This is a genomic window from Nitratidesulfovibrio termitidis HI1 (assembly GCF_000504305.1).
Taxonomy (GTDB): Bacteria; Desulfobacterota; Desulfovibrionia; order Desulfovibrionales; family Desulfovibrionaceae; genus Cupidesulfovibrio; species Cupidesulfovibrio termitidis.
Map to the genome: position 1 here is coordinate 2427220 of NZ_KI632512.1, position 57671 is coordinate 2484890.

At 66.7% G+C, this 57671-nt stretch carries 45 protein-coding genes and 1 other annotated feature; of the genes, 37 read left to right on the forward strand and 8 right to left on the reverse strand.

Going from position 1 to position 57671, the window contains the following annotated elements; translation table 11 throughout:
• Nucleotides 1–176: 176 nt before the first annotated feature.
• Nucleotides 177–503, reverse strand: a sequence feature (23S ribosomal RNA rRNA prediction is too short).
• A 24-nt stretch (nucleotides 504–527) separates the two neighbouring features.
• The 27 genes from DESTE_RS09895 to DESTE_RS10020 all read left to right on the forward strand — a co-directional run bounded on the left by DESTE_RS09895 (nucleotide 528) and on the right by DESTE_RS10020 (nucleotide 33137).
• On the forward strand, nucleotides 528–2003 hold the full coding sequence (locus tag DESTE_RS09895; protein WP_245590801.1) for a lipopolysaccharide biosynthesis protein: 1476 nt from the start codon (nucleotides 528–530) through the stop codon (nucleotides 2001–2003).
• 73 nt (nucleotides 2004–2076) lie between these two features.
• Nucleotides 2077–3306: an HD domain-containing protein gene (locus DESTE_RS17635; RefSeq protein ID WP_084559423.1), complete on the forward strand. Its 1230-nt coding sequence runs from the start codon at nucleotides 2077–2079 to the stop codon at nucleotides 3304–3306.
• Nucleotides 3307–3412: 106 nt separating this feature from the next.
• Nucleotides 3413–3943, forward strand: a complete 531-nt coding sequence (locus DESTE_RS17985) for a hypothetical protein (RefSeq protein WP_156925320.1) — start codon at nucleotides 3413–3415, stop codon at nucleotides 3941–3943.
• Between the two features lie 327 nt (nucleotides 3944–4270).
• Complete coding sequence (locus DESTE_RS09900) at nucleotides 4271–5050, forward strand: HpcH/HpaI aldolase family protein (protein ID WP_035067315.1); 780 nt, start codon at nucleotides 4271–4273, stop codon at nucleotides 5048–5050.
• A 171-nt stretch (nucleotides 5051–5221) separates the two neighbouring features.
• A complete protein-coding gene (locus tag DESTE_RS09905) occupies nucleotides 5222–6136 on the forward strand; it encodes an NAD-dependent epimerase/dehydratase family protein (protein ID WP_035067317.1) in 915 nt (304 codons plus the stop codon).
• A 592-nt stretch (nucleotides 6137–6728) separates the two neighbouring features.
• A complete protein-coding gene (locus tag DESTE_RS09910; RefSeq protein WP_035067319.1) occupies nucleotides 6729–7499 on the forward strand; it encodes a 3-deoxy-manno-octulosonate cytidylyltransferase in 771 nt (256 codons plus the stop codon).
• Between the two features lie 10 nt (nucleotides 7500–7509).
• Complete coding sequence (locus DESTE_RS09915) at nucleotides 7510–8112, forward strand: acyltransferase (RefSeq protein ID WP_035067320.1); 603 nt, start codon at nucleotides 7510–7512, stop codon at nucleotides 8110–8112.
• A 96-nt stretch (nucleotides 8113–8208) separates the two neighbouring features.
• Complete coding sequence (locus DESTE_RS09920; RefSeq protein ID WP_035067321.1) at nucleotides 8209–9114, forward strand: phosphoglycerate dehydrogenase; 906 nt, start codon at nucleotides 8209–8211, stop codon at nucleotides 9112–9114.
• A gap of 117 nt (nucleotides 9115–9231) precedes the next feature.
• Entirely contained in the window at nucleotides 9232–9873 is a 642-nt protein-coding gene (locus DESTE_RS09925) for an HAD family hydrolase (protein ID WP_035067322.1), read from the forward strand.
• Nucleotides 9874–9969: 96 nt separating this feature from the next.
• Nucleotides 9970–12003 (forward strand): TIGR04326 family surface carbohydrate biosynthesis protein, encoded by a 2034-nt coding sequence (locus DESTE_RS09930; RefSeq protein WP_035067323.1) that lies wholly within the window; start codon nucleotides 9970–9972, stop codon nucleotides 12001–12003.
• Between the two features lie 146 nt (nucleotides 12004–12149).
• Nucleotides 12150–13466: a DegT/DnrJ/EryC1/StrS family aminotransferase gene (locus DESTE_RS09935; RefSeq protein ID WP_035067324.1), complete on the forward strand. Its 1317-nt coding sequence runs from the start codon at nucleotides 12150–12152 to the stop codon at nucleotides 13464–13466.
• A 111-nt stretch (nucleotides 13467–13577) separates the two neighbouring features.
• Nucleotides 13578–16721 (forward strand): EAL domain-containing protein, encoded by a 3144-nt coding sequence (locus DESTE_RS09940; RefSeq protein ID WP_051384416.1) that lies wholly within the window; start codon nucleotides 13578–13580, stop codon nucleotides 16719–16721.
• A 440-nt stretch (nucleotides 16722–17161) separates the two neighbouring features.
• Nucleotides 17162–17944 carry a glucose-1-phosphate cytidylyltransferase gene (gene rfbF, locus DESTE_RS09945; protein ID WP_035067325.1) on the forward strand — a complete coding sequence of 261 codons (783 nt, stop codon included), beginning with the start codon at nucleotides 17162–17164 and terminating at the stop codon, nucleotides 17942–17944.
• Between the two features lie 308 nt (nucleotides 17945–18252).
• On the forward strand, nucleotides 18253–19362 hold the full coding sequence (gene rfbG / locus DESTE_RS09950) for a CDP-glucose 4,6-dehydratase (protein WP_035067326.1): 1110 nt from the start codon (nucleotides 18253–18255) through the stop codon (nucleotides 19360–19362).
• 23 nt (nucleotides 19363–19385) lie between these two features.
• Nucleotides 19386–19835: a dTDP-4-dehydrorhamnose 3,5-epimerase family protein gene (locus DESTE_RS09955; protein WP_035067328.1), complete on the forward strand. Its 450-nt coding sequence runs from the start codon at nucleotides 19386–19388 to the stop codon at nucleotides 19833–19835.
• Nucleotides 19836–20037: 202 nt separating this feature from the next.
• The gene (locus DESTE_RS09960; protein WP_035067330.1) at nucleotides 20038–21171 is read left to right on the forward strand and encodes a DegT/DnrJ/EryC1/StrS family aminotransferase; all 1134 of its coding nucleotides are present in this window, start codon (nucleotides 20038–20040) and stop codon (nucleotides 21169–21171) included.
• 152 nt (nucleotides 21172–21323) lie between these two features.
• A complete protein-coding gene (locus DESTE_RS09965) occupies nucleotides 21324–22298 on the forward strand; it encodes a glycosyltransferase family 2 protein (protein ID WP_051384417.1) in 975 nt (324 codons plus the stop codon).
• A gap of 1079 nt (nucleotides 22299–23377) precedes the next feature.
• Nucleotides 23378–23710 carry a DUF6693 family protein gene (locus DESTE_RS09970; protein WP_035067332.1) on the forward strand — a complete coding sequence of 111 codons (333 nt, stop codon included), beginning with the start codon at nucleotides 23378–23380 and terminating at the stop codon, nucleotides 23708–23710.
• A gap of 194 nt (nucleotides 23711–23904) precedes the next feature.
• Nucleotides 23905–25089, forward strand: a complete 1185-nt coding sequence (locus DESTE_RS09975; RefSeq protein WP_035067333.1) for an FUSC family protein — start codon at nucleotides 23905–23907, stop codon at nucleotides 25087–25089.
• A gap of 39 nt (nucleotides 25090–25128) precedes the next feature.
• A complete protein-coding gene (locus DESTE_RS09980) occupies nucleotides 25129–25422 on the forward strand; it encodes a SemiSWEET family sugar transporter (protein ID WP_084559424.1) in 294 nt (97 codons plus the stop codon).
• A 261-nt stretch (nucleotides 25423–25683) separates the two neighbouring features.
• Complete coding sequence (locus tag DESTE_RS09985) at nucleotides 25684–26496, forward strand: ZIP family metal transporter (RefSeq protein WP_035067335.1); 813 nt, start codon at nucleotides 25684–25686, stop codon at nucleotides 26494–26496.
• 187 nt (nucleotides 26497–26683) lie between these two features.
• Nucleotides 26684–28636, forward strand: coding sequence for a heavy metal translocating P-type ATPase (locus tag DESTE_RS09990; RefSeq protein ID WP_035067337.1), 1953 nt, complete (start codon nucleotides 26684–26686; stop codon nucleotides 28634–28636).
• A 232-nt stretch (nucleotides 28637–28868) separates the two neighbouring features.
• A complete protein-coding gene (glnH, locus tag DESTE_RS10000; protein WP_035067341.1) occupies nucleotides 28869–29615 on the forward strand; it encodes a glutamine ABC transporter substrate-binding protein GlnH in 747 nt (248 codons plus the stop codon).
• Nucleotides 29616–29751: 136 nt separating this feature from the next.
• On the forward strand, nucleotides 29752–30423 hold the full coding sequence (locus tag DESTE_RS10005; protein WP_035067343.1) for an amino acid ABC transporter permease: 672 nt from the start codon (nucleotides 29752–29754) through the stop codon (nucleotides 30421–30423).
• 33 nt (nucleotides 30424–30456) lie between these two features.
• The gene (locus DESTE_RS10010) at nucleotides 30457–31185 is read left to right on the forward strand and encodes an amino acid ABC transporter ATP-binding protein (RefSeq protein ID WP_198015387.1); all 729 of its coding nucleotides are present in this window, start codon (nucleotides 30457–30459) and stop codon (nucleotides 31183–31185) included.
• Between the two features lie 357 nt (nucleotides 31186–31542).
• Nucleotides 31543–32583 (forward strand): hypothetical protein, encoded by a 1041-nt coding sequence (locus DESTE_RS10015; protein WP_035067347.1) that lies wholly within the window; start codon nucleotides 31543–31545, stop codon nucleotides 32581–32583.
• Nucleotides 32571–33137, forward strand: coding sequence for an RHS repeat domain-containing protein (locus tag DESTE_RS10020; protein ID WP_156925321.1), 567 nt, complete (start codon nucleotides 32571–32573; stop codon nucleotides 33135–33137). The genes DESTE_RS10015 and DESTE_RS10020 overlap by 13 nt, the downstream gene beginning before the upstream one ends.
• A gap of 13 nt (nucleotides 33138–33150) precedes the next feature.
• Here DESTE_RS10020 and DESTE_RS17990 read toward each other — a convergent pair whose 3' ends face one another.
• Complete coding sequence (locus DESTE_RS17990; protein ID WP_156925322.1) at nucleotides 33151–33783, reverse strand: hypothetical protein; 633 nt, start codon at nucleotides 33781–33783, stop codon at nucleotides 33151–33153.
• A gap of 26 nt (nucleotides 33784–33809) precedes the next feature.
• Here DESTE_RS17990 and DESTE_RS10025 point away from each other — a divergent pair, with 26 nt between their 5' ends.
• Together DESTE_RS10025 and mutY are read left to right on the forward strand one after the other, a co-directional pair.
• Complete coding sequence (locus tag DESTE_RS10025; RefSeq protein ID WP_156925323.1) at nucleotides 33810–35639, forward strand: hypothetical protein; 1830 nt, start codon at nucleotides 33810–33812, stop codon at nucleotides 35637–35639.
• 222 nt (nucleotides 35640–35861) lie between these two features.
• Nucleotides 35862–37163 carry an A/G-specific adenine glycosylase gene (gene mutY / locus DESTE_RS10030; protein WP_035067353.1) on the forward strand — a complete coding sequence of 434 codons (1302 nt, stop codon included), beginning with the start codon at nucleotides 35862–35864 and terminating at the stop codon, nucleotides 37161–37163.
• 77 nt (nucleotides 37164–37240) lie between these two features.
• Here mutY and DESTE_RS10035 read toward each other — a convergent pair whose 3' ends face one another.
• Both DESTE_RS10035 and DESTE_RS10040 read right to left on the reverse strand, forming a co-directional pair.
• Entirely contained in the window at nucleotides 37241–38515 is a 1275-nt protein-coding gene (locus DESTE_RS10035) for an ABC transporter ATP-binding protein (RefSeq protein WP_035067356.1), read from the reverse strand.
• On the reverse strand, nucleotides 38500–39846 hold the full coding sequence (locus tag DESTE_RS10040) for an aminoglycoside phosphotransferase family protein (RefSeq protein WP_035067358.1): 1347 nt from the start codon (nucleotides 39844–39846) through the stop codon (nucleotides 38500–38502). The genes DESTE_RS10035 and DESTE_RS10040 overlap by 16 nt, the downstream gene beginning before the upstream one ends.
• Nucleotides 39847–40240: 394 nt before the next feature.
• On the opposite strand from DESTE_RS10040, the gene DESTE_RS10045 reads away from it, so the two are divergent.
• The 5 genes from DESTE_RS10045 to DESTE_RS10065 all read left to right on the forward strand — a co-directional run bounded on the left by DESTE_RS10045 (nucleotide 40241) and on the right by DESTE_RS10065 (nucleotide 46286).
• A complete protein-coding gene (locus tag DESTE_RS10045; RefSeq protein WP_245590802.1) occupies nucleotides 40241–40579 on the forward strand; it encodes a TraR/DksA family transcriptional regulator in 339 nt (112 codons plus the stop codon).
• A 74-nt stretch (nucleotides 40580–40653) separates the two neighbouring features.
• The gene (locus DESTE_RS10050; protein ID WP_035067362.1) at nucleotides 40654–42693 is read left to right on the forward strand and encodes a glycosyltransferase; all 2040 of its coding nucleotides are present in this window, start codon (nucleotides 40654–40656) and stop codon (nucleotides 42691–42693) included.
• A gap of 159 nt (nucleotides 42694–42852) precedes the next feature.
• Nucleotides 42853–44220: a protoporphyrinogen/coproporphyrinogen oxidase gene (locus DESTE_RS10055; RefSeq protein WP_035067364.1), complete on the forward strand. Its 1368-nt coding sequence runs from the start codon at nucleotides 42853–42855 to the stop codon at nucleotides 44218–44220.
• Between the two features lie 37 nt (nucleotides 44221–44257).
• Entirely contained in the window at nucleotides 44258–45328 is a 1071-nt protein-coding gene (locus DESTE_RS10060) for a M24 family metallopeptidase (protein WP_035067366.1), read from the forward strand.
• Between the two features lie 523 nt (nucleotides 45329–45851).
• Complete coding sequence (locus DESTE_RS10065; protein WP_035067368.1) at nucleotides 45852–46286, forward strand: DUF4911 domain-containing protein; 435 nt, start codon at nucleotides 45852–45854, stop codon at nucleotides 46284–46286.
• A gap of 106 nt (nucleotides 46287–46392) precedes the next feature.
• Here DESTE_RS10065 and DESTE_RS10070 read toward each other — a convergent pair whose 3' ends face one another.
• Together DESTE_RS10070 and DESTE_RS10075 are read right to left on the reverse strand one after the other, a co-directional pair.
• On the reverse strand, nucleotides 46393–47925 hold the full coding sequence (locus tag DESTE_RS10070) for a deoxyribodipyrimidine photo-lyase (RefSeq protein WP_084559425.1): 1533 nt from the start codon (nucleotides 47923–47925) through the stop codon (nucleotides 46393–46395).
• A gap of 27 nt (nucleotides 47926–47952) precedes the next feature.
• On the reverse strand, nucleotides 47953–48756 hold the full coding sequence (locus DESTE_RS10075) for a response regulator (protein WP_035070122.1): 804 nt from the start codon (nucleotides 48754–48756) through the stop codon (nucleotides 47953–47955).
• A gap of 624 nt (nucleotides 48757–49380) precedes the next feature.
• Here DESTE_RS10075 and DESTE_RS10080 point away from each other — a divergent pair.
• Nucleotides 49381–50346, forward strand: a complete 966-nt coding sequence (locus DESTE_RS10080) for an MBL fold metallo-hydrolase (protein WP_198015353.1) — start codon at nucleotides 49381–49383, stop codon at nucleotides 50344–50346.
• A 77-nt stretch (nucleotides 50347–50423) separates the two neighbouring features.
• On the opposite strand, the gene DESTE_RS10085 is transcribed toward DESTE_RS10080, so the two are convergent.
• Both DESTE_RS10085 and DESTE_RS10090 read right to left on the reverse strand, forming a co-directional pair.
• Nucleotides 50424–51401, reverse strand: coding sequence for a DNA polymerase III subunit delta' (locus DESTE_RS10085; RefSeq protein ID WP_035067372.1), 978 nt, complete (start codon nucleotides 51399–51401; stop codon nucleotides 50424–50426).
• A 214-nt stretch (nucleotides 51402–51615) separates the two neighbouring features.
• Nucleotides 51616–52902, reverse strand: coding sequence for an adenylosuccinate synthase (locus tag DESTE_RS10090; protein ID WP_035067375.1), 1287 nt, complete (start codon nucleotides 52900–52902; stop codon nucleotides 51616–51618).
• 382 nt (nucleotides 52903–53284) lie between these two features.
• Here DESTE_RS10090 and DESTE_RS10095 point away from each other — a divergent pair, with 382 nt between their 5' ends.
• A complete protein-coding gene (locus DESTE_RS10095) occupies nucleotides 53285–55102 on the forward strand; it encodes a transglycosylase SLT domain-containing protein (RefSeq protein WP_035067377.1) in 1818 nt (605 codons plus the stop codon).
• On the opposite strand, the gene DESTE_RS10100 is transcribed toward DESTE_RS10095, so the two are convergent.
• Nucleotides 55022–55399 (reverse strand): hypothetical protein, encoded by a 378-nt coding sequence (locus DESTE_RS10100; protein WP_035067379.1) that lies wholly within the window; start codon nucleotides 55397–55399, stop codon nucleotides 55022–55024. The genes DESTE_RS10095 and DESTE_RS10100 overlap by 81 nt on opposite strands.
• A 395-nt stretch (nucleotides 55400–55794) precedes the next feature.
• Here DESTE_RS10100 and DESTE_RS10105 point away from each other — a divergent pair, with 395 nt between their 5' ends.
• Entirely contained in the window at nucleotides 55795–57087 is a 1293-nt protein-coding gene (locus DESTE_RS10105; RefSeq protein WP_035067381.1) for an IMP cyclohydrolase, read from the forward strand.
• Nucleotides 57088–57671 lie beyond the last annotated feature (584 nt).

Genomic DNA, 57671 nt, shown 5'->3' on the forward strand with positions numbered 1-57671 from the left:
TCAGTTTTATTGTTGGATAGTACAGGAATATTAACCTGTTTCCCTTTTGACGTACTCGAATTACGGTACGTCTTAGGACCGACTAACCCTCGGCTGACGAACATTGCCGAGGAAACCTGGCCCCTTCGGTGGTCAGGATTCTCACCTGACTTTGCTGTTACTATTGCCAGGATTTTCGTTTCCGCACGGTCCACAGGACTTCACAGCCCTGCTTCTACCCGAGCGCAACGCCTTCATACTAGATCACCNTGCGGTGCTCCGTGGTATCGGTAGTCGACTTGAGCCCCGTCCATTTTCGGGGCCCCAAACCTCGACTGGTGGGCTGTTACGCACTCTTTAAAGGATAGCTGCTTCTAAGCTAACCTTCCAGCTGTCTGGGGCTTGGGACACCCTTTAGTATTAACACTTAGTCGACATTTGGGGACCTTAACCACGGGCTGGGTTGTCCCGGTCTCTTCTTCCCCCACAGGATATCCATGACCCAACAAACCCTTGCCAAACGATACGCGTTCAAGCTGCTGGCGAACGTGGCATCCATCCCGGTGTACCTGACCATGGAGGCGGTACTGCCGCGCGCCCTGGGCCCCACGGGGTACGGCAACTACAGCTTTGCCACGAACATGTTCCAGCAGTTCGCGGGGTTCCTGGACATGGGCACCTCCACCTGCTTCTACAACGCGTTGTCGCGGCGACAGCAGGAATTCGGGCTGGTGTCGTTCTACGTGCGGGTGGCGGCGCTGGTGCTGGCCATCACCATGCTGTTCTCGCTGTCGGCGTTCGTGCCGGGCCTTGGGCAATGGCTGCTGCCGGACGTGCCCGCGTGGATCGTGCCGTTGGCGGCCCTGTGGGCGTTTCTGACGTGGTGGGGCCGGGTGCTGCGATCCATGAACGACGCGCTGGGGGTGACGGTATCCAGCGAGATTTCGCGCACGGTGCTGAACCTGGTCAGCGTGGGAGCGCTGCTGGCGCTGTTCCTGCTGGGCTGGCTGAACATGGGCACCCTGTTCGCGCATCAGTACGTGATGCTGATCGCGCTGGCGGTGGGCTATGCCATGGTGCTGCGCGGGTGCTGGCCCACGGTGACCTTCCGCATGCCGAAGGACGAACGGCGGGCCTACACACGAGAATTCGCGGACTACAGCACGCCGCTGTTCGTACAGGCGCTGGCGTCCACAGTGTTTCTGGTGGCGGAACGCTGGCTGCTGCAAACCTTCAACGGCAGCGCGCAGCAGGGGTTCTTTGCCCTGTCGCAAAAGGTGGGCATGGCCTGCTTCCTGTTCGTATCGGCCATGACGCCGCTGGTCATGCGCGAGTTGTCCATTGCCTGGGGCAAGGGCGACCGGACGGAAATGGGCAGGCTGATGGACCGCTTTGCGCCGCTGCTGTTCACCGTGGCGGGCTATTTTTCGTGCTTCACGGCCATGGAGGCCCCGGCGGTGGTGCGCATCTTCGGCGGGGCGGACTACGCGGCGGCCATCCTGCCGGTGCAGATCATGGCCCTGTACCCGGTGCACCAGGCCTACGGGCAGCTTGCCGGGTCAGTGTTCTACGCCACGGGCCGCACCCGCACCATGCGCAACATGGCGGTGACGGAATACATACTGGGCTTCGGCCTGTCGTGGCTGCTGCTGGCACCGGCGGACAAGTTCGGCTTCGGCCTTGGTGCCATGGGCCTTGCGGTAAAGACGGTGCTGGTCCAGTTCCTGTCGGTCAATTTCATGCTGTGGATGAGTTCGCGGATCATCCCGCTGAACTACCTGCGCAACGTGGCGCATCAGGCGCTGTGCCTGGCCTTTCTGGGCGGTGCGGCGTGGGCCTGCCGCAGCCTGACCATTGCCACGGGGCTGGGGGATGCGCAGGACATCGTGCGCTTCTTCGTTTCCGGCGTGATCTATTCCGCACTGGTGGGCGGGGCGGTGCTGGCCGTGCCGCAACTGGTGGGCCTGACCAAGCAGGACCTGCGCGGGCTGGCCAAGCGGGCGCTGGGGCGGTTCAAGAGATAACGTAGTTTCCTTACTCCGAATAAAGCACTACACTGACCACACCTTTCTACATTTACCTATGTGAGATCTTCGTATGATAAAAACATCACACGAGTTCAGAGACCCCATCCACACATTTATTCTTTGCTCATCTCTGGAAAGGAAAGCTATTGACTCTCCTCCTGTCCAAAGATTGCGACATATAACCCAACTCGCTACAACTTATTTGGTTTATCCAGGAACGACTCACAAACGTTTTGAGCACTCTTTAGGAACAATGCATATTGCGTCTGAAATTTTTGATATTCTTACCAAAGATGAACACATTTCTCTTCTCCCCAATGAAACACTCCAATCCATGCCTGATTTACTCGATGACAAAGAATACTGGAGAAAAGTCCTACGCATGGCTGCCCTCCTTCATGATGTCGGGCATATGCCATTTTCCCATGGAGCAGAGGAATTGCTTCCCGATGGCTACAATCATGAAAGATTAACGTGGGATATTATTCACAGTGATCACCTATCGTCAATCTTTGACGATATGCACATCAAGCCTGTCCATGTTGCAAAAATTGCCATCGGGAAAAAGGAAGTTTCTGAATTCAGACCGGATGTAGAATTTACGACGTGGGAGAGCATCCTTTCAGAAATTGTCACAGGCGAAGTGTTTGGCGCGGACAGGATAGACTACCTCCTTCGAGATTCATACCACGCTGGAGTGCGGTATGGCTTTTTTGATTACAAACGCCTTATTAATTCATTAAGAATTCTCCAAGCACCACCAGAAGGCGAAGACGACGACGACCGCAGCTGGGCCCCAGCCATTGGAATTGAGCGAGGCGGCCTACACGTTGCCGCGTCCCTCCTGTGGGCAAGATATTCCATGTTTTCCCAAGTTTACTTCCACCACGTTCGCAGAGCGTATGATCTACATTTAAAAGAATTTATGCACGCCTTATTCCCCCAAGGCATTCCTGTAGAAATCAATGACTATCTAGCAATTGCCGACAACGAAATTCTTGTCGAACTGCGCAAAGCTGCGTATAATACTACCGCTACCGGACATGAGCCCGCAAAGCGGATTGAATCGCGCGGACACTTTCGTCTAGCGCACCAAGTCACTGCGGTCGAACTTAAGAAAAGCCCCGAAGCGCTTAAGCAAATCTACGAAAAACCGCCAAAAAATTCGGTGCAGATTTCGTTAGAATGGACCCAGGCCAAAAACGCTCAAATGACGTTGATTTTCCCGTTCTCATTGATGACGAGCGAAGCACTATTTCCGCGCGAGCAGAACTGCCATCCATACGCCCTCCAGACGTAAGGAATCCGTACATTTTCGTGGCCCCGGAGAAACTCCGTGACGCTAAGAAATGGCTGAGAGAAAATCACGACCACCTTGTTGAGCCGTGGCTGCCGGAGGGAACCGCATGAACCAGTACCATCGCTACGCAATAACCTTGCAGCTAGCAAACAACCTTCGAGACCATCATAGCTGGTGCGGCGAAACTCATCTTCAAAAGTCCATGTATTTCCTTGAAGCTCTCGCAAAAGTACCAACAGAGTTTGGATTTACACTATATAAACATGGGCCATACTCCTTTTCATTTCATGACCTGATCAGCGAAATGAAAGATATGGACTTAATTGAGCCAGAATGCACCCCCCCTTATGGGCCACGATATAAAACAACGGAACGTGGCAAGGCTTTTCTCAACAAGTTCTCCGCAGATATTGAGGGCTGGAAAGACCTCATCGCAAAGACAGCGAGATGCCTCGGCGACAAAAAAGTTCAGGACCTTGAAAAGGTTGGCACAGCTCTCTTAATCGATATTGAAAAAAAGACCGAAGACATAGAAAGCCGCGCTACAAGACTGAGCGAATTAAAGCCGCATGTCCCACTTGAAGAAGCACGACGAGCCACACTAGAATACGAAAAAATAAAACAGTGCTTCATATAGACTCCTCCAAAACAAAACAAGGCCAGCCCCAGCGCTGGCCTTTAATATTGCCTCATTAGGCCATATTGCACCCCGCATCATGCGCGGATATACTGCCACGGCCTGAAAAGCCCCCCTGCCAGGCCGCGTGGTGCGGTCACGCTCGGGGGCCACGGGACAACGGGCTACGGGGCGCGCCACCGGCCGCAACAGCAAGACCGGAACGCGACCTTACGCAACCTTGCCTAGCCTGGCCCGCGCGGTTTCCACATCATCGACGGACGCCACCGCGCCCGCCCCACACCATCCGGCGGCATTGCCGCCGCACCGCACGCGAACGCAACCATCATGATCACCGCACGCGACATTCGGGAAAAGATGCGCCGAGGCGAAGCCACCATCGGCACCTGGATGCAGATTCCTTCCACCGACGTGGCCGAAATCCTTGGCCGGTCCGGCTACGACTGGGTGGCCGTGGACCTGGAACACGCCGCCTTCACCCGCAGCCAGTTGCCCGACGCCTTCCGGGCCATCGAGCTTGGCGGGGCCGCGCCCTTTGCCCGCGTGGCCGAGGCGACCCTGACCGACATCAAGGCGGCGCTGGATTCCGGCGCACGGGGCCTGATCTTTCCCATGATCGAAACCCGCGAGCAACTGGACGCGGCCATCGGCTGGGCGCTGTACCCCCGCACCGACGGTCCTTCCGGCGTGCGCGGCGTGGGCTACTGCCGGGCCAACCTGTTCGGTCGCGAGTTCACGCCCTATGTGAACGAAACCGCCCGCGACACCCTGTTCGTGGCGCAGATCGAGCACATCCGCGCTGTGGACAACCTGGACGCCATCCTGTCCCACCCGCGCCTGGATGCCATCATGGTGGGGCCGTACGACCTTTCCGGCTCCATGGGGCTTACCGCGCAGTTCGACCACCCGGACTTTCTCGCCGCGCTGGACCGCATCGCCGCCGCCGCACGCGCCCACGACGTGCCCATGGGCCTGCACATCGTGCAGCCCGACACGGCGGACCTTGCGCGCCGCATCGGCGAGGGCTACCGATTCATCGCGTGGTGCATCGATGCGGTGTTTTTGTACCGCAATTGTACCTGTCCGCCTGCGGGCGGCGCGGCGTAGTCCGGCACATGACTTGTCCTTTCTCTGACTGAAAGACAGGACACTCCGGGCCACGGCCCGACGCACAACATCAGCAATCGAATCCATACGGCCCGCGCCGCGCCCCTGATGCGCAGCGGACCACCCCGCCCACGGGCGGCATGGGGCACAGCCCCGAAGGGATGCAGCACAATGAAGATCACCTTTTTCGGCGGGGCCGGGTTCCTCGGCTCCCACGTCTGCGACAAGCTTTCCGACGCCGGGCACGAGGTCACCATCGTGGACTTGCGGCTCTCGCCCTACCTGCGCAGCGACCAGCGCATGGTGGTCGGCAACGTCCTTGACGAGGCCGCCGTGGACGCCGCCGTGGCCGGTGCCGACGCAGTGTTCAACTTCGCGGGCATCGCCGACATCGGCGAAGCCAACCGCAAGCCCGTGGACACCGCGCGCATCAACGTGCTGGGCAACGTCATCCTGCTGGAAGCCTGCCGCAAGGCCAAGGTTGCCCGCTACGTGTTCGCCAGTTCGTTGTACGTGTACGGCAAGTCCGGCGGGTTCTACCGGTGCAGCAAGCAGTCGTGCGAACTGTACATCGAAAACTATCAGGCCATGCACGGGCTGGACTACACCATCCTGCGCTACGGCTCGCTGTACGGACCCCGCGCCGACCGCCGCAACGCCATCAACCGCTTCGTGGCAGAGGCGCTGGAAACCGGGGCCATCACCTACTACGGCAGCGCCACCGCCCTGCGTGAGTACATCCACGTAGAAGACGCCGCCCTGTGCACCGTGGAAGTGCTGCAACCGGAATACGCCAACGAGAACATCGTGCTCACCGGCAACCAGCCCATGCGCGTGGGCGACCTGTTCAAGATGATTGGCGAAATGCTGGGCAAGGACCTGAACGTGGTCTACCAGCACGACCCCAACAGCGGCCACTACCAGGTCACGCCCTATGCCTTCATGCCCAAGGTGGGCAAGAAACTGGTGCCCAACCTGACCACCGACCTCGGCCAGGGCGTGCTGCGCGTGATGGAAGAAGTGCACCGCGAACTGCACCCCGACATGCACGACGTGGGCGGCTACCTGCTGCCCCGCGAAGAGTAGGGCACGGACAGGAAGATTTTGGGGAAAAGAACTTTCGGGGAGGGGACCTTTTGCGGCAGCCGTTAGGTAAGCGCGAAGCGCGAACCTTACGGATGGCGACCGCAACGCGTAAAAAGGTCTCCCTCCCCGAACCCCGCGTTGCTGTCCTCATCCGTAATGCTCGAAGACTCGCATAACGGCTGAGGCTCCCCCCAAAATTTTTCATTAGGCCAGACACAGAGCAGATTGCCTGCACGCCGCTACATAACGCGTATTCTGTCTCCGGTTTTCCGCCTTTCTCCAGTGCCTTTCTTCCTTATACCCCGCAGCGGTCTTCCGCTGCGGGAGGCTGGTGCGGGGACGATGCAAGGAATTACGAGTTTCGTCGCCGGGCAAGGCGGCTTGGCATTTTTGAGCGGAGCATACTCCTGTATGTGAGCATCAAAAATACCAAGCCAACGCCGCCCGACGGCGAAAGACGGATTCTGCAAGCAGCGTATCCGCAGTACCCTGAGCGCCACTCCACCAACACAACAGGCCGGGCCTTTCCCCCGCCTTTACACCGACCCCAACCCGACATTTCCCGGCGCACCGCGCCGCCAAAGGAGCAGCCATGAACATCGTCGCCATCATCCCCGCCCGCATGGGCTCCAGCCGCTTTCCGGGCAAGCCCATGGCCGACATCCACGGCGTGCCCATGGTGGGCCACGTCACCATCCGCACGGCCATGAGCCCCACCCTGTCCGCCACCTACGTGGCCACCTGCGACCAGGAAATCTACGACTACGCCGAAGGCGCGGGCCTTAAGGCCGTCATGACCGGCGACCACCACGTGCGCTGCACCACCCGAACCGCCGAAGCCCTGCTGAAGATCGAGGCCGCCACCGGCAAGCGCGTGGACATCGTGGTCATGGTGCAGGGCGACGAGCCCATGGTCACCCCCGACATGATCGACGCCGCCATCGCCCCCATGCTGGCCGACCCCGCCATCAACGTCACCAACCTGATGGCCCGCATGGAAACCGTGGAAGAATTCGGAGACCCCAACGAAGTCAAGGTAGTGGTGGACCTGAATTCCGACGCCCTGTACTTCTCGCGCGAGGCGGTGCCTTCGCGCAAGAAGGGCGTCACCGACGTGCCCATGCAGAAGCAGGTGTGCATCATTCCCTTCCGCCGCGACTACCTGCTGAAGTTCAACGACATGCAGGAAACCCCGCTGGAAATCATCGAATCCGTGGACATGATGCGCATCCTCGAACACGGCGAAAAGGTCCGCATGGTGCCCACGGACAAGCGCACCCTCAGCGTGGACACCCCCGAAGACCTCGCCCGCGTGGTGGACATGATGGCCGAGGACACCCTGCGCCTCGTCTACACGAAGTAACGGAGCCCCCATGCGCGCACGCCTTGCCGCCATTGCCGAGGAACTCTGGCTGTTCCTGTTCGCGTGGATACCCACCGTCATCGGGGTGGGCGCGCGTCTTGTCGCGTGGCGGCCACTGTTCCGACACTGCGGTCGGGCACGCTTCGGCCAGTCGCTGACCATGCAGGGTTGCCGCAACATCTCGCTGGCCGACGGCGTGCGCATCGGCAAGGGCTGCCACCTGTACGCCCGCACCGGCGCGCTGGAGATGGGCGAAAGCGCGGCCCTGAACATCAACGTGGTGGTGGACGCCGACGGCGGGCACATCCGCATGGGCGCCCACGTCACGGTGGGTCCCGGCACGGTCATCCGCGCGGCCAACCACAATTTCGACCGCACCGACGTGCCCATCATGTTCCAGGGCCACGAGTACGGCGAGGTGACCATAGAGGACGACGTGTGGATTGCGGCCAACTGCACCATCACCCCCGGCGTGCATATCGGACGCGGGGCGGTGGTGGGGGCCGGGGCCGTGGTGACGAAAGACGTGGAGCCGTACATCGTGGTGGGCGGCGTGCCCGCAAGGCCGCTGCGCAAGCGCGGCGCGCACACTGCCGCCCCGCAGGATGCCTAGCCGCACGCGCGGGGCGACAACCGGAACGCAACGACACGCGCGACATACCGCGCGACATGCCGAGGGGCCATGCCCCAACGCGAAGGATAACGAATCATGAAGGTAGCCATCACCACCTCGTCGTTCGCCAAGTTCAGCGACGAACCGCTGCGCCTGCTGCGCGAAGCGGGCATGGAATACGTGCAGAACCCCACGGGCCGCGCCATCACCGAAGACGAGGCCATCGAACTGTTGCAGGGCTGCATCGGCGTGGCCGCGGGCACAGAACCGCTGACCCGCCGGGTGATGCAGGCCCTGCCGGAACTGAAGGTCATCTCGCGCTGCGGCACCGGCATGGACAGCGTGGACCGCGCTGCTGCCGCCGAGATGGGCATTGCCGTGCGCAACACGCCCGACGCGCCCACCCAGGCCGTGGCCGAGCTGACCCTGGGCTACGCCCTGGACCTGATGCGCCTTGTCAGCCGCATGGACCGCGAACTGCGCGCGGGCACGTGGAAGAAGCGCATGGGCAATCTGCTGGCGGGCAAGAAGGTGGGGCTGATCGGCTTTGGCCGCATTGGCCGGGCCACGGGCACGCTGTTCGAGGCCTTCGGCTGCGAGGTGGCCTTTGCCGACCCGTTCGCCGAAAGCGACACCAACGCCAAGATGGAACTGGACGCCCTGCTGACCTGGGCGGACATCGTCTCGCTGCACTGCTCGAAGCCGGAAGGCGGCGGGTACATCCTGGACGAACGCCGCCTTGGCCTGATGCGCCCCGGCACGTGGGTCATCAACGCAGCGCGCGGCGGGCTCATCGACGAGGGAGCCCTGCACGCGCTGCTGGCTTCCGGGCATCTGGCCGGGGCCGCGCTGGACGTGTTCGTCAAGGAACCCTACGAAGGCCCCCTGCGCGACCTGCCCAACGTCATCCTGACCCCGCACGTGGGCTCGTACGCCGTGGAAGCCCGCGTGAAGATGGAAACCGACACCATCCGCAACCTGCTGGACGCTCTGCCCAGATAGACGCGGCCAGCGGTGGCTGATGGCAGCCCGTCACGCGACCACACCCCCTTTCGATGTCCGCCCCGCCCTTCGTGCGCGCCATGCGTGCGGACGGGGCGGCCATCCCCAAGGAGTACCATGCCCCTTTCCTGCATCGTCTTCGACTGCGACGGCGTCATTCTGGAAAGCGTCAACGTGAAGACCGAAGCCTTCGCCCGCGTAGCCGAACCCTTCGGCGCGGACGCCCGCGACCGTCTCGTGGCCTACCACATGGAACACGGCGGCGTGAGCCGCTACAAGAAGTTCGAGTGGCTGTACCGCGAAGTGCTGGGCCGCGAAATCACCTCGGACGAAATGGACGAGCTGGGCCGCAAGTACGCGGACTACGCCTTCGAGGGCGTGCTGAACGCCCCCATGGTGCCCGGTGCGCACGACGTGATCACCGCGTGGCATGGCCGCGTGCCCATGTACGTGTGCTCCGGCGCCCCGCACGAGGAACTGGTGCACATCCTGACCGAGCGCGGGCTGGCCGGATACTTCGAGGCCATCTACGGTTCCCCGCCCGGCAAGACCGACGTGCTGCGCCGCGCCGTGGAAAAGGCCGCCGTACCCCCGGCGGAAGTGGTGATGATCGGCGACGCCAAGACCGACATGACCGCCGCCGAGGCCGTGGGCACCCTGTTCTATGGCCGGGGCGAAGCCTTTGCCGCCACCCCGCACCCGTGGGGGCATGACCTGACCGGCCTCAATGCGTGGCTGGAAGGTATCGCCAGGGACTAAGGACACCGCTTCCGCCCAACCGAATCACCGCAAAGCCGCACGCCGCACCGGCGCGGCTCCCCGCGCCTTTCGCACCACCGCCGCAAAGGAGCCTTCGTGACCACCTTCATCCTGCTGGATGGACCAGACGCCCTGCCCCGCCCGCAACCGGCATCCGACGGCCTGCCCCCGGTGGTTGCCCACTGGGCCAGGCGCAACGTGCCGCACGGGCATCTTTCGGTGCCCGCACTGGTGGAGACGCATTTCACGGACATCCGGCGCGAGTACATCACCTGGGCGCACGAGGCCGGGCTGACCCGCCCCGCCCGCTCCACGCGCAATCTGCGGGAACTGCTGGCCGTGGGCGACACCTTCTCGCACTGGTGGTTCACCACGCTGGCCGAAAAGCATCCCAAGATCTGCCGCAACCTGTACGAAGTGACCAAGCTGCGCGCGCTGGAACTGGCCATGGAGGACGCCCGCGCCGACCATGTCTGCCTGTTCACCGACGACACGGTACTGGCGGGCATCCTGCTGCGCTTCTGTGCGGTCACGGGCCGCCGGTTCGAACTGCATCCCGCCAAGGCGCAAGCCGGAAACGACCCGGGCACGGACACGCACGCCGCCGCCCCCCGCTCGGTCAAACAGCGTCTGGCCGCCCTGTACTACCGCCTGCCCGCCCCGGTGCAGGCCGTGGCGCGCCTTGGCGCGTGGCTGCTGCGCGAAAAGCGCCTGCTGCCCGCCGCGCCCGAAGCCACGGGCAAGGCCAGCCTGCCCGCGCACCCGCGCCCCGGCACCGTGGCCACCTATTTCCCCAACATCGACGTGCAGGCCGCCAAACAGGGCCGCCTGCGCTCGCGCTACTGGGAAAACCTGCATGACGCGCTGGACCCGCAGCAGGGCGGCGTGCATGGCGTGACCTGGCTGTTCATCTTTGAACCCACGCCGCACTATTCGCTGGCCGACGCCATCCGCCTGCGCGATGAATTCCGCGCCCGCAGGCAGGACGGCATCGCCTTCCACTTCATCGAGGAATTCCTGACCCCGGCCACCATCGCCCGCGAAGTGCTGCACTACTGCCGCATGGCCTTCCGCTCTGCGCGCCTGACCCGCCACATGGCCGGGCAGTGCCGCCTGCCCGGTTCGCGCATGGATTTCTGGCCGTACATGGAACGCAACTGGGCGGAATCCACGCGCGGCTGGCTGGGCCTGCAACGCCGCCTGATGCGCGCGGCCTTCCGCCGGTACGCGGCGGTCTGCGCGCCGCAGGAATGGACCATCTTTCCCATGGAAAACCACCCCTGGGAAAAGTCCCTTGCCCACGCCATGCACGAGGCGCGGCGCGGCCCGGTGTACGGCACCCAGCATTCCACGGTGCGCCCCACCGACCTGCGCTACTACGAAGACGCCCGCGCCTTCACCGAGCCGGACGCCGCCGCCACCCTGCCGGACCTCTTGTGCTGCAACGGCCAGGGCGCCCTGGGGCACATGCGCGACGCGGGCATGCCCGACGAACGGCTGGGCGAAATCGAGGCGCTACGCTACCTGTACCTTGCCGATGCGGCTATCGCCCCCGCCGCTTCCGCCACCGCTTCCGTCACCGACCCCACCGATCCCACTGATCCCACTGATCCCACTGATCCCACTGATCTGGGCGACACCCCCGGCAAGCCAACCCTGCTCATCGTCACCAGCTTCTTCATCGACGAGACGGACAACCAGCTCGACGTGCTGGCCGAGGCCGCGCGGGCAGGCACGCTGGACGGGTACGACGTGGTGGTCAAGCCGCATCCCAACCTGCCCGTGGAAGGCCGCCTTGCCGCGCGCTTTCCTTCCGGCGGCGCGCCCCGCGTGGTGAACACCCCCGTGGCCCAGCTGCTTGTTCCCGGCACCATCGTATGGGCGGCCAATTCCACCACCGTGGCGCTGGAAGCCGCCTACCAGCGGCTGCCCCTCATCGTGCAGACCGCCGCCAACGACTTCAACATGTGCCCGCTGCTGGGCGTGCCCGGCACCGCCTTCGTGGCCACCGCCGACGATCTCGCCGCTGCCCTTGCCCAGCCCGCACCGCCCGACCTGCCGCCCGGCTTCCTGGCTCTGGATCGCGGGTTGCCCCGCTGGCGGCAGTTGCTGGGGATAACCGGGAAATAGGATTCGCGGGGGAAGGGGCGCTTTGCGGCAGCCGTTAGACGAGCGCAACGCGCGAGTCTTACGGATGGCGACCGCAACGCGTAAAAGCGCCCCTTCCCCGATTGCCGCTTGCCCTCCCCATTCTCCCCTCCCCAAGGAGTCGACACATGCTGACCGCCATCATCCGCAAGCTGAAGGAACTGACCCGCATGCTGGGCACGCGGCCCTACTACGGGTTCGTGACCGGGCACGGCTACCTGACGGACGCGCAGGTTTCCGAGGTGCGGCGGGTGCTGGAATCGCCCGCGCAGGCGACGGAGACGGTGGCGGAGTACGAGCGGCGCTTTGCGGCGCTGGTGGGCGACGGACGCGGCCTGGCCACGGCGGGCGGGCGCATGGCCCTGTTTGCCACGTTGCGCGCGCTGGGCGTGGGCGCCGGGCACGAGGTGATCCTGCCCGCGTTCACCTGCTCCGTGGTGGCCAGCGCGGTGCTGCGCACGGGCGCAACCCCGGTGTTCACCAACGTGGACCCGGCCACCTTCGGCACAGACCCGGACGCAGTGGCCAAGGCCATCACCCCCAGGACGCGGGCCATCATCGCGCAGCACAGCTTCGGCATTCCCTGCCGGGTGGGCGAACTGCGCACCCTGGCCGACGGCTGCGGGGCGGCGCTGATCGAAGACTGCGCGCTGACCGTGGGCTCCACGCGCGACGGCGTGGCCGTGGGCAATACCGGAGACGCGGCGTTCTTTTCCACGGACCACTCCAAGCCCATGAACACGGTGGTGGGCGGGTTCTTCTACACCCGCGATGCGGGCCTGTACGACGCGGTGGCTGCCCAGTTGAACGATGCGCCTACCCTGCCGGAAGCCCAGCAGCGGCGGCTGTTCGGCCAGTTCCTGCTGGAGCGGCGGCTGGCCCGGCCCGCCAGCTACGGCCTGTATCAGCTGGCCATGCTGGGCAAGGCGGTGCTGCGGCGGCTGTCGGACCCGGGCATGACCTTCCTGGACGACGACTATGTGGTGGAGCGCACGGGGGCATATGCCTACCCGGCCCGCCTGCCCGCCGTACTGGCGCGCATCGGGCTGTTCGAACTGGACCGCTGGCCCGCCGAGGCCGCCCGGCGCGAGGCGCTGCTGCAACGCTACCTCACCGCGGCCTACGGCACGCCGCTGGCCGCGCACCTGCCCGTTGCCTATGCCGACCCCGCGCTACGCATCGTCGCCCACCGGCTGGCCTTCACCCATCCCCGTGCCGATGCCCTGAAAACGCTGATGGACCAACGCGTGCATACCGCATGGACGTGGTTCATGGACCCCATCGTGGGGGCGCGGGCAGGGCTGGCCTCTCTGGGCTATGCCGCAGGAGCCTGCCCGGTGTCCGAAAAGGTGGGCACGCAGGTCCTGAACTGGCCGTGCGTGGTGGAACAAGGCGCGGAAGGCCCGTTGCTGGAATTCTTCGCGCAGGTGGCCCGACAGGCATAGGGGGCCGCCCCGGCCTTGCGATTGACCTGATTCGTCGCTTGCATCATTCTTGCGCATAAATTTGGCCGCAAGACATAGACGGTGACAATGACTCCGGATATCCCTGAACACATGCCCATAGCAGTGCCGCAGGATGACCACGGCGGCGCATTCGGCCCCCGACGCAGCCTGCGCGGTGGGGCGGCCTTTGGCCTTACGGCCATTTTCTGTGCTCTCGGCCTGATATGCGTGCTGGCCACGGGAACGCTGGTGGTCGACAGGCTGGACGCCTTCGAGCACGAACTGGCCGCCGCCAACGTGCGCCGCGCCGTCAACGCACTGCAAGGCGATGTGCTCAGGCTGGATGCGCTGCTCAAGGACTGGGCCTGGTGGGATGATTCCTATCAGTTCATGGTCGACGGCAACCCTTCCTACATCGAAAGCAACATCACCCCCGAAGTCTTCCGCGACCAGCATCTGGACGCCATCGTGCACGTTTCCGGCAACGGCACGATCTTCCATTCCAGCGCGCCGAATATCGTCAGCGGCGGCGTGGAGCGCGCCGACCCCGCCCTTCTCGAATTCATGGGGCGCCTCAGCACATCCATGCCCCATACGGGGCCGCACGACGGCATCTACGGGCTGGTGCGCATCGGCGACGCCATCTGGATGACCGCATGCCGCCCGGTGCTCGATTCCCTGCAAAGCCAGCCCGCGCGCGGCTGGATGTGGATGGCCCGTCTGGTCGATGTGCCCTACCAGAGGGAGCTGGCCCGGAACACGGAATTGCAGCTCGCCATCGTTCCGGCGCTTGCCGCCGATCTGCCCCCCACCCTGCAGGAACTTGCCGTTGCCCCCGCTGACGCCCCCATGTCGGGCACGCCCGTGGCGGAACGTCCCCTCGTGGGTGTGGCCTCGCGCACCATCTGGAGCGGGGTGCTGCTGCCCGACCTGGACGGGGGCGCGCCTCTGGCCGTTACCGTCCAGGCCCCCCGCGCGCTGGGCGAGACCGCGCGCAACATCGTGCACAGCGGTCTGCTGGTGGTGCTGACGATCAGCATCCTTGCGCTGATCGCGGGCCTGCTCTTTCTTGACCGCCGCGTGCTGTCACGCCTTGCGGCGCTCAGCGCCCGGGTTGCCGCCAACGTGCCCGCCGCCAAGCTGGCGAACATGCCGCAAGGCGGCGACGAACTGGACAGGCTGGCGCTGGTCACTTCGTGGGCGTTCCAGTCCATCCGTGAAAACGAGCAGTTCCTGTCCGAGATGCTCGATGCCCTCAAGGTGGGCGTCATGCTGGTGGACCGCGAAACCCGCACCATCGTCAGCATCAACAGCCACGCCTGCACGCTGCTGGGCCGGGGTGCCGCAGAGGTGACTGGCAGGCGCTGCCACCAGTTCGTCTGCCCGGCAGAAGAAGGCGCATGCCCGGTGTGCGACCTGGGCCAGCCCATGGACCACGCCAAGCGCACCCTGCTGACCGCCACCGGCAATATGGACATCCTGAAGTCCGTGGTGCCCATCGCGCGCGAGGGCAAGGAATACCTGCTCGAAACCTTCATCGACATCAGCGACCTGGAACACACCCGGCGCATGCTGGAAGAATCGGAAGAGCAATACCGGGCCATGTTCCTGAACACCGGCACGCCCGCCATCCTCATCAACGAGGACACCACCGTGGCGCTGGCCAACCCGGAATTCCTGCGGCTTGTCCGCATGGGCCAGGCAGACCTTGACCGCCATCCGTCGTGGACCGGCTTCTTTCACGAGCACGACGTGCCCCGCATGCTGGGCTACCATGCCGACCGGCGCAGCGGCGTTGCCGCCCCGCGCGAGTACGAAAGCCGGTTGATCGACGCCGCCGGGGGGCTGCACCACGTGGCCATGACCGTGACCATGATTCCCCATACCCGCCAGTCGGTGGCCTTCATCCGCGACATCACGGACATGAAGCTGGCCGAAGCGCGGTTGCAGGAACTGGCCTTCACCGACTCGCTCACCGGTCTCGCCAACCGGCTGCGCGGGCTGGAAACCCTTGACGGCATGCTGGCCGATGCCCGCCATGCGGAGCAGCCGCTGGGCGTACTGCTGCTGGACCTGGATGACTTCAAGCTGGTCAACGACTCCATGGGACACGCCACGGGCGACGTGGTGCTGATGGAGGTGGGCAGGCGGCTGTCGGAGGTGCTGGGGTCCGACGAGAGGGTGGCGCGCCTTGGCGGCGACGAATTCATCATCATCACGGCCGCGCCTGGCGGGGCCGAGGCCCATGCGGAACTGGCGAAACGGCTCATCGCCGAATTCTCCCTGCCCTTCCGCGTGGCGCATTCCGAAGTGTACCTTGGCGTCAGCATAGGCATCGCCGCCTTTCCCGCCGATGGGGACACCGGCGGCCATCTGGTGCGCTGCGCCGACCTGGCCATGTACCGGGCCAAGGCGGCGGGCAAGAACACCTACCGGTTCTACACCCCGGAACTGACCCGGGCGGCCCAGCACCGCCTGGAGGTGGAGGCCGAATTGCGGCCCGCCATCGCGCTGGGGCACATCGTGCCCTACTACCAGCCGGTGGTGGACCTGAGCAGCGGGCGCATAGTGGGGGCCGAGGCGCTGGCGCGCTGGCGCAAACCGGACGGCACCCTGGTCTCGCCCGCCGATTTCATTCCCGTGGCCGAACAGACAGGCCTTGTCGCCAGCATAGACATGGCCGTGCTGTCGCAGGCCTGCCCGCAGACGCAGGCGTGGGCGGATGCGGGACTGGGCCGGTTGCGCGTGTCGTGCAACATTTCGGCGCGCCACCTGCAACGCGGCAACCTGCCCGGAGACATCCGCGCCGTTCTGGACGCCAGCAGGCTGCCCCCCGCGCAGCTGGCCCTGGAAATTACCGAAACCGTGTACATGGAAAACATCGACAAGGCCCGCACCATGCTGGATGCGGTAACGGAGCTTGGCGTGCGCATCCTGCTGGACGACTTCGGCACCGGGTATTCGTCGCTGTCCTACCTGCAGGCACTGTCGTTCGACGTCATCAAGATCGACAGGTCGTTCGTGAAGGATCTGCCCGATGCCTCGTCGCTGGCGCTGCTGCGGGCCATGCTGGGCATTGCCGCCGGCCTCGGTGTCACCTCGCTGGCCGAAGGCGTGGAAACCATGGAACAATACGTGCTGCTGAAATCGCTGGGCTGCGGCAGGGGACAAGGGTACCTGTTCTCCCCCCCCGTGCCTGCCGCGCGGTTCGAGGAACTGTTGCGCGAGCAGAAGGCAGGCAAACGGTATCCCTAGGGAGCCGCGTTGCACGGTCTGCCGAAAGCGCAGCCCCCGCCCCCCGTGAAAATCACGTGCCGCACCTATGGACAAGCGTCACGCGCAAGCGTATCTAGCACGCCACGTAGAAGGGCCGGAAATTCCGGCGGAAACGCGGCGCGCCAGTGTGCCGTTCCGACACCGGGCAGGCCCCGGAATGTCGGCCATCCATCCGCGCGCGGAACGGAGGTTCCGCACGTCATCATGACCCCACCGCACCCACTCCACACATCCCGGCCATCTGGCGTATCACTGCCATCCGGCGCACTTCCCCATTTTCTCCAGCCACGCCGCGGGCACGGTGCGATCTTTCGCACAACGGCCCCGTCGGCATTGCACGCAGGCCGTTCCGCAACGCCGCGCGTTCTGCTATAATAACCCGGACGACGACAGCACATTACCCCATCACGAGGTATCGCATGAAGGTCATCATCATGTGCGGGGGCAAGGGCACCCGCCTGCGCGAAGAAACGGAATTCAAGCCGAAGCCCATGGTCGAGATCGGCGGCCGCCCGGTGCTGTGGCACATCATGAGCATCTACGCCCGCCACGGCCACAAGGATTTCGTCCTGCCGCTGGGCTACAAGGGCGAGGTGATCAAGCAGTATTTCCACGACTACCGCATCCGCAACACCGACTTCACGGTAGACCTTGCCACCGGCGCGCTGACCACCCACGAGTGCAGCAGCTGCACCGACTGGAAGGTGACCCTGTGCGATACCGGGCAGGAAACCCTGAAGGGCGCGCGTATCAAGCGGGTGGCCCAGCACATCGACACCGACCGCTTCATGGTCACCTACGGCGACGGCGTGTCGGACATCGACATCGACAAGCTGGTGGAGTTCCACAAGCAGTCGGGCAAGATCGGCACCTTCACCGGCGTGCGCATGCCCTCGCGCTTTGGCGCGGTGCAGACCGACGCGGACGGCAACATCCTGTCCTGGCAGGAAAAGCCGGTGCTGAACGAATACATCAACTGCGGCTTTTTCGTGTTCAAGCGCGAATTCCTCGACTACCTGGACGAGGACGAATCGTGCGACCTCGAAAAGCAGCCGCTGGAACGCCTGGCCGCCGACGGCCAGCTTTCCATGTACCCCCACGAAGGCTTCTGGGAATGCATGGACACCCTGCGCGACTGGCAGAAGCTGAACGCCCTATGGGACAAGGGTAGTGCGCCGTGGGCCAAGGGCTTCAAGGTATAGCCTGATCACGGTTCAGATGGGCCTTTCGCCCGCTGGCTGCGTCAAACTGCGCCCGCCATTCGGTCGAATACAGCAAGGAGCGCGATGCGGTCGCCATCCGTAATGCTCGAAGACTCGCATAACGGCTGCCGCATACTCCCTCATGGCGGGCTTGTTTTCCTTGCCAGCGAACGAAAATCCCATCTGAAAAAACCGGCTTGGTTTCATTCCCGTCTCAGACTCCGCACTACCATATTTCGGGGGTGCTGGGGGCATAGCCCCCAGCCCGCCGGAGGCTGACAAAACTCCCCTGAACGGAGAGACATACAATGTTTGCAGATGCCTATCGCGGCCGCAAGGTGCTGGTCACCGGCCATACCGGGTTCAAGGGGTCGTGGCTGACCGCGTGGTTGTTGCAGCTTGGCGCGGAAGTGGCCGGGCTGTCGGTGGACGTGCCCACCAGCCCCGCCAATTTCGAAGAGATGGGCCTTGGCGCCCGCATCACGGACATCCGCGCCGACATCCGCGACCGTGCGGCGGTGTGCAAGGCCGTGGCCGACTTTGCGCCCGAGGTGGTCTTTCACCTGGCGGCGCAGGCGCTGGTGCGCAAGTCGTACGACGACCCGGCGGCCACCATAGAAGCCAATGCCATGGGCACCCTGAACATCCTGGAGGCGGTGCGCTGCGCGCCTTCGGTGCAGGCCGTGGTGTGCATCACCTCGGACAAGTGCTACCGCAACGACGAATGGGTGTGGGGCTACCGCGAAACCGACCACCTTGGCGGCGAGGACCCGTACTCTGCGTCCAAGGGCTGCGCCGAGATCATCGCGCACTCGTACTTCCGCTCGTTCTTCAAGAACGGCGTGCGCTGCGCCACCACCCGCGCGGGCAACGTCATCGGCGGCGGCGACTGGGCGGCGGACCGTATCGTGCCCGACTGCGCGCGCGCATGGGCCGAAGGAAAGGCCGTGCAAATCCGCAGCCCGTGGGCCACGCGCCCGTGGCAGCACGTGCTGGAACCCCTTTCCGGCTACCTGTGGCTGGGCGCAAAGCTGCTGCTGAACGAGCAGGGTCCGTTCCCCCTTTCGGGCGAGGCCTACAACTTCGGCCCGGCGGCGGACGTGAACAACAACGTGGCCGAGGTGGTGGACGCCCTGGCCCCGTACTGGCCCGGATTCGCCAGCGAAATGGACCGCGCCGGGCAGGCGGGCATGAAGGAATGCACCCTGCTCAAGCTGTGCTGCGACAAGTCGCTGGCCTACCTTGGCTGGCAGGCCACGCTGAACTTTGCCGAAACCATCCGCTTCACGGCGGAATGGTACCGCGCGTTCTACGCGCCTGCCGGTGCGGAGCGTCCTGACATGTACGCCTTCACCATGAACCAGATCGCGGAATACTCCGACAAGGCCGCCGCCAAGGGCCTTGCCTGGGCGAACTAGCCCGCCGCGCAAAGGATGCTGCCGTGAACGCCACGACCATCGACGGGGTGGTGACGCTGGACCTGCGCGTCATCCCGACAGAAGGCGGCCCGGTGCTGCACATGCTGCGGTCCGATTCGCCCCTGTTCACGAGTTTCGGCGAACTGTACTTCTCGGAAGTGGAGCCCGGCGCGGTAAAGGCGTGGAAGCGTCACACCCGCCAGACGCAGCACTTCGCGGTGCCCATGGGGCGGATGAAGGTGGTCATCCACGACAGCCGCCCCGGCTCGCCCACCTTCGGCGTGACGGAAGAATTCCTGCTGGGCAGGCCGGACGACTACCGGCTGCTGCGCATTCCGCCGCTGGTGTGGTACGGGTTCACGGCGGTCAGCGAAACGCCCGCGCTGATCTGCAACTGCGCGGATTTGCCGCACGACCCCACGGAAAGCGAACGCGCGCCCAGAGACTCGCCCGAGATTCCATACCGCTGGTAGGCGAAAGGCTGCGCGGGAGTGGCCGCTGGACGCCCCCGCACCGCAGCCCGCGCACCAATCCGGCACAGATATCAGTCAGGCACAGACACCAATCCGGCCCCGTGGCGACCCGCACGGCCACCACGGGGCCTACCCCGAATTTCCTGTCCACAACCTGCCTCGCGGCGCTCCCGCGTCCGCGCCAACACCAGAGCGACACGCCATGACCACCCCCGCCTTGCGTCTTTCCCGGTCCATCGTGGGCCAGGCCGAAGCCGACGCCGTCAGCCGCGTCATCCTCGAGGACGGCTACCTCGGCATGGGCAACGAAGTGAAGCGCTTCGAAGAAGACATCGCCGCCTACCTTGGCGTGCCCGCGCAGAACGTGGTCACCGCCAACACCGGCACCGCCGCCCTGCACATGGCCGTGCAGGCCGCCGTGCAGCCGGGTGCGGAAGTGCTGGTGCAGTCGCTGACCTTCGTGGCCTCGTTCCAGGCCATCAGCGGGGCCGGGGCCGTGCCCGTGGCCTGCGAGGCCCTGCCGGAAACCTGCACCATCGACCTTGCCGACGCCGAACGCCGCCTGACCGAACGCACCGCCGCCATCATGCCGGTGCATTACGCCAGCAACCCCGCCGGGCTGGATGCCGTATACGCCTTTGCCCAAAAGCACGGCCTGCGCGTCATCGAGGACGCGGCCCACGCCTTCGGCTGCCTGCACGATGGCCGCATGATCGGCACCTTTGGCGACATCGCCTGCTTCAGCTTTGACGGCATCAAGAACATCACCAGCGGCGAGGGCGGGTGCATCGTCACCGCCGACCAGACCGTGGCCCAGCTGTGCCGCGACGCGCGCCTGCTGTCCGTGGCCAACGACACGGAAAAGCGCTTCTCCGGCCAGCGCAGCTGGGATTTCGACGTTACCCGGCAGGGCTGGCGCTACCACATGAGCAACATCATGGCCGCCATAGGCCGCGTGCAACTGGCCCGCCTGCCCGGCGAATTCGCCCCGGCGCGCATGCGCCTGGTCGCGCGCTACCGCCAGCGGCTTGCCGGGGCGCCGCATCTGGCCCTGCTGACCACGGACCCCCGCGACGTGGTGGTGCCGCACATCTTTCCGGTGCGCATCCTGGACGGCAGAAAGAACCATGTGGTGGATGCATTGCAGGCCAAGGGCATTCCCACCGGCATGCACTACAAGCCCAACCACCTGCTGACCTACTACGGCGGCGGCACGCAGTCCCTGCCCGTCACCGAGATGCTGGGCAGCCAGCTGACCACCCTGCCCCTGCACCCCGGCATGAGCGACGCCGACGTGGATATGGTATGCGATGCGCTGCTGGAGGCTCTGGCGTAGGGGGTGGTTTTTTTGACGCCTCCGGCGGGCAGGGGACTATCGCCCCCTGCACCCCCATCTTTGTCTGCCTGCTTGCGGCTGGCAAGCACAACTTCCGACAACTCTTCGGATAAGAACCGCTCCCCGGTTCCTTCCCCGAGAAGCAAACTGCCATGACCGACACCGCCGCCCACTCTGCCCCCCATGCTCCTACCGTCAGCGTGATCATGAACTGCCTGAACTGCGGCGAACACCTGCGCGCCGCCATCGACAGCGTGTTCGCCCAGACCTTTGACGACTGGGAAATCGTGTTCTGGGACAACGGTTCCTCCGATTGCAGCGCGGACATTGCCCAGAGCTGCGGCGACAAGGTGCGCTATTTCCGCGCCGAGCGCACCGTGCCGCTGGGTGCGGCGCGCAACCTGGCCATTGCCCGGGCGCGGGGCGAATTCATCGCCTTTCTCGACTGCGACGATTTGTGGCACCCGGAAAAGCTGGCCCGGCAGGTGGCGCTGTTCCGCGCCAACCCCGCCGTGGGGCTGGTGAGCTGCGACACGGTGATGTTCAGCGGCGACAAGGAACTGAGCCGCCAGTTCCAGGCCGCGCCGCCCGCGCGCGGCAAGGTGTTCCGCGAACTGATGACCACGCAGTGGATTTCCATGTCCTCCGCCGTGATCCGCCGCAGCGCGCTGGACGCGCCGGGCATGGGCGGGCAGTGGTTCGACGAGGCGCTGAACGTGTGCGAAGAGGCGGACGTGTTCTACCGCATCGCCTGGGACTGGGAGCTGGACCACGTGGACGCGCCGCTGACCCGCTGGCGGGTGCACGGCGGCAGCACCACCTTCCGCAAGTTCGCCCAGTTCGCGGACGAGACGGAAGCCATCCTTGCCAAGCACATCCGCATGTACCGCGACTACGAACGCGACTATGCCGACCTGGTGGCGCTGCTGCGCCGCCGCGCCGCCTTCCAGCGCGGGGTGGCCCTGTGGCGCGAGGGGAAAGGCGCTGCCGCGCGGGCGGCCATTGCGCCGTATGCCGCGTCGTCGCTGAAGTTCCGGCTGTTCAGGCTGGCCACGTTCCTGCCGGGCGGCATGTTTGACGCGGTGGCAGGGGTATATTTTGCGCTGCCATCGTTCCTGAGGCGGTAGCCCCAGCGGCAATAATAAAGGCGGAAGCAGGGGCTGTGCCCTGATGGGTGCGGCTTCTACGAACACACGCCAGCCCTGTTGAACCCGCTCGAGTTCGTTATGCCTCCGGCGGGCAAAGGGTCGCTGAGCGGCGACCCCTTGCATCCCCGCGCTCCAGGGGGGCTGCGCCTCCCCTGGACCCCCAACGCGTCCTGCACCGCATTCCTTTCGTCGCCAGCTTCCCTCCGGCGCAGACGCCTCCGGGCGATCTGGCGACGGGAATGCGATGTACGCCTGTCTCTCGCCGCCTTTATCCCACCAAGGTGCCTTTACCTTCGCCCCCGTTGCGACGCATATGCCGCCGCCAAGGCCCGTCGGCATACGCTTCTACGCACGTCACGTATCCCTTGAGCAAAACAGCCCCCCAACCGTCGCCATGGGCGCATTAACGCCGCCGACGGCACCCGGAAGTTCCCAGCGCCGCAGGGGCCAACAGCCGCCGGATACAGTGTTCATTGCATCAAGGCTAGACCAACCGATATGCGGCGATACGCGTCCGCAGCCGAAGATCGCCGCCGAGGCCTTGCGAGGCGGAAGCTTCGGCGTTGCGGATGCGCGCCGCAAACTACGCGGGATAATGGTGCCCTCGCCCATCCTTGCCACCGGGAGCATCGCGCACATCGCATTCCGCCGGGCAGATCGCCCGTAGGCGTCTGCGCCGGAGGGAAGCTGCCCGGCGAAGAATGCGGTGCAGGACGAACTTGGGGGGACCAGGGGGGCAGCGCCCCCCGGAGCGCGGGGGTACAGGGGGCCGCCGCTCAGCGGCCCCCTGTCCGCCGGAGGCATGACGAAATCGAGCGAATTCAACAGGGCACAACGGACTTCGTAGAAGCCGCGCCCAACAACGCACACCCCCTCTCCCCTTCCTTCTCCCCGTCCCCGTCCCCACCCCACCTCGCGCCTGCGCACCTCACCCCGCTTGACCTCCACACACGCAACCATGCTATGGTCCAGTCATTCTTGCTCCCACGGACTGACACGGCGTTCCGCAATTGCCGCCCCAGCGCACCCTGCGCCCTTACCCCCCAACCGGAGTCCCCATGTACACCATCGGCATCTTCCGCACCGACGTCACCATAGTCGAATGCTTCGGCCATGCCGTTCTGTGGTTCCTGATCACCCTGTGCACGCTGGGCATCGGCGTGTTCTTCTACCCCTATGCCCTTGCCAAGTTCATCATCAACCGCACCTATGTGGAACGCGACGGCGCTCCGCGCCAGCGGCTGGTCTGCGACCTGGACCTGGCCGCGCAGCTGGGACACGCGCTGATCTGGCTGCTGCTGTCCATCGTCACCTTCGGGCTGGCCTACTTCCTGTATCTGTACGGGGTGGGACGCTACGTGGCCGCGCACACCCGCGTCGAGTTCGCGTAGCAGCATCTGGCGCGCGGTTCGCCGTCTGCTCCCCCTTGACCGCGCAACGCGCGCCACCCGCTTGCCAGCCGCATGGCCCCGGCGTATGTGGTGCCCTCCGGATCAGGAGCGGCCACGGAACGCCCCGCACACCCTCAACCGCCGCGCCATCCCATACACCTTCAACCGCCGTCCACGCCGCGACCGAGACAGCCATGCGTCGCCCAACCCTTGCCGATATTTCGCCCGCCCACATCCGCCACGGCATCAAGACCGGCATCGCCGCCGTGCTTTCCCTGCTGCTGGCCGACGTGCTGCATATCCAGTACGGCTACTGGGCCGTCATTTCCGCCGTCATCGCCATGCAGATGAACGTGGCCGAGGCCATCGAGATGTGCCTGTACCGGTTCATCGGCACGGTCATGGGGGCCGTGATGGGCGTCATCGCCATCATGGTCTTTCCGGACACGCCCCTGGGGAACGGCATTTCGGTGTTCGTCACCACCGGGCTGTGCGCCTTTCTTACCCGGTGGGATCCGCGCTACCGCATGGCGGCCATCACCGTGAGCATCGTCATCCTTGCCAGCGCCGGTCATGCGGAACGCATCGACGTAGGCCTGTTCCGGGTGCTGGAAATCGCCGTGGGCGTGGGCAGTGCCTTCGTGGTCACGGTCACCCTGTGGCCGGTGCGCGCGGCCGTGGGCCTGCGCCGCGACCTGGCCGCGCAGGCGGAAGACTGCGCCGCCGACCTGACCACCCTGGTGGACCACTTCCTGGCCCGCCAGACCCATGTGCCCGCCGACCTGCTGGACCAGCTGGCGCGCGCCATCCCGCGCAACCGCGAACGCCTTTCCAAGGTGCGCCGCCACGAATCGCTGATCTACTTCTACGACAACCAGCCGCTGGATACGCTGTCCACGGCGGTGGAACGCACCACCGATCACCTGCGGACCATGCTGCGCAGCCTGAACGCCTGCGCGCCAGACGGCCACGACATCCTCATGGCCCCGGAAATGCGCGACCTGGCGGAAACCGTGGCCCGTACCCTGCGGCACATGGCGGCCATGACCAACGGCGTTACCGGCACGCAACGCGCGGGCGCCCTGACGCGGTGGCTGGCCGTTCTGGGGCTGCGCTCCGCACGCGGACAAGAAGCCCACCCCGAGCCTTCGGCATCGCCCGCCGCCCTGCTGGATGCAGCTCTGGCCCGCGCGGACGGACGCCTGCTGGCCCTGCGCGAGGCCGGTGCCACCAGGCGGTTCGATCTGGCCATGCTCACCCAGTTCTACGCCTTCTACTACGCGCTGCGCCAACTGGCCGAAGACATGAAGGGCCTTGCCGCCCGCATGTCCGGAAATGAGGGAGATCCCCTCGCATCCGGCAACGGCGCCGCGCCCTAGCCCACACGGGCCACACTCCAGCCCCCGCCCGGAGGCCCCATGCCCGCGCCGGTCACCGATTCGGCCACCCTGTCCACGCTGTTCGACGTCATCGGCTACGCGGCGGGGCTGCTGACCTCGCTGGCCTACCTGCCGCAGGTGGTGCGCATCGCCCGCACCCGCTCCGCCGACGACATCTCGCTGCCCACCTTCCGCCTGCTGGCCGTGGGCGTTTCGCTGTGGCTGGCCTACGGCATCGGCATCGGGTCATGGCCGATCATGGCCGCCAACGCCGTGGGCCTGACGCTGATCCTGGCCGTGATCTGGCTGAAGCTGCGCTATTCCCACCGGTAGTTGCACCCAGGCGAACATCTCCGCCGCATCCCGCCGTCGCCCTCTTTTCCCGTATTGAACGCACCGGCCTGCCCGTCACGGCCTGTCGTGCAGCGGCAAAAGATCTGCACGCCCGAGACATCCGTTCCGGTCGACCACCCCGGTCCACCCGCCGGTTCTTCATATCCGGTCACCGGCCAGTGGACGACTCTCCGTTTCCGGGTATACTCGGGGTATTGAAGCCTTCCGGCCGACTTCCCTCACCTCATCCGGAGACCGGACATGTACACCGCCTTCACGCAGCTTTCCCCCGTCATGCAGGCCTTTCTCGCCGGGTTGTTCACCTGGGGGGTCACCGCGCTGGGCGCGGCCCTGGTGTTCCTGACCAAGAGCTTTTCGCGCAAGGCGCTGGACGTCATGCTGGGCTTTGCCGCCGGGGTGATGGTCGCGGCCAGCTTCTGGTCGCTGCTGGCCCCGGCGCTGGAAATGTCCGAGCACCTGGGCCGCTGGTCGTTCGTGCCCGCCGCCGTGGGCTTCGTGCTGGGGGCGCTGTTTCTGCGGCTGGTGGACATGCTGCTGCCCCACCTGCACCTGCACAACCCCATCGAGCACGCCGAAGGGCTGCCCAGCAGCTGGCAACGCTCCACCCTGCTGGTGGCGGCCATCACCCTGCACAACATTCCGGAGGGGCTGGCCGTGGGCGTGGCCTTTGGCGCGGTGGCTGCCGACCTGCCATCCGCTTCGCTGGCCGGGGCCGTGGCCCTGGCGCTGGGCATCGGCATCCAGAACTTTCCCGAGGGCACGGCGGTGTCCGTGCCGCTGCGGCGCGAAGGCTTTTCGCGCATGAAGGCATTCCTGTTCGGGCAGGCCTCGGGCATGGTCGAACCCATCGCCGCCGTCATCGGCGCGGCGGCGGTGATCTGGGCGCAGCCGCTGCTGCCGTACGCACTGGCCTTTGCCGCCGGAGCCATGATCTTCGTGGTGGTGGAGGAAGTGATTCCCGAATCGCAGGGTTCCGGCTACGGGGACCTTGCCACCATGGGCGTCATTGCCGGGTTCACCCTGATGATGACCCTGGACGTGGCCCTGGGGTAGCGACGGCGGGGCGGCTCGGCCGGTCCTGGCGTATCGGCGGGGTATGCCCTTGCCGATCCATCAACACAATGTTCCTGCTTTCCTCTGTTGTTCCGGCACCCTATGCATGCCCCGGAAAATACCTTGACCGTCAAACTATCTTGGACATAAAGAAGTTTGACCGTCAAACATTCTGGAGGCACACCTCGTGATCGGACGCTTCGCCTGCCCCGGCTCCTACCGTGAACTGATTTCTTCGCGCGAAACCCTGCTCTGCCTGCTGGGCGGCGTCCTGGCCGCCGCTTCGTGGATCGCGTCGCTTTCCGGCGCGCCTGCGTGGCTGGCCGCTGCCCTGGCCCTGACCGGGGCCGCCATCAACGGCCTGCCCATCGTCAAGGGCGCCGTGGAAGGCCTGCTGGAAAAGCAGGTCAACGTGGACGAACTGGTGTCCATCGCCCTTGTGGCCTCGGTGATGCAGGGCGAATACCTGTCCGCCGCCATCGTGGCCTGCATCATGAAGGCCGGTTCGCTGGTGGAAGGCTTTCTGAGCGATGCGGCCCGCCGGTCCATCAAGGCCTTGGCCGCCGTCACCCCGGATACCGCCACCATCGTCGAGCCGGGTGGCCGCGAGCGCACCGTGCCCGCCGCGGAGGTACGCGTGGGCCAGCAGTTGCGGGTACGCCCCGGTGAACGCATCCCCGTGGACGCGGTGATCCTGTCCGGCATCACCGCCGTGGACGAATCCTCCATCACCGGCGAACCGCTGCCCCGCTCGTGCGGCACAGGCGACAAGGTGCTGGCGGGCACCATGAACTACAACGGCGTCATCGTGGTGGAAGCGCAGCGCGTGGGCGAAGACACCACCATCGGCAAGGTGGTGCGCCTGGTGGAAGAGGCGGAAGCCCACAACCCCAAGGCCGCCCGCCTGGTGGACAACTACGCCCGGTGGTTCACCCCGGTGGTGCTGGCCTGCGCAGCCGCGGCCTGGGCCGTTTCGGGCGAATCGTCGCGCGCCGTGGCCGTGCTTATCGCCGGGTGCCCCTGCGCCCTGCTGATGGCCGCGCCCACCGCCGCCGTGGCCGCCGTGGGCCGCGCCGCCCGCGCGGGCATCATCGTGCGGGGGGGGCAGGCCCTGGAAAAGGTGGCCGCCGCCACCCTGGTGCTGTTCGACAAGACCGGCACCCTCACCTTCGGGCGGCCCGAACTGGACGAAGTGCTGCCCGTGCCGGGCATGGCCGAGGAGCGCCTGCTGGCTCTTGCCGCCGGTGCGGAAGGCGGCGGCACCCACCCCATCGCACGGGCCATCGTGGCCGGGGCCGAGGCGCGGTCCATCGTGCCCGCCGTTGCCGAGGGCGCCTTCACCGAGGTGGGCGTGGGCGTGCGGGCCACCGTGGACGGTCACGCAGTGGAGGTCTGCGGCGTGACCGCCGAGGTGGAAGCGGAACTTGCCGAACGCGCGCCCGGTCTGCTGCAGCCGCTGGCAGCCCTGCGCGCGCGCGGGGCCACCGCCCTGCTGGTGCGCGTGGACGCGGCCCCTGCCGGGCTGCTGGCCGTCACCGACACCCTGCGCCCCGGCGCGCGCGCCTCGGTCAGCGGGCTGCGCGCCGCCGGTCTTGCCCACGCGGGCATGCTGTCCGGCGACCATGAAACCGCCGCCGCGCGCATCGCGGCGCAGGCGGGCATAGACTACTGGCGCGCCGGGCTGAAGCCCGCCGACAAGCTGTCCGCCATCCGCACCCAGCAGCAGTCCGGGGCCACGGTGATCTTCGTGGGCGACGGCATCAACGACGCCCCCGCCCTGGCCGGGGCGGACGTGGGCGTGGCCATGGGCGGCGCGGGCACCGACGTGGCCCTGGAAACCGCCGACGTGGCCCTTACCCATGACGACATCGGCCGCCTGCCCTTTCTGGTGCGCCTTTCGCGCCGGGCCATCTCGCTCATCAAGATCAATATCGGCCTCGGCGTGCTGTTCAACGGGCTGTCCATCCTGGGCAGCGGCTACGGCCTGCTCTCTCCGGTGATGGCCTCTGTGTTCCACAACGTGGGGTCGGTGATCGTGGTCATCTCGTCCGCCAGCCTTGCCTTCTTCGACGACGGCGAACCGGGTCAGCCCGCCTGCCCGGCTGCCGTTGCCCCCGCCGCCGCACACAAAAACGCGTAATCACCGCCTGCTGATCCACAGCAACGCCACGGGCCGGAAGGAGCAACCTTCCGGCCCGTTTTCGTGCGCCAGCGGCAAGGGCGTACTGTGCACCTGCCGCTGGCCCGGCCCGGCGCCCTTGATTTCCCGCCCGGATTCTGCAATGCCTATCCGGTTCGCACGCACGCCGCGCGGACGCACCACGGGCCGTGCGCGCACCGGCGCACCCGCCGCAACAGACCGGAGGAACCACATGAAGCGTCTTATCCAGATTGCCCTCGGCCTTGCCCTGGTGGCCGCGCTGTGCGCCCCCGCCATGGCCAAGAAGCTTGTCGTCGCGCACGACACCAACTTCAAGCCCTTCGAGTTCAAGGGCGAAGACGGCAAGTACACCGGCTTCGACATCGAACTGTGGCAGGCTGTCGCCAAGACCGTGGGCGTGGACTACGAACTGCAGCCCATGGACTTCAACGGCATCATCCCCGGCCTGCAGACCGGCAACATCGACGTGGGCATTGCGGGCATCACCATCAAGGCCGAACGCCAGCAGGTCATCGACTTTTCCGACCCCTACTATGATTCCGGCCTGATGATCCTGGTGCGCGAAGGCGACACCGCCATCAAGTCGGTGGAAGACCTGAAGGGCAAGATCGTGGCCACCAAGACCGCCACCTCGTCCGTGGACTTCGTGAAGGCCAGCGCCAATGCCAAGGAAGTGAAGCTGTTCCCCAACAACGACGGCATGTTCTTTGAACTGATGAGCGGCGGCGCAGACGCCGCGGTGTTCGACATGCCCGTGGTGAAGGAATTCGCCATGACCGCCGGCAAGGGCAAGGTGAAGACCGTTGGCCCGCTGTACCAGGGCCAGTCCTACGGCATCGGCTTCCCCAAGGGCAGCCCGCTGGTGCCCAAGGTGAACGAGGCCCTGAAGAAGGCCAAGGCCGACGGCACCTACGACAAGCTGTACATGAAGTGGTTCGGCTACGCCCCCGGCAAGTAGACCGGCCTTGTTGCTGATGACGGCGGCGGCGGCGCTTCTGCGCCACGACACCGCCTGAACGGAAACGACGGGGATGGCCGCTGGGCCATCCCCTTGGCCGTTCCCGCACCCCGCGAGAATCACCCAAAGGCATTCCATGGCACTGGACTTTAAAGCAAGCGTCATGTGGGAAAGCGTGCCCCTGCTGCTCGGCGGGGTGCACCTGACCATCATCATCACCCTGGGGGGGCTGGCCATCGGCTTTCTGGTGGGCGCCGTCACCGGTCTGGCCAAGACCGCGCGCGGCAGGCTGCCCCGCGCCCTGGCCGACATCTATGTGGAGGCCATACGCGGCACTCCGCTCATCGTGCAGGTGATGTTCCTGTATTTCGGCGTGCCGCTGGCCACGGGCATGCGCATTCCGCCGGTGACGGCGGGCATCATCGCCATTGCCGTCAATTCCGGGGCGTACATCGCCGAAATCGTGCGCGGGGCCATCGAATCCATCGACGTGGGCCAGACCGAGGCGGGGCGCTCCATCGGGCTTACCCGCATGCAGACCATGCTGCACGTGGTATGGCCGCAGGCCTTTCGCCGCATGATCCCGCCGCTGGGCAACCAGTTCATCATCTCTTTGAAGGACACCTCGCTGCTGGTGGTCATCGGGGTGGGCGAACTGACCCGGCAGGGGCAGGAGATCATCGCCGTGAATTTCCGCGCCTTCGAGGTGTGGCTGACCGTGGCCGTGATGTACCTGGTGATGACGCTGAGCATCGCGCGGGCGCTGCGGGTGTACGAACGCAAGCTCAACGCCCGCGCTGGCAGATAGGGGGATGACACGATGAAGACCTGCGAATCCCCCATGATCGAAATCCGCAACCTGCACAAGCGGTTCGGCCAGAACGAGGTGCTGCGCGGCATCGACCTTACCGTCTGCCCCGGCGAGGTGGTGGTGATCATCGGGCCGTCCGGCTCGGGCAAGTCCACGGCGTTGCGCTGCATCAACCGGCTGGAGGAAATCACCTCCGGCAAGGTCGTCGTGGACGGACACGACCTGTACGACCCCGCCACCGACATCAACTACGTGCGCACCGAAGCGGGCATGGTGTTCCAGCAGTTCAACCTGTTTCCGCACATGAACGTGCTGCACAACGTGACCCTTGGCCCCATCCGCGTGCGCCGCACCTCTCGCGCCGAGGCCGACCGGCTGGGCCTGGCCCTGCTGGAAAAGGTGGGCCTGGCCGACAAGGCCACCGCCTACCCGGACCAGCTTTCCGGCGGGCAGAAGCAGCGGGTGGCCATTGCCCGTTCGCTGGCCATGCAGCCCAAGGTGCTGCTGTTCGACGAGCCCACCAGCGCTCTCGACCCCGAACTGGTGGGAGAAGTGCTGGAAGTCATGCGCGCCCTGGCCCTGGAAGGCATGACCATGGTCATCGTCACCCACGAAATGGGCTTTGCGCGCGAGGTGGCCGACCGCGTCATCTTCATCGATCAGGGCCGGATACAGGAAGAAGGCCCGCCGGACGAATTCTTCAGCGCGCCGAAAAACCCGCGCCTGCGCGAATTCCTGGGCCGCGTGCGCCACGCGTAGGCAGGCCCGCGCAGCCTAACGGGGAGTGCGGGACGGGGCGCGCAGGACGTGCAGCCTGTCGGCAGTGACGGGCGCGCGCCACCAAGGCAGCCGGATGCGCGACCCGCGCCACGCGCCGTGCCCGGCATGATGTCCTGAGAGGGGGGAACCGGAATTGTCCGGTTCCCCTCGCTTGTTGCGGCACGGGCCTTCCGTCAGGGTAATGCCGGGGTGGCATGCGGGGTGCGGCAGGGTAACGCCATGGCCGCCCCCCTCCGGACGGCCTTCCCACCCCGGTGCGACCCCGCTGCGGCCGCGCCGGGCCGAAACCTTCATGCTACGGATGCGGCATTTCCACCATCAACCAAAGGAAATACCATGTCCGCCTCCACTCGCGGGCGCACGTCCCGCCGCGCCCCTGCCCAGCGTTCTCCCCGAGCCATGTCCACCGAAGACATCCTGCGCAACGTGGTGTTCGCCAAGCGGCCCCGCGACGAACGGCCGGGGCCGACCGGCGGGGCAGCGCACGCCGGGCTGGGGTACGGCGCGGGCGGCGCGTCCGGCGCACCCGCCCCCCACGAGCCCGATTCCCGCCCCGGGACCACCACCGGTACCGCCGCCACCCCGTCCGGCGACATCCCGCCCGTGCTGGGCGTGCACTGCGCCTTCACGCCCGAGGGCAGACTGCGCGCCAAACAGGAACACTGCGGGGGGCGCATCACCAGCTACGACTACACCCACGACGAGCGCGGCCACCTGACCGAGGTGCGCCGCGACGGCCAGGTGGCGGAACGCTACGCCTACAACGCGGCGGGCCAGCGCACGGAGGCGCGGGTGGCCCCGCTGCCCGGCATGTCGCGCGACGCGCTGCGGGCCATGGAGACGGAGCGCACCTTTGCCTACGACGCTGCGGGCCGCCTCGTGCGTGCCGGGCGGGCGCGCTACATGTACGCCCCGGACGGCAGCCTGCGGTGCACGGAAGAGGGGCGCAACAGCACGTGGTTCTATTACGGAAATGGAGGAAACGCCGACGCCGGAGGCGCGCCCCATCACCCCCAAGGCCAGCTTGCCCCGGTGGCCCTCGATTCGGTGGTGCTGCCCGGGGGCGACATCATCCGTTACCGCTTCGGGCAGCACGGCATCCCCTTCCTGGTGCTGCGCAACGACGCGCCCAGCGGGGAATACCAGTGGCTCGACCCGTTGCGCCTGGCCCGCTTCCGCGACCACCGCACCGGCTCGGACTACACCTTTCATTACGGCAATGACCGCGTGCCCGAGGCCTCACCGTATGCGGCCCGGCGCTGGACAACCTGGACGGCAACCTGCTGGACCTGTCCATCTTCCGCAAGGACGGGGAGGCCGCCCCACCGCCGCGCTCCGTCACCTTCCGTATCGGACGCGACCAGGTGGGCACGGTAAAGGTCCTGATGGACCCGGACGGCACGGTGGTGAAACGCCTGGAGCACGACAACTTCGGCAACCTCCTGCTGGACACCTGCCCGTATTTCTACCTGCCGCTAGGCTTTGCCGGGGGGCTGGTGGACCGGCATACCGGACTGGTGCGCTTCGGCTTCCGCGACTACGACCCGCGCGCCGGACGCTTCACCGCGCCCGACCCCTTGGGCGACACCGGCGGCGACCACGCCCCCTACGACTACTGCGTGGACGATCCGGTCAGCGCCTTCGACCCGCTGGGGCTTGAAGGGGCAGGAATTGCCCGCAATGTCGCCCCGTTTTGGGCTCCTTATGGCTCCAAAGAAAAGCAACGTGTGCAAGAAATCCTTGGAGACAAGGGACAGGAGCTTCGCAAGGGCATGAAGAGCATCCAGGCACTGGATGAAGCAACATCCCCCATCTCATGGGGATTCGCCGTGCCTGATCTGGTAGACGCGGTTCTGCAAGAAACAAAACGAATATGGAGAGAAATCGATCACCCACGCGACAAGAATACAGGGAAATTTATCGATAAATAACGGAAAAGCGGCGTCACCGAGCGCCGCTTTTTTTTCCACTTTTCAACAATGCTCCATAAACACACAGCACTAAAAAATAGAAAATGAGCATTGCCCCTTTTAATGCCTTGTTTATATCCAAAGGATCATTCCAAAACCATAGTATATTGAAAGGAATCATGTTCAGACCAGGAATCCTTCCGGGGACACCAGAATAGAATGAGATGACAAACAAGGTTGCCGCATAAGAAACAACAATTTTCAACCCCAATGTTCTGAATTTGGTATGCCTCAAGGCGAACGCGGCGAGCCCGAAGACAACTGCCCGTATCAGATGCGCCACAACTACATATACAGTTCTGATGCTATGAGAAGCATTAAACAAATCCCAAACCAAATAATCGACAATCACGAAAACCAACAACAGCACGATAATCGCATTTTTTCTGAACGTGCTCACGCGTGCCCCTGCAAATCTAAATTTCACAGCCATGCATTCCCATTTTGTATATTTGACAATGTGATAACACAAGCCAGCAATCCATGCCCCTGAGAAACAAAAAACGCATACCCGCGAATAACCCGTCCCGACCTGCGCCGGTGCTGCCGGTGCTGCCGGTGCTGCCGGTGCTGGAAGTTGCCCTTGGCGTGCGATATTGTCTGGCAACGTTCGACGCCAACAGGCAGGTTCCCATGCGTGCGCTCCGTTGCTTCCTGTTCACAGTCACACTGGCGTTCTGGCTGGTTCCCGGCGCACTCCACGCCGAAAAGATGCCCCAAGCCAACCCGCCCTATCCCACCATGCCCATGCGGTACGAGGAATGGACGTGGGAGGGCACCATAGATACCATTCCCGCAACGCTGACCATGCGCGGCTGGACCAACAACGAGGGCAGCTTCGTGGGCGGCGGCGTGTGCATCCCGCAGCAGGGGGTCCCACGTTTCGTCACGGGCGGCATCTTTGCCCTGTGGTGGCCGCTCGCCAAGGGGATGCGCCTTTGGGAGTGCCCGCCCGGCGCGGCGGCCTGCACCCCCTGGTACGGCGACACCTACAGCGAAGACCCCACGGAATTTCGCGCGCGCGAAGGCTACATCGGCGACACGCCCTCAAGGTTCGAACTGCGCCGCACCCGGCGCGCCACCCTCGACGCGCCGCCGCCTCCACCGGTGCGTCCCCTGTCCGTGCCGCCGCAAGCCCTGGCAGGCCCCCGGCGGGGGGACCTGCTGGAGCATCCTGGCCTTGCGCAGCAATTGGCAGGCATGCTGTCTCCCGAACACTACGAGATCGTTCAGGGCATGAGCCAGTGGCAAACAGCCCCCTGCTTCATGGGGTCGCAAGGCAACTTGCTGTGCGCGGGCACGTCGGACGGATGGCCGTGGTACCGCATCGCCCTGGCCGTAAACCCGCAGGGGCGGGTGGACGTGCTACTGTCCAACTTCTTCTCCTCCCGCGCCGACACATGGCACTACACCAACGACACCCGCGACGTGGCGGCCCTGCCCGGCGACATCAACGAGGCGCTCCGGCTGTGGCCGCTGGAGAGCGACGCCCCCGATCCGACACGCACCGATCTGCCGTGGATGCACCTTGGTCCGCTGAGCACCCAGACCTTCCCCATCGTCGCACCCGCCACCCCCACCGTGCCGGTGCATGGCGAGGAACGTACATGGACCGGCACCCTCGACGGCACCCCCGTCACCGTGACCATGCGCGGCCAGGCCGACGCGGAAGGCCGCTTCACGGGGGTCGGCACCGGCACGGAGGCGGGCAGACCACCCTTTGCCATGTCGGGCGCGGTGTTTCCCCATTGGCCGCCCGGCGCGAAGGGCATGCGGCTTTGGGAATGCGCGGACGGCGCGGATCGCTGCCTGCGATGGGAAGCCGACGTGCACGGCACGGACCGCACCCGCAACGGCATTGCCCAGTGGCCGCGTCCAGGCAAGGGCGACCGGTTTGCCGACGGGCAGCTTTCGCTGTGCCTGACGGAACGCAAGCCCGCCCCATTGCCCCCTTCCGAAGCTGTTGCCCCACTGCCCATGCCCCCGGAAGCCTTCGAGAACGTCATGTACTTCGAAAAGGTGCTCACCATGCCCGGCATGGCGCAGCGCCTGACGGCCCTGCTGCCCCCGCCGCACTATGAACTGCTTTCCACCCTCAGCCTGCTGCCGTTCGACCCCCAAAGCATCCCCGACCACTACACCGGTGAAGGGGGATGCTGCCTGACCGGTCCCCAGGGGGCGGCGTGCGCGGGCAGCGCCGCATACGACCCGAGCGTGCGTCTGGCGCTGTTCGTGAGCCCGCAAGGACGGCTGGACGTGCTGATCCATACTCCGCAGGGCGAGAGGACACCGCGCGCATGGCACTACACCACTGATACCGCGAACGCGGCCACCCTGCCCGAACACCTCGACCGCACGCTGGATCTCTGGGGCATTCCCCGCGACCGCCACATTCCGTGGATGCATGTATCCGCCGTGCCGCAGGAAACAGCGGGCACAACGGCGCAGTCCGTCGCCCGGTAGCGCCGCGACCACCGGGCCGGAACGCGGATGGAGCCAACCCTCCGCCACATCCGTGCAGAGAATGCCGGGGAACCGGGCGGGGGCCGGGCTCGGCAGCCGCGGCAACAGGCCCGGGAGATATCGGACAGGACGCTCCCGCGCCGCAGGCGGCGGCCCCGCACGGCACGGGCGCGCGTTTCCGCGCCTTGCCAGCCGCGCCGTGCGTGCGGTACATCCCCGCCCATGCCCGCCCGTGATACCTTTCCCCATGCCGCATGCGCCAGCGCCGCACCCGGCCTGCCCGGCACGCTGCCAGACACCCAGCCGAATCAGGCCCCACCCGACGCCGCACCCGCTCTTACGGCTTCCCCCCGCCCCAAGCCCCGTCGCCGCGCCGCCGCCAGCGCAGACACCGCCCAGCCCCGCGAACTGCCCACCGCCGCCTTTGCGGAAGCCTTTGCCACGGCCCTGCTGGACTGGTTTGCCGTGCACAAGCGCCCGCTGCCGTGGCGGTTCGGCTACGAGCCGTATTCAGTGTGGATTTCCGAGGTGATGCTGCAACAGACGCAGATGGACCGGGGGGTGGACTACTTTCTGCGCTGGATGACCCGGTTTCCCGACGCGGCCAGCGTGGCCGCCGCCAGCGAGGACGAACTGCTGAAGGCGTGGGAAGGGCTTGGCTACTATTCGCGGGTGCGCAACCTGCACAAGGCGGCCAAAGCCCTGGTGGAGCGGCACGGCGGCGAACTTCCCGACGACCCGGAAGCCATCCGCGCGCTGCCGGGCATCGGCCCGTACACGGCCGGGGCCATCGCGGGCATCGCCTTCAACCGTGACGTGACCTGCATCGACGCCAACGTGGAACGGGTGCTGTCACGGGTGTTCGACATAGACACCCCTGTCCGCGCCCAGCCCGCCGCCGCGCGCATCCGGGCGCTGGCCGCCGCGCTGCTGCCCACGGGGCGCGCCCGCGATTTCAACCAGGCGCTCATGGAACTGGGCGCGCTGGTCTGCCGCAAGAAACCGCAATGCGCCTCATGCCCGCTGTCCGGTCTGTGCGAAAGCCTGCGCCTGGGCATTCCGCATGAGCGGCCCGTGCCGGGGCGCAAGCAGCCCATCACCCCGCTGGACGTAGCCACCGGCGTGCTGGTGCACGGCAGGCGCATCTTCATCCAGAAACGGCCCGACGAGGGCGTGTGGGCGGGGTTCTGGGAATTTCCCGGCGGCTGCGTGGAGAAGGATGAAGTGCCGGACGCCACCATCGTGCGCGAATACGCCGAGGAAACCGCCTTCCGCATTGCGGTGCGCGACAAGCTGGCGGTAATCCGCCACGGGTACACCACCTACCGGGTTACCCTGCACTGCTACCTGTGCGCACTGGACGGGGATATGTCCGGGGAAGCGCCCGTGCCGCCGGTGCTGGACGCGGCCACCGAATACCGCTGGGTGGACTTCGCCGAGTTGCCGCGCTTCACCTTTCCCGCCGGGCACCGCAAGCTCATCGACCTGTTGACCACGGATCTGCGCTTCGCCCCGTACCGCTAGCGCTGGGCACGCGGGCGGCTTCTCGCCCTGCCGGGCTGGTATGGGAACCGGGCGGAAGGGGCTTCTGGAAACAGCCCCTAGGCCAATTCCACGCGCACCCGCGTTCCCTCCGGCATGTCCGCCCGCAGGGAATGCACCACCAATTCAGGCAGTTCAGGCAGTTTCGCCAATTCCGCCAGTCCCGCCAGTCCCGCCAATTCCGCCAGTCCCGCCAGGCCGGGCTTGGCCACGCCTGCCGCACGGGCCGGGGCCAGGGTCAGCCGGTTGACCTGCCCGGTGAACACCGCCCGCGTGACCACGGCGGGGCCGTCCGGATCGGGGATGGCAACCAGACCTTCGGGCCGCAGGGCCAGCGGCACGCAATCGTCACCGCCGCCACACAGGCAGCCGCCCGGCAGGGGCAGGCCGAAGGCCGTGCACGCCGGGCCGTCCAGCACGTTGACCGGCCCCATGAAGCGGGCCACGTCGAGCGAGACGGGCTGCCCGTACAGTTCCGTCGGGGCGCCGAACTGGGCCAGCCGCCCGTCCAGCATGACCCCGATGCGGTCGGCCACGGCAAACGCCTCTTCCAGGTCGTGGGTGACGCTGAGGGTGGTCACCCCGTAACGGCGCACCGTTTCGCGCACGTAGACGGCCATCTCCAGGCGCAGGGTGCGGTCCAGGTTGGCGAAGGGTTCGTCCAGCAGCAGCAGGGCGGGATTGCACACCAGCGCGCGCGCCAGGGCCACCCGCTGGCGCTGCCCGGCGGAAAGATGGGCCGGATAGCGGTGGGCCAGTTCGCCGATACCGAAATCCGACAGCATGTCCCCGGCCCGCTGGATACGCTGGCGGCGGCCCAGGCCGCGTGCGCGCAGGCCGAAGGCCACGTTGTCGCGCACGGTCAGGTGCGGGAACAACAGATAGTCCTGAAAGACCAGGATCACCGCGTCGTCGTGCCCGTCCGGCGGGGTTACGGCAAATCCGCCCCCGTCGTGGGGGTGCAGCCCGGCCAGCACCCGCAGCAGGGTGGTCTTGCCCACGCCGGATGGCCCCACAAGGCAGGCCATTTCGCCCTGCGCCAGGCTGAAGGTCACCCCGCGGAACACCGTGCCCGACGTCGTGCCCGATGTCGTGCCCAATGTCGTGCCCAACGTTGTGCCCGATGACGCGCCCGACGATGCGGAGCGCACCCCACCCCCGTCCTGACGGGCATCGGGCGCGTGCAAGGGATGGCCTGACGGCCCGCGCGTGCCCCGCCGCCCGGCGGCAAAGCCCACGGCCCGGCCCACGGCGGCGGCCACCAGCCCCACCCCGCCGGGTGCGGCATCGCCCTCTCCGTACGAGGCGCACAGCCCCTCTACCGCAAGAACCATGCGATATTCCCCAGATAGCGTTCGATGGTCCGAAAGGTGTCGGCATGGGCCAGCGCGCGTGCGCCCCCCGCGTATTCGTGCCAGGCCATCAGGCACCACGACAGGCCGCGCAGCAGCACGGCGCGCACCATGACGTCGGCCTTTGTCGCGCACTCCTCCGCGCCCGGCACGGGCTGGCCCGTGTCGCGCAGGGCCGCCCGGTAGTCTTCCAGAAAGGCCGCGCGCGCGGCCGCGTCAAAGGTGAAATCGGTCTTCCACAGGGTGGTGGAGGGCGCAAGAAAATGACCCAGATCCTGATAGCGGGTGGTGACCACCGCCTTTTCCCAGTCCACCAGCCACGCGCCGCAGGGCGCGACCGGAGCGCCGTCAGCGCCTGCACCGTCGGGCACGAGAAAGTTGCCGGAATTGACCTCGGTATTGGCGATGACCGGAGGCTCCTCCGCGAACAGGTGCCGGGTATCCCCGGCCAGCCGGGCCACCCGGTCACGGTAGTCCAGCAGAGCCTGCCGCGCGGCGGCCATGCGCGGGGCCTGCGGGTGACCGACGTGCCGGTCCAGCAGGGCCGAGCTTTCCGCCACGATGGCCGCCACCGGGTCCGACTGCGCGGCCAGCACGCCGGGCGGCAGCACGTGCGGCACCGGGCCGGGCGGGGGGATTTCCACTGCCGCAGGCACGGGGACCGCGTGCACGGCGGCGAATACCCGCGCGGCATGGCGGGCATCCGCACGATAGTCCAGCGGACGCCCCGGCAGCCACTGCATCAGCAGGGCGCCGCCTGATGGGGCTACCCCGTCGGGCGACTGGGCATCAGCCGGACCGCCGCCGGGCAGCACCGCCGCAGGGGCCAATGCCAGCGGGCGTGGGGTGGCCCCGCACCCGGCCAGGGCGTGCAGCACCCGGTACTCGTAGGAAATCTGATCGGCCAGCCCCAACTGGCTGCCCGCCGCGCCGCCCCGGTTGATGCGCAGCACCACCGGCCCCGCCGGGGCGCGCACCAGCCAGTTTTCGTGGTATTCCCCGGCGGCCAGAAAGGAGACATCCGCCGCCGATACGGGTGCTGAGGCGGGGGCGGAGCCGGAGCCGGACGCCTTCCCGGCCACGGGCACGCCCAGCGCGGCGGCCCAGGCCTGGGGCGTGGCCCCGTCTGCCCCGTCTGCCCCGTCTGCCCCGTCTGCCTCGTCGGGGGCATCCCGTGAAAGGTCCGGCGTAAAGCCGAACCCTGTGTCGTGCCCCGCGGGGGAGAGGACGCCAGACAACGCACCCGCCTCGCTCCCCTTTCCCTGCCGGGTCATGCGCCCGAGAAATTCCGCAACCATGGCCGCCGTGTGCACATCCGCCTCCCGTGTCGATGCCCAGCCATAGCAGGAACCCGCCGCCCGCTCAACGCGGCGGACCCCGCGTGGCAACCGTTTACCCCCTCCACCCGCCCCCCTCATGCGTCCTGTCATGCGTCAAGGGGTTGGAAAGCGCGGGCAAATGGGGTAGGGCTGGAATCTCGTCCGGGTTCCATGCGGACGAAGCTCCGGCAACCCATGGCGCCGCCCCGCGGCGGCGCACGAACCGTGTCGGCTGGTCGGCGTGCGCCGGTCCGCCCCACGGTGGTTTCCTGCGGCGTTTCGCCCGGCGTCGCCGCGTCCTGTGCCGCACATCGCGCAGCCGGACGCGCCGCGACGAAACAAGCAACCACCGCCCTTCCCGCTCGCCCCGGAAGAGAGCACCACGATGATGCCCAACGACAGACAAAAACTCCGGGAACGGATCGTCGCCGATCTCGCCCGCATCGCGCAGGACATAGAGGCCCTGAAGGAACTGACCAAGCCTGTTCCCCCCGGTGCGGACGGCATGGACGAAGTCTCTCGCATGGACGCCATCCAGAACAAGAGCGTCAACGAGGCCGCCCTGGCCCAGCTGCGCAACCGCCAGGTGGGTCTGGAATACGCCCTGAAGCGCATCGACGAGGACGATCCCGACTTCGGCTTCTGCGTGGAATGCGGCGAGCCCATCCCCCTGGCCCGGCTCATGGCCATGCCCGAAGCCAGCCGCTGCGTGAACTGCGCCGACTGATCCCGGCCCGCGCCCTTCGTTCTCGACCCTGACGGGGTATCGCCCCCCGACGGATTACCTACCGGGACGACGCCATGCCGCACGCCTCCCTTGCCCTTGCCTGGCAGCGCCTGCCGCTGTGGCTGCGCATCCGCCTCGTGCACGGCAGCGTGGGGTCCGTCCACCGGCTGCGCTGCGCGGCCGACGCCATCACCCGCTCCCAATCCCCCGCCGCTTCTCCCGCCAGCGCCACAGGCCCCGCCGGACGTGACGACCTGTTGCGCACCGGTCGCGAACTGCTGCTTGCCGCGTGGGAGGAAGACCCCTGCAACGGCCAGTTGGCCGGGCAGGTACTGCTGCTGCATCAACGGCTGCCCTGGCTGCACTTCGCGCTGAGCGCGCTGCTGGCCGCCGTGCACGGGGCCTGGCGGCGGCCCGCCGACCTGGCCCGCTATGAACGGCTGGCCGCCCAGGCCGACTGGGTGCGCCTGCAACGCCATGTGGACGCCGAGCGCCAACGCGACCCCGCCAACCTGTTCTGGGTGCAGCAGGCGGTGGCCGTGGGCGAACTTTCCGGCGACCTGGACTGGCTGGACGGGCACCTGCACCGGGCCGCAGCCCGGCTTGCCCCGCCTGGTGGACCTGGCCTACCCCCTCTCGCCCCGCTTTTCGACCATCTTCACGGCTGCCTCGCGGCCAACCGCGCTTCCGCCTGCGCGGGGCTTGCTGATGGCGGGGCCACCGCCGCCCGCCACCATGACGTCGCGCTGGCCCATTTTCGCGATGCCGCACTGGCCGTGTCCGGCCTGCCTGCGTCTGGCCTGCCTGAGTCCGGCCTGATTCCCTCGGGCCTGCCTGCATCCAATCGGGCGTCCTCCGCCGTACCGCGCAGCGGCTTCTGGCTGGCCCCGGTGGAGCACGCCGCCCACTGCCTGGTCCGCCTGGGTGAAACCCCCGCCGCCCTGATCCTGTGGGACGCGGTGCTGACCGCCCGGCCCTGGCACGTCAACCTCGCCCTGCGCGCCCACGACGTCTGGCGCGGCGTGGACACTCCGGAAGCCGCGCCCGCCGGGTCCACCGCCGTGCTGCTCTATTCGTGGAACAAGGCGCAGGAACTGGACACCGCCCTCACCCACCTGGCCCCCGGCCTGGCGGACGTGACCCGCATCGCCCTGCTGGACAACGGATCCACCGACGGCACCGGTGGCACTGGCGGCACCGGCGACGTGGTGCGCGCCTGGGCCGACAGGTTCGGCGCGGACCGCTGCACCGCCGTGCACCTGCCGGTCAACGTGGGGGCTGCCGCCGCGCGCAACTGGCTGATGCGCCTGCCGGAAGTGGCCGCCTGCGACTTTACCGCCTATCTGGACGACGACGCCGCCGTGCCCGCCGACTGGTTGCGTCGCCTGGCCGGTGCGGTGCGCCGCCAGCCGGATGCCGCAGCCTGGGGCGGGCGCACCCTGGACTGGCACGCCCCGTACGTGGTCCAGTCTGCCGACCTGCACCTGACCGCGCACTTCCGCGCACCGGAAGGTACCCCGCCGGACCTTGCCGCCTTCGCGGACGACACCCCACCCCCGTCAGGTAACGATACGGGCAGCGATGCAGGCGACATGCCAGACGACAGGGTTGGCGACAGGGCTGGCGCGCCGCAACGCGACGTCCTGTCGCCGGAAGTGGCCTTTTCCCCGGCCCGCGCCCATGCGCTGCCCTTTTCCGTCAGCGACCTGCACGCGCAGGTCACGGACATGGGGCGCTTCGACTACCTGCGTCCGTGCATTTCGGTGACCGGGTGTTGCCACCTGTTCCGCACCGCCGAACTGCTGGAGGACGGAGGCTTTTCCCTCTCGCTGTCGCCCTCGCAGTACGACGACCTGGAACACGACCTGCGCCGGGCCCGCGCCGGGCGGCTGGCCTGCTACACCGGCTTTCTGCCCGTGCGCCACATGAAACGCAGCGGCAAGGCCGTGCGCATGGGTGCGGCACAGTTCGGCAACGGCCTGGGCAACCGGTACAAACTTTCGGGCATGTTCGACGCCGCCGAGGTGCTGGCCATGCGCCGCCGCGAGTTCGAGGCGCTGGAACGCGACCTGCTGCGCAAGCTGGCGGCCCTGGGCACGCGCACGGCATCCTGACGACAATACTTGCCCGGACCGGACCCGTCAGGCACGATTCTCCAAACAGGCTCGCTTGCCCAGACCACGCAACCGGCCCGGCCCACCCCCATCACCACGCCCCGCACCGGGCATACGGCAACCGCGCGGATACATCGCGCGCCCCACGCAGGACACCGCATGCACGTAAAATACCTGATCATCGGCGCAGGCCCCACGGGCCTTGGCGCGGCCCACAGGCTGGCGGAACTGGGCGAACACTCCGTGCTGGTGCTGGAACGCAACCCCTACGCCGGGGGGCTGGCCGCCAGCTTTCGCGATGCGGCGGGGTTCACCTGGGACATCGGCGGGCACGTGGTGTTCTCGCACTACGCCTACTTCGACAATCTGGTGGAAACCCTGCTGAACGGCCAGTACCTGGAACACATGCGCATCGCGCGGGTGCGCATTGCCGAGCGCTGGGTGCCCTACCCCTTCCAGAACAACATCCGCCACCTGCCGCCGGACATGCAGTGGGAATGCGTGCAGGCCCTGCTGCCCGGCCACCGGCGCGAAGAAGCGCCCACCAACTTCGCGGAATGGTTCGAATACGTCTTCGGCGCGGGCATCGCCAAATATTTCATGCGGCCCTACAACTTCAAGGTCTGGGCCACCCCCGCCGAAATGATGAGCTATCAGTGGATCGGCGAGCGGGTCAGCGTCATCGACCTGGAAATGGTGCTGCGCAACCTGGTGCTGCAACTGGACAACGTGAGCTGGGGCCCCAACAACCTGTTCCGCTTTCCGCAACAGGGCGGCACCGGAGAAATCTTCACCCGGCTGGCCGCGCGCCTGGGCGACAAGGTACGCCTGAACACCGCCGTAGCCGCCGTGGACCCTGCCGCCCGCACCGCGCGCACCGCCGACGGCCAGAGCATCACCTACGACAAGTTGCTGACCACCGGCCCGCTGGACATCCTGATCCACGACCAGATCGGGGCGGGCCCCGCCGCCGCCATGGCGGGCGACGGCCTGCGCGCCGCCGCCGGGCAACTGGCCCGCAACGGAGTGTACGTGGCCGGAGTGGGCGTGAACGGCATGCGTGAGGACGACACCTGCTGGATGTACTTTCCGGAATCCAACGCGCCCTTCTACCGCCTGACCAACTTCCACAACTATTCGCCCCGCAACGCGGCACGGCCCGGCCACCAGCGCGCGCTGATGGCCGAAACCTCGTGGTCGGACCACAAGCCGGAACAACTGGACACCCTGATGGACAAGACCATCGAGGGGCTTGTAAACACCTCCATGCTCCTTCCGGACGAACGGCAGCGCATCGCCTCGCGGTGGTCCATTGCGGTGGACTACGGCTACCCGGTGCCCACCCTGGGGCGCGACAACGCCCTGCGCTGCATCCAGCCGTGGCTGGAGGCGCACGGCATATACTCGCGCGGGCGCTTCGGCGGATGGAAATACGAGGCCGCCAACATGGACCATTCGGTCATGCAGGGCGTGGAATGGGCCGGGCGCATGGTGCTCGGCGAAGAGGAAACCACCTACAAGCTGTGAAGCGGCCGCCTGACCGGCGACCCGATTCGAGACCACCATGAATGCACAACGCTACGAGGCGCGGCGCGAAACCCTGCGCGCCGCCATGCGCGGAAAAGGCCTGTCCGCCCTGCTGGTCAGCCATGCGGCCAACCGCTTCTACCTTTCCGGCTTCGAACTGCACGACGTGCAGCTGAACGAGAGCGCCGGGTACCTCATCGTCACCGCCGACGGCAACGACTGGCTGTGCACCGACCCCCGCTACCTCGACGCGGCCCGCCGCCTGTGGCCCGAAGAGCGCGTGTTCATCTATTCCGGCGATGCGCCGGGGCAGATCAACGGGCTGCTCAAGGACAAGGTGCGCGGCGCCGTGGGCTTCGAGGCGCGCGCCGTGACCCTGGATTTCTTCGACAAGGTCTCGCCCGGCCTGACCATGGAACGGGCCGACGGCATGGTCGAGGAAATGCGGGTGATCAAGGAGCCCGAAGAAATCGAGCTGATGCGCCGTTCCGCCGCGCTGAACCACCGGCTCATGGAATGGGTGCCCACCGTCCTCGTGCCGGGGCGCACCGAGGCCGAGGTGGCCTGGGACATCGAAAAGTTCTTTCGCGAGCACGGCGCCAGCGAGCTGGCCTTCTCCAGCATCGTGGGTGTGGGCACCAACGGCGCCCTGCCCCACTACGCTCCCGGCGACGTGCCGCTGACCGAAAACTGCCCGGTGCTGGTGGACGTGGGCGCCCGGCTGGACCTGTACAACTCGGACCAGACCCGCACCTTCTGGGTGGGCGACAAGCCCGCCGACCACTTCACCCTCGCGCTGGAACAGACCAAGGCCGCCCAGGCCGCAGCCATAAAAATCATGCGCCCCGGCCTGCCCGTGGCCGACGCCTACCGCGCCGCGCGCGCCCACTTCGAGGCGCAGGGCGTGGCCGCCCACTTCACCCACGCGCTGGGGCACGGCATAGGCCTTGAAACCCACGAGCCGCCCAGCCTGAACCCGCGCAACGAAATGATCCTGAAGCCCGGCATGATCGTGACCGTGGAACCCGGCCTGTACTACCCCGAATGGGGCGGCATCCGCTGGGAATACATGGTGCTGGTCACCGAGGACGGGGTGGAGATTCTCTAGCCCGACCAACCGCAACGCACTGCCTGCGCCCGGCCCTTGTGAAGGGGCCGGGCGTTTCGCGTCACAGGGGCAGGCGCTGGCGAGTGGCGGATAGAAGGCTGGCAGACATTGGGCATGAAATGCGCACTACCATGAATGCCCGCCGCATCCCGCCGTGCCCATTGGATAATTACGGGACAAACTCTGGACGTTCTCTGGATGCGCGCCAGACGGGTGCCCAGCGGGTGGCAGGCAGACTCAAGGCGAGTGGGCCCCAGCGGTGGACAAGCCCCTTCCTGGGCGTAACGGCAGGCGTCCGAGGGGGCACCTTGACACGGCGGCCATGTCGGGGCACCTCCCCCGTACCAAGGCGAGTGGGCCCCAGCGGTGGACAAGCCCCTTCCTGGGCGTAACGGCAGGCGTCCGAGGGGGCACCTTGACACGGCGGCCATGTCGGGGCACCTCCCCCGTACCAGTGTCCATGCCCGGCATGTTCCGCAGTGCCCGCAAATTCGCATGGCCGCCACCATCCCCAGGAGACCCCGTGGCCCGCAAACGCCCCCGCAAGCCTTCCCCACCGCTGCCCCCGCCGCGCACTTCCGCGCGGCTGTATGCGCGCATCGCGCCCCGGCACATTGCCATGTTCCGCTTTCTGCTGGAGGCACAAGACAACCTGGGCTACATGACCGTGCTCGACCGCGGGGTTGGCAGTGCCGGGAGCGCGGACGACAACGGTACGCAACCGACCGGGCACGAAGCGGCGGCCCCTTCTTCTGGCGGCAACGCCAAAGGCTCCGCTGCCCCCGGCGCAGACGCGGTGCTCAAGATCGTCTTCTCGCCCCATCAGGAGCGGGAACTGCGCGCCTTTCTTGACGGTATGCGCGCCACCATTCCCTTCACGGTTTTCGAATCGCCGCTGCGCGTGCGGGCCGTACAGACAGAGCAAGACCGGCGGGACGGCGCAGATTCCAGAGACTGACGTTCCTACCGCCTGCCCGTGCACCACACGGCAAACGAGCGGGGCGCACCACGTAGGTGTGCCCCGCTCGTTTGTTTCCGTCATGGCGGGTCGACTCCTGCCCTGTTCAGAACAGCGTACCCTGCTCCCCCGCACCGCCGCGCAGCGCCTGCATGCGCCGGATGTACGCGCCCACGTCGAACTTGGAGCGCGCCCCGTTGTAGGTCATGGAACGGATGGTGCCCTGCACGGCCCGTTCGCCCCACGGACGATCGTGCACCCCTCCTGCCGACCAGGCGATGCCGGTGTAGCCGTTGCTGTCGCGGCCATCCAGAAAGTAGCGGTCGTTCAGGGCCACGGCCACGCGCACGGCGTCCTCGGGCGTGGGCGACCACAGCAGTATCTGCTTGGCCCAATACATGCGCAGGTAACCGTGCATGCGCCCGGTAACCACCATTTCGGTCTGGGCTGCGTTCCACAACGGGTCCGCCGTGCGCGCGGCGTCCAGTTGGGCCTCGTCATACAGGGCCGGGCGCGGGTCGCTCCGGTGCTTGTCCAGGGTGGCGCGCGCCCAGTCGGGAAAGCAGGTGACCGCGTCGTAGTCCTGGGCGTGCAGGCAGAAATTGTCGGCCAGTTCGCGCCGCACGATCAGCTCTTCCAGAAACGAGGCACGGCACTCGTCCGACGCGGCCACGGCAGCCGGGCTGACCTGGGCCGCCAGCGCGGCCCGCTGGGCGGACAGCATGCCGAGGTGCAGGTACGGGGACAGCCCGGACACGCCACCCGCATTGGGATCATTGCGCAGGTGGTAGCGGTGCAGGCGGGTGCGGATGAAGTCGTCCAGAGCGGCGCGGGCCGCGTCTTCCCCGGGGATGATGTCCGGCATGCCCGGCAGCGGCCCCACCTCGGCCACGCTGCGGTCCACGGCAAGGTTGTCGCGCAGGGACGCCCAGTCTACCTCGGGAACGGGCAGCGGCCACGGGGGGCCAGATACGCCGGACGCGCCAGGCACGGAAGGCAGCGGAGGGAGGGACGTCAGGAATTCCGGCAACAGGCGATGGATTTTCGGACGCAGGGTGCGGGCCGCGTATTCGCGCTTGGGCGAGGCCACCCGGCAGGGCACCACGTTGCGGCCATCCACCTCGTGCAGGGGACAGAACCCGGCCAGCCCCCGCGCGGCGGATGCCAGCCACGCCCGCTTCACCCGCAGCACGTCGAAGTCGGTGACCACCAGCGCGGCATGCACCGTGCGGGCATAGCCCACCACCTCTTCCGGCGGATTGCCGCGCAGCACCACCAGGGGGATGCCAGCCACCGCCAGATGACGCTGGGTTTCCTCCATCCCGCGCAGCAGAAAGCCGAACTGGCGGATGGTGGCGCCCAGAAAGCTGTTTGCCAGGCACCACACCACGGCCAGAGGCACGCCCAGCCGGACTGCCTCGGCATGGGCGTGCAGCAGCGCCCAGTTGTCACGGGCGCGGTGTTCGCGATGCATCCAGTACAGCACCGGGCCACGGCCCGGAGCACCAGCACGATCGGCGCGTGTCCTCGAGGCGGCAAAGGGAGCGGGCGCGGCAAGGCCACCGTGCATGCCCACCACGCGGCGGGGGTCCATGCCTGCGGGATGCCCCGGCGACCTGTACGCCTCGTGCGACGTCATTCGTCCTCCCTGTTGCGCGCGGACGCCTCAGTGCGTTTCCAGCGACTCCATGCACGACTTCAGGTCGCAGATCATGTCCAGCACGTCCATGTTGTGGTTGACGCGCCAGTAGAACTCCTCGACCTCGAAGGGCTTGGTGAGAAAATCGTTGGAACCGTTCTTGAGAAACTGGGCGGTAAGCGGGCCGGACCCCACCGAGGACACCCCGATGATGGCCACGCGGTCCATCTTGTGGCGGCCACGCAGTTCGCGCACCAGTTCGATGCCGTCCATGTTGGGCATCTGGTAGTCGGTGATCACCAGGCGGGTATGGGGGTTCTGTTCGAACACGGCCAGCGCCTCCACGCCGTCCCCGGCTTCCAGCACGCGAAAGCGCTGCACTTCCAGCAGTTTCTTTATCTGGGCGCGCTGGGTGCGCGAATCGTCCACCACCAGCGCGGTGATGAACTGGTTCTTGAACACCCGCTCCAGGCTGGCCACCATGGGGTCCATGTCCTGGATGGACCCCTTGAAGAAATAGTCCACCACCCGCCGTTCGATGAACCGGCGACGGATTTCGTCGTTGAAGGTGGCCGTCAGCACGATGGACGGCACCTTCCAGGCCAGGCACAGGTCCACGGCCTCGCCGTCGGGGGCATCGGGCAGGTTCAGGTCGATGACGGCGATGAATATCTGCTGCCCGTGGTCGCGCAGCAGGGCCTCGGCTTCCTGTATGCTGTGGGCAATGAGTGTGTCGAACTGGGTAAGCGCCTGGATCTGCTTGCGGATGATCTTGGACTGCACGTTGCTGTCCTCGATGATCAGCACCGTACGCGGCACTTCTGCGGTCATGTTCATGCGGCCTCCCCGGCGCGGCGACTGTCTGTGTGATGCCCGGATGCTACACGCTCGGCAGGGGGCGCGCAATGCCGCACGCGCTGGCCTGCATCGAAACCACAAAAAAAGAGCTTGTGTTACGGAGTGTTGTCCACAAACCGTACGGGTTTCCCCTGCGCGGCGGACCGATGCGCCACATGCGAAAGGACGCTGAAGAGCGGGGGCAGGCGGAGAATGGACACGAAACCGGAAGCGGACAGGAGACGCCGCAAGCGGCGCTGTGAACGGGGCCTCATCCGGGTTCACATGTACGACGCATTGGCCCGCGCAGCAGCGCGTGCAGCAACACACCGGGCAGGATCAGGCAAGAATCGGGCAGGATCGTGCCTACCTTCCAGCCAGTGCCGTGACTAGCTTGTTCGGCAACAGGGATTTCAAGGACGAAATGAGGATGAATGCACGATGACATGGAACAGTCTGAAGCTGACGCGGCGAAAGATGATGCTGCTCATGGGCCTGTCATGCGCGGCGGCGGGGTCCTGCGCGCTCCGGCCCAAGATCGGCCCGCTTCCTGACGGGCAACGGCTGGAGCGCATCAGGACATCTCCCAACCATACGGGCGGAGAGTTTCACAACCAGTTGCCCACCGAACTCTTCACCGGCGAAGGGGGACGGGCGGCCTCCATGTGGGACTTCCTGTTCGTACCCAAGGACCGGCTGAAACCGGATCACCCCCTGCCCGTGCTCGCCACGGACCTGAGGGGACTGGCGGGGCATGACGGGTCCGTTGTCTGGCTGGGGCACTCGTCGCTATTCCTGCGCATTGGCGGCAGCACCATTCTGATCGACCCGGTGTTCGGCTCCTATGCCGCTCCGTTCTTTTTCATGAACAGGGCCTTTGCCGGAGACTACCCGTACTCCGCCCATGCGATGCCCGAGGTCGACTGCCTGATCATCTCCCACGACCACTGGGACCACCTGAACCATGCGACGCTGACCGCCCTGCGGCCCAGGGTGAAGGCCGTCGTCTGTCCGCTGGGCGTCGGCGCCATTCTGGAGGAATGGGGCTTCGATCCGGCCATCATCCACGAGGCCGACTGGGACGAGAGCGTGCAAACAGGGCGTAACCTTACCGTCCATGTCCTGCCGGCACGGCACTTTTCCGGTCGCTGGTTCAGCCGCAACAAGACGCTCTGGGCAGGCTTCATGATCGAAGCGGCGGGGCGCAGGGTGTTCTACAGCGGAGACAGCGGGTACGGTCCCCATTTTGCGCAGATTGGCGAGAAATTTGGCCCGGTGGATCTGGCCATCATGGAAAACGGGCAATACGACCCAAGCTGGAAGAACATTCACATGATGCCGGAAGAAGCCGTCCAGGGGGCCATGGACCTTCGCGCACGGGCTCTTCTGCCGGTCCACTCCGGGCGGTTCTGCATATCCAACCATGCCTGGGATGCACCCTACGAAAGGATCACCGCCGCAAGCGTCGAAAAACCCTTCAGACTGCTGACGCCGCGCATCGGTGAGGTAATCGACATGGACAACGAGTCGCAACTGTTCGGTTCATGGTGGAAGGCCGCAAAACAGGGCGATGGCCGCGCATAGGGCAGGAATCGGATAAGGCTGGCTGAAGGCGCGCCGGGAACACGTGCGCGGTGGATGCCGCCCCAGGCAGGGAACGGCTAGCGGACGCCCAGAAACATCCGGGTCGCCAGCCAGTCCATGACCAGGGCCGGGTTCACCGGGCTAGGACTCAGGGAAAGGGCCTCCTGCGCGGCGGCAAGGGCCTCGTCGCAGCGGCGCAGCCGGGCCAGGTCCATACGCTCTGCCAGCAGGCGGCCCAGGGGGTCGGCGGCGCGCCCGGCCAGCACGTCGGACAGGGCACGCTGGCAATGCAGCACCACGGCGGCGGCAAGCGGGGCATCCAGATCGCCCTTGCGCGAGGTGCGCGCCATCCAGCCGCCGCCGGTCTGGATGAATTCCACCAGCGCGTCCAGCCAGTCGCGCACCGCCGGGGGCGGCGGGGCGGCATCGGTGGGCCAGGCCAGGGTGAGCACGAAACTGCGCGACACCAGGGTGGGCAACAACCGTTCGCGCTGGGGGGCCAGCAGCACGAAGCAGGTGGTGGGGCGGGGTTCCTCCAGCGACTTCAGCAGGCCGTTGGCCGCCTCCACGCGGGTGTGGGCATCCACCAGCACCACCACGCGCCTGCGGCCCTCGCGCGGGGGTTCGCCCAAAAGGCCGCGCAGCGCGCGCACGTTCTCTATGGAAAAGGAACCTTCCTCGGCGCTGGGCTTGTTGCCGTCCAGCACGATGAGGTCGCGGTGGCCGCCCCCGGCCATGCGCAGGCACGACGGGCAGGACAGGCAGGGGCGGGCGCCAGCGGAGGCATCGCCCGGGGTGCCGTCTGGAGCCTCGCAATTCAGCAGCGCCGCCCAGTACAGGGCCAGGGCCATGCGTTCCGGCGCGGTGCCGCCCTCTGCCAGCACCACCTGCGGCGGCGATGCGGCCAGCGCGTGCAGATGGCCCACGGTGCGCTGATGCCGGGGGGCCAGCAGCGGGGCCACGGCCTCGCGCGGATCTTGCGGAACAGGCGGGGCTTCTGCCGCAGCGGCAGCGGCGCGGCCTCGCTTGGGGGCAGTGGTGATGTCGTTGGCCATGGTGGTTCCGATACTTGTGTGAAGCGGGTTCCGACCCGCCGGGCTGCCGGACGGGACGAACGGGCAGACAGACGGGCTATGCTACCCGAAGGCGCGGGGGGCCGTCCATGCCCGTTGGCGCCCCGGCTCCGCCCGATTGCGCCCGATTGCGCATCCGTCATGAAAAAGGGGCGGCCCGTGCCGCCCCTTCCGAGTGGATATTCCGAACCGGGAGCTACCAGCCCCGGCTGATGGTCTGGTCGCGTTCAGGGCCCACGGACACCAGGCTCACGCGCACGCCGGTCAGTTCCTCGATGCGGGCGATGTAGGCACGGGTGGGCGCAGGCAGGCTTTCCCAGGTGGTGCAGCCGGTGATGTCGTCATCCCAGCCGGGCATGGTCTCGTACACCGGGGTGACGTGGGCCATGCCGTTCTGCTCCTGCGGGGCCACGGTGATGGTGCCGCCCTGGTATTCGTAGGCGGTGCAGATTTGCAGTTCCTTCAGGCCGGACAGCACGTCCAGCTTGGTCAGGGCGATGTCGGTGGGGCCGTTCAGGCGCACGGCCTCGCGCAGCACCACGGCGTCCAGCCAGCCGCAGCGGCGCTTGCGTCCGGTGGTGGCGCCGAATTCGTGTCCTTTCTGCTGCAGGTAGTCGCCCGCCTCGTTCAGCTGTTCGGTGGGGAAGGGTCCGGCGCCCACGCGGGTGGTGTACGCCTTGACGATGGCCACGATGCGGTCGAGCTTCGTGGGGGCGATGCCGCTGCCCGCGGAAGCGTTGCCCGACACCGTGTTGGACGAGGTGACGAACGGATAGGTGCCGTGGTCGATGTCCAGGTGGGTGCCCTGGGCACCTTCGAACATGACGTGCTGCCCGGCGGCCCAGGCCGCTTCGATCTCGGCGGTGACGTCGGCCAGGTGGGGCACCACGCGCGGGGCCACGGCCATGACTTCATCGAACACCGCGTCCACGGTCATGGGTTCGCCGCCGTACAGGCCGGCCAGCAGGGCGTTCTTTTCCAGCAGCGCGGCCTCTATCTTGGCGCGCAAAAGTTCGGGCATGCCAAGGTCGGCGGCACGGATGCCGATGCGCGACATCTTGTCCTCGTAGCAGGGGCCGATGCCCCGGCCCGTGGTGCCGATCTTGGATTCGTTGGACTTGTGGCGCTCGCGGGCCACGTCCAGCGCCTTGTGGTAGGGCATGATCACGTGGGCCTTGCGGCTGATCATCAGCCGCGCCGGAGAAACGTCCACGTCCTTGTCGCGCAGGGTTTCCACCTCGCGGCAGAACACGGCGGGGTCGAGCACGACGCCGTTGCCGATGAGACATTTCTTGCCCGGATGCAGGATGCCCGAGGGAATGAGGTGCAGGATGTACTGCTTGTCGCCCACCAGCACGGTGTGCCCGGCGTTGTTGCCGCCCTGGAAGCGCACGATCACGTCGCACTTGCGGGTCAGCAGATCGACGATCTTGCCCTTGCCCTCATCGCCCCATTGGGCGCCCATCACGACCACGTTTGACATTTCCCACTCCTTGTGACATTGAGTGCCACCCTGCGGCTCCGGCTCTTGCCGAAGGCGCGCAGAAAAGGCATCATGTCTTATCCCGTGACTTCTTGGAAGTCAACGGAACTGCTGCGGAACCGACCCCGTCAGCAGAAAATCGTCCGCACGCGGACATGCCGGAGCCACCGGCGGGCCAAGGCCCACCGGGAAAACGGCGCACCAGCGCCGCTCCGCGCAACGCCGCACAACCCACGGCCCGACGGCCACCCCCGCGCACGGAAGCACGGCCCGCCACAGGCGAACGCCCCTTCCGCTCCCCCGACCACACAGGCCACCCGCGCATCCGGCCACCCGCTCTGCTCCGCCTCGCTGCTCTCCACCCGTCGGCCCACCGTATCGCATGCACAATCCTATCTTCACCACCCGGGAACGCTTCGCGCTGTTCGGCCTTGCCATTGCCCAGGCGTTCCTGCTGCTGCTCATCCTGCTGCCCGCGCCGCATGACTCCGACGTGCTGCGCGTGGCCGCCCCTGCCCGCGAACGGGTGCTGACACGGCTTTCGCCTTACGGCCCCGGCTTCGAACAGGAACTGCTGACCGCCTTCTGCGCCCGCTACGGCTACGAGCTGCGCTGGGTGAAGGCCGACAACCGCGACGAGGCCCTGCGCCTGGTGGCCGACGGCTACGCCGACGTGGCCGTGGGCTTCGGCGCCGCGGGTGATGGCAACGGAGACGGCCCCGCCGCGTCCGGCACATCTGGCACATCCGACACATCTGGCACATCCGACGCATCCGACGCATCTGGCACATCCGACGCATCCGACGCATCTGGCACATCTGGCACCACCGGCACCGCTCCTGCCGCAAACGGGGCGGCGGGTGCTGCTGGCGAAACCGGCGAAACGGACGCCGCGCCCGGCGTCTCGCTGGCCGCGCTGCTGACCCGGCTGGCCACCGGCACAGACCCCACGCCCCTCACCGACCTGGTGACGGGACCAGCCTACGACCACGCCCGTCCGGTGCTGGTGCGCTGGTCCGAACCGGACCTGCCCGCGCCCGTCAATGCCGTGCTGCATGATGCAGGCGCCACCGGAACCGCGCGGGACGGCCAGCCCGGCGACGGACTGCGCTCGGCCCTCTTGCTGACCACCTGGGACTCATCCGAGGGTCCGGCAATTCCTGGGCTGCTGCCGCCTTCCGGCGGTCCGTCCATTCTGTCCGGTGGCCTGTCCGGCACCCTGTCCGCCTCCCTGTCCGCCACCCTGTCCGGCGGCCCCCCCGCGGACGTCGCAGCCGCATCCGCTGATGCCCCCCGCCAGGCTATGGTGGACGGCGATTCGTGGCGGCTGTGGCAGCCTTTCATGGCCGAACCCACGGCGGGCCGGGCCACGGGCAAGGCCCTGTCCTACCACTGGTACTGGCGCGGCGACGACGCCACGCTGGCACCCCGGCTGGACGAATTCTGGCGCGAGCGCACCGCCCCGGCGGATACCCTGCTGGACGACCTGACCGAACGCTATTTCGGCTTTCTGCCGGAATCGCTGGGTGTGCCCGAGAACGGCGACTACACAGGTGCCTCCGGCTACGCGGACATCTTCGACCTGATGGACCTGATGAACGTGGTGGCCGAAAAGCTGCCCACCCACGCCCCCGCCATCAGCCGCGCCGCCGCCCAGAGCAACATCGACCCGTTGCTGCTGTCCGCCGTGATCTTTCAGGAATCGCGCTTCGAGACGTCCGCCCGCAGCAAGACCGGGGTGCGCGGCATCATGCAGCTTACCCAGAGCACGGCCCTGCTGCTGAAGGTCAACCGCATGAACCCCAGCCAGTCCATCCGGGGCGGGGCGCGCTACCTGCGCATGCTGTGGGACAGCCTGGACGACCTTGACCTGCAACCATGGGACCGCTGGTTCTTCACCCTGGCCGCCTTCAACCAGGGGCCGGGCCATCTGCGCGATGCCATCCGGCTGAATCAGGACCTTGGCGGCTCAGGCCGCACCTGGCGCGAACTGAAGGACACCTTTCCCAAACTGGCGCGGCCCCGCTACCACGCCCGCACCCGGTACGGGTACTGTCGTGGCTACGAGGCCGTGGCATTCGTGGAAAGCGTGCGCTACTACTATTACATACTCAACGGGCTAGTCGCCCTCTCGCGGCCGGAAGCTGAGCACCTTGCGCCGCTTCTGGACGCCGTCCCCGTCCGCTGGCCCGCCGTCTAGGGCGGGGTCGTCCCTGTCCGCCCCGGTTCCGGGCACGGGTTCCAGGTTGAAGGCCATGCGCGGGGGCACCCCCAGGGGTTCGCCCTCGGGCCGGGCCGCAGCGGCCCAGTGGTGGTTGAAGAGCTGGTTCTTCCAGCGCACCGCCTGGATCAGGCTGAGCACCAGCGCCGCCTCTTCCCACCGTTTGGTGGGTTCGAAGCGGTCCACCACGGCGGCGTAGCGGTCCCACAGCGACATCAGCGACGCCTCGTCGTAGGCGTTCAGTTGCTGTGCCAGCTTTTGCAGCATGCGCTCCATGGGGTCATCGCTCCTTCATGCAGGGTGGTGTGGCGAGGTGGTGCGGGGCGGCCTGAACGTCGACCGGAACGCCGATGCGTCCGTGCGCTTGCAGTGGCCGCGCCGTGCTCCGCAGGCTACGCCAATCCGGATGCCGGTTCAAATGGAAATTGCCCGCCCTTGCGGGCTGTGCTAGCATTCCCGCTGTCGCAGCCCGGAAGGCGACCGCGCCCCGCCCCGTGGCGGGGCGTTGCGCATGCCGCAGCCGTTTCCGCCCCCGATAACGCCCATTCCGCCCGGCCTCGCCGCCGGGCGCAGGCCGCCTACCCGGCACGCCGCACCCGGCCCCTCGCGCGCACCCGCGCGCCGGATGCACGCGGCGTTGCCGATCCCGCGCCGCCCCTGCCGGAGCCCGTATGACTTCGCCGAAGCCCGCCAGCCTCAAGGACATGTACCGCACCCTTCAGGACGATCCGTTTCCGGATTCCCTTACCCTGACGCTGGGCGACACCACCCTGACCTACCGCAAACGCACCTGGACCATCGACGGTGAACGCAAGGGCCTGCGCTACGGCGAAAACCCCGATCAGCCCGCCGCCCTGTACGAACTGGCCGAAGGCGGGCTGACCCTTGGCGGCGTGGCCTTTCGCGCCGCCGGGCAGGGTCTTGTCTCGGCCATCGCCGAAGAACACATGGTCCAGGCGGGCAAACACCCCGGCAAGACCAACCTGACCGACGTGGACAACGGGGTGAACATCCTTCAGTACCTGACCGCGCGCCCCGCCGCCGTGATCCTGAAGCACAACAACCCGAGCGGCGCCGCCTGGTCCGATGCGGGCGTGGCTGACGCGCTGGGCAAGGCCTACAACTGCGACAGAATTGCCGCCTTTGGCGGAGCCGTGGTGGTGAACCGTCCGCTGGACCGCGCCGCCGGTGAACTCATCGCCGCCAACTACTTCGAGGTGGTGGCCGCGCCCGACTTCGAACCCGGCGTGCTGGAATTGCTGCAAACCCGCAAGAATCTTCGCATCCTGCGCATGCCCGGCCTGGGCCAGCTTGAAAACTTTGCCGATGCGCCGTTCCTGGACATCAAGAGCCTGACCGACGGCGGCATGGTCATCCAGCATTCGTTCCGCAACCGCATCCGCACCGTGGCCGACTTTCTGCCCGCCGAAGCCACCAGCAAGGACGGCGTTACCGTCACCGCCCGCGCGCCCTCCAGGCAGGAGGCCGACGACCTGCTGTTCGCCTGGGCCGTGGAGTCGGGCGTCACGTCCAACTCGGTGATCTTTGCGCGGGGCGGCGCCACCGTGGCCATCGGCACCGGCGAACAGGACCGCGTGGGCTGCGTGGAACTGGCCATCCACAAGGCCTATACCAAGTACGCAGACTCGCTGGCCTTCGCCGCGCACAACTGCTCGCTGTACGACCTGAAGCTGAAGGCCGCCAATGACCCGGCCCTGGCCGACTCGCTGGCCGCCATCGAACGCCGCACCAAGGACGAACGCGGCGGCCTGCCCGGCACCGTGCTGGTCTCCGATGGGTTCTTCCCCTTCCGCGACGGCGTGGACGTGGCCATGGCACAGGGCGTTGCCGCCATCGCCCAACCCGGCGGCTCCATGCGCGACCACGAAGTGATCATGGCCCTGAACGAGGCCAGCCCGCAGGTGGCCATGGTTTTCACGGGGCAGCGGTCGTTCAAACACTAGGGCATGCCCGCAACGTGTTCTTTCGCCCGCTGGCTTCGTCAAACTGCGCCTGCCACTCCGTCGAATACGAAAAGAGCGCGCTGCGGTCCTCATCCGTAAGGCTCGCAAGCTCGCCAAACGGTTGAGGCATACTCCGTCATGTCAGGCTCGTTTTCCTCGCCAGCGAACGAAATCTCTCCGTTGCGAACACGCCCTCCCGTGCGCCGCACCTGACGCAGGCAAAACCAAGACAGCCCCTTGTCCTGAAATTGCCTTTCTTCCTTATACCCCGCAGCGGTCTTCCGCTGCGGGTGGCTGGTGCGGGGGCGATGCAAGGAATTACGAGTTTTTGTGGCCGGGCAAGGCGGATTGGCGTTTTTGCGCGGAGATCGGCAGCCGTTAGGTGAGCGCTTGCGCGAGCCTTACGGATGGCGTCCGCAAAGCGCGGATTCCGTGGGCAGCGCACCCGCGCTGACAGAACGCACCTACGGATTCCGCCCGCAGCGCCACCGCGCTGACATGGCGCACCGCGCTAAACCACGCGGCACCACCACCCCAACCTTCATCCAGCCCAACGGCAGGCTTCACCCACCAAACCAAGCGGG

Bases quoted from the DNA above. Each gene is read 5' to 3' on its own strand.
- DESTE_RS17635 (WP_084559423.1), top strand. From the start codon at position 2,077: ATGATAAAAACATCACACGAGTTCAGAGACCCCATCCACACATTTATT.
- DESTE_RS17985 (WP_156925320.1), top strand. From the start codon at position 3,413: ATGAACCAGTACCATCGCTACGCAATAACCTTGCAGCTAGCAAACAAC.
- DESTE_RS09900 (WP_035067315.1), top strand. From the start codon at position 4,271: ATGATCACCGCACGCGACATTCGGGAAAAGATGCGCCGAGGCGAAGCC.
- DESTE_RS09905 (WP_035067317.1), top strand. From the start codon at position 5,222: ATGAAGATCACCTTTTTCGGCGGGGCCGGGTTCCTCGGCTCCCACGTC.
- DESTE_RS09910 (WP_035067319.1), top strand. From the start codon at position 6,729: ATGAACATCGTCGCCATCATCCCCGCCCGCATGGGCTCCAGCCGCTTT.
- DESTE_RS09915 (WP_035067320.1), top strand. From the start codon at position 7,510: ATGCGCGCACGCCTTGCCGCCATTGCCGAGGAACTCTGGCTGTTCCTG.
- DESTE_RS09920 (WP_035067321.1), top strand. From the start codon at position 8,209: ATGAAGGTAGCCATCACCACCTCGTCGTTCGCCAAGTTCAGCGACGAA.
- DESTE_RS09925 (WP_035067322.1), top strand. From the start codon at position 9,232: ATGCCCCTTTCCTGCATCGTCTTCGACTGCGACGGCGTCATTCTGGAA.
- DESTE_RS09935 (WP_035067324.1), top strand. From the start codon at position 12,150: ATGCTGACCGCCATCATCCGCAAGCTGAAGGAACTGACCCGCATGCTG.
- DESTE_RS09940 (WP_051384416.1), top strand. From the start codon at position 13,578: ATGCCCATAGCAGTGCCGCAGGATGACCACGGCGGCGCATTCGGCCCC.
- rfbF (WP_035067325.1), top strand. From the start codon at position 17,162: ATGAAGGTCATCATCATGTGCGGGGGCAAGGGCACCCGCCTGCGCGAA.
- rfbG (WP_035067326.1), top strand. From the start codon at position 18,253: ATGTTTGCAGATGCCTATCGCGGCCGCAAGGTGCTGGTCACCGGCCAT.
- DESTE_RS09960 (WP_035067330.1), top strand. From the start codon at position 20,038: ATGACCACCCCCGCCTTGCGTCTTTCCCGGTCCATCGTGGGCCAGGCC.
- DESTE_RS09965 (WP_051384417.1), top strand. From the start codon at position 21,324: ATGACCGACACCGCCGCCCACTCTGCCCCCCATGCTCCTACCGTCAGC.
- DESTE_RS09970 (WP_035067332.1), top strand. From the start codon at position 23,378: ATGTACACCATCGGCATCTTCCGCACCGACGTCACCATAGTCGAATGC.
- DESTE_RS09975 (WP_035067333.1), top strand. From the start codon at position 23,905: ATGCGTCGCCCAACCCTTGCCGATATTTCGCCCGCCCACATCCGCCAC.
- DESTE_RS09980 (WP_084559424.1), top strand. From the start codon at position 25,129: ATGCCCGCGCCGGTCACCGATTCGGCCACCCTGTCCACGCTGTTCGAC.
- DESTE_RS09985 (WP_035067335.1), top strand. From the start codon at position 25,684: ATGTACACCGCCTTCACGCAGCTTTCCCCCGTCATGCAGGCCTTTCTC.
- glnH (WP_035067341.1), top strand. From the start codon at position 28,869: ATGAAGCGTCTTATCCAGATTGCCCTCGGCCTTGCCCTGGTGGCCGCG.
- DESTE_RS10005 (WP_035067343.1), top strand. From the start codon at position 29,752: ATGGCACTGGACTTTAAAGCAAGCGTCATGTGGGAAAGCGTGCCCCTG.
- DESTE_RS10010 (WP_198015387.1), top strand. From the start codon at position 30,457: ATGATCGAAATCCGCAACCTGCACAAGCGGTTCGGCCAGAACGAGGTG.
- DESTE_RS10015 (WP_035067347.1), top strand. From the start codon at position 31,543: ATGTCCGCCTCCACTCGCGGGCGCACGTCCCGCCGCGCCCCTGCCCAG.
- DESTE_RS10025 (WP_156925323.1), top strand. From the start codon at position 33,810: ATGCGTGCGCTCCGTTGCTTCCTGTTCACAGTCACACTGGCGTTCTGG.
- mutY (WP_035067353.1), top strand. From the start codon at position 35,862: ATGCCCGCCCGTGATACCTTTCCCCATGCCGCATGCGCCAGCGCCGCA.
- DESTE_RS10035 (WP_035067356.1), bottom strand. From the start codon at position 38,515: ATGGTTCTTGCGGTAGAGGGGCTGTGCGCCTCGTACGGAGAGGGCGAT.
- DESTE_RS10045 (WP_245590802.1), top strand. From the start codon at position 40,241: ATGCCCAACGACAGACAAAAACTCCGGGAACGGATCGTCGCCGATCTC.
- DESTE_RS10050 (WP_035067362.1), top strand. From the start codon at position 40,654: ATGCCGCACGCCTCCCTTGCCCTTGCCTGGCAGCGCCTGCCGCTGTGG.
- DESTE_RS10055 (WP_035067364.1), top strand. From the start codon at position 42,853: ATGCACGTAAAATACCTGATCATCGGCGCAGGCCCCACGGGCCTTGGC.
- DESTE_RS10060 (WP_035067366.1), top strand. From the start codon at position 44,258: ATGAATGCACAACGCTACGAGGCGCGGCGCGAAACCCTGCGCGCCGCC.
- DESTE_RS10070 (WP_084559425.1), bottom strand. From the start codon at position 47,925: ATGACGTCGCACGAGGCGTACAGGTCGCCGGGGCATCCCGCAGGCATG.
- DESTE_RS10075 (WP_035070122.1), bottom strand. From the start codon at position 48,756: ATGACCGCAGAAGTGCCGCGTACGGTGCTGATCATCGAGGACAGCAAC.
- DESTE_RS10085 (WP_035067372.1), bottom strand. From the start codon at position 51,401: ATGGCCAACGACATCACCACTGCCCCCAAGCGAGGCCGCGCCGCTGCC.
- DESTE_RS10090 (WP_035067375.1), bottom strand. From the start codon at position 52,902: ATGTCAAACGTGGTCGTGATGGGCGCCCAATGGGGCGATGAGGGCAAG.
- DESTE_RS10095 (WP_035067377.1), top strand. From the start codon at position 53,285: ATGCACAATCCTATCTTCACCACCCGGGAACGCTTCGCGCTGTTCGGC.
- DESTE_RS10100 (WP_035067379.1), bottom strand. From the start codon at position 55,399: ATGGAGCGCATGCTGCAAAAGCTGGCACAGCAACTGAACGCCTACGAC.
- DESTE_RS10105 (WP_035067381.1), top strand. From the start codon at position 55,795: ATGACTTCGCCGAAGCCCGCCAGCCTCAAGGACATGTACCGCACCCTT.